The 57,671-nt window shown below is 38.4% G+C and carries 51 protein-coding genes and 3 tRNA genes (1 of these 54 running past the window's edge); 29 read left to right on the forward strand and 25 right to left on the reverse strand.

Going from position 1 to position 57,671, the window contains the following annotated elements; all coding sequences use genetic code 11:
- The first annotated feature begins 199 nt into the window (after window positions 1-199).
- The 6 genes from B2107_RS11770 to B2107_RS11795 all read left to right on the forward strand — a co-directional run bounded on the left by B2107_RS11770 (window position 200) and on the right by B2107_RS11795 (window position 9,001).
- Window positions 200-337 (forward strand): hypothetical protein, encoded by a 138-nt coding sequence (locus B2107_RS11770; RefSeq protein ID WP_293955819.1) that lies wholly within the window; start codon window positions 200-202, stop codon window positions 335-337.
- 727 nt (window positions 338-1,064) lie between these two features.
- Window positions 1,065-2,237: a Pycsar system effector family protein gene (locus B2107_RS11775; RefSeq protein WP_293955820.1), complete on the forward strand. Its 1,173-nt coding sequence runs from the start codon at window positions 1,065-1,067 to the stop codon at window positions 2,235-2,237.
- 161 nt (window positions 2,238-2,398) lie between these two features.
- Window positions 2,399-4,438, forward strand: coding sequence for a polyphosphate kinase 1 (ppk1, locus tag B2107_RS11780; RefSeq protein ID WP_293955821.1), 2,040 nt, complete (start codon window positions 2,399-2,401; stop codon window positions 4,436-4,438).
- 106 nt (window positions 4,439-4,544) lie between these two features.
- A complete protein-coding gene (locus B2107_RS11785; RefSeq protein WP_293955822.1) occupies window positions 4,545-5,438 on the forward strand; it encodes an SdiA-regulated domain-containing protein in 894 nt (297 codons plus the stop codon).
- A gap of 2 nt (window positions 5,439-5,440) precedes the next feature.
- Window positions 5,441-8,041 carry a BamA/TamA family outer membrane protein gene (locus tag B2107_RS11790; RefSeq protein WP_293955823.1) on the forward strand — a complete coding sequence of 867 codons (2,601 nt, stop codon included), beginning with the start codon at window positions 5,441-5,443 and terminating at the stop codon, window positions 8,039-8,041.
- Window positions 8,042-8,389: 348 nt separating this feature from the next.
- The gene (locus B2107_RS11795) at window positions 8,390-9,001 is read left to right on the forward strand and encodes a trimeric intracellular cation channel family protein (protein WP_293955824.1); all 612 of its coding nucleotides are present in this window, start codon (window positions 8,390-8,392) and stop codon (window positions 8,999-9,001) included.
- Between the two features lie 165 nt (window positions 9,002-9,166).
- On the opposite strand, the gene def is transcribed toward B2107_RS11795, so the two are convergent.
- Window positions 9,167-9,748, reverse strand: a complete 582-nt coding sequence (gene def, locus B2107_RS11800) for a peptide deformylase (RefSeq protein ID WP_293955825.1) — start codon at window positions 9,746-9,748, stop codon at window positions 9,167-9,169.
- A gap of 269 nt (window positions 9,749-10,017) precedes the next feature.
- Here def and B2107_RS11805 point away from each other — a divergent pair, with 269 nt between their 5' ends.
- The 3 genes from B2107_RS11805 (at window position 10,018) to miaA (ending at window position 12,931) form a co-directional block, all read left to right on the forward strand.
- Complete coding sequence (locus tag B2107_RS11805) at window positions 10,018-10,797, forward strand: hypothetical protein (protein ID WP_293955826.1); 780 nt, start codon at window positions 10,018-10,020, stop codon at window positions 10,795-10,797.
- 65 nt (window positions 10,798-10,862) lie between these two features.
- Window positions 10,863-12,035 (forward strand): Gfo/Idh/MocA family protein, encoded by a 1,173-nt coding sequence (locus tag B2107_RS11810; RefSeq protein ID WP_293955827.1) that lies wholly within the window; start codon window positions 10,863-10,865, stop codon window positions 12,033-12,035.
- Complete coding sequence (miaA, locus tag B2107_RS11815; RefSeq protein ID WP_293955828.1) at window positions 12,032-12,931, forward strand: tRNA (adenosine(37)-N6)-dimethylallyltransferase MiaA; 900 nt, start codon at window positions 12,032-12,034, stop codon at window positions 12,929-12,931. The genes B2107_RS11810 and miaA overlap by 4 nt, the downstream gene beginning before the upstream one ends.
- Window positions 12,932-13,008: 77 nt before the next feature.
- Here the strand turns inward: miaA and B2107_RS11820 are convergent, their stop codons facing one another.
- The 4 genes from B2107_RS11820 to B2107_RS11835 all read right to left on the reverse strand — a co-directional run bounded on the left by B2107_RS11820 (window position 13,009) and on the right by B2107_RS11835 (window position 17,301).
- Window positions 13,009-14,562, reverse strand: coding sequence for an Rne/Rng family ribonuclease (locus B2107_RS11820; RefSeq protein WP_293955829.1), 1,554 nt, complete (start codon window positions 14,560-14,562; stop codon window positions 13,009-13,011).
- Window positions 14,563-14,866: 304 nt separating this feature from the next.
- A complete protein-coding gene (locus tag B2107_RS11825) occupies window positions 14,867-15,703 on the reverse strand; it encodes a tetratricopeptide repeat protein (RefSeq protein ID WP_293955830.1) in 837 nt (278 codons plus the stop codon).
- Between the two features lie 18 nt (window positions 15,704-15,721).
- Window positions 15,722-16,006 (reverse strand): HU family DNA-binding protein, encoded by a 285-nt coding sequence (locus B2107_RS11830; RefSeq protein WP_046673299.1) that lies wholly within the window; start codon window positions 16,004-16,006, stop codon window positions 15,722-15,724.
- A gap of 248 nt (window positions 16,007-16,254) precedes the next feature.
- Window positions 16,255-17,301, reverse strand: a complete 1,047-nt coding sequence (locus B2107_RS11835) for an 8-amino-7-oxononanoate synthase (RefSeq protein WP_293955831.1) — start codon at window positions 17,299-17,301, stop codon at window positions 16,255-16,257.
- 422 nt (window positions 17,302-17,723) lie between these two features.
- Here B2107_RS11835 and B2107_RS11840 point away from each other — a divergent pair, with 422 nt between their 5' ends.
- From B2107_RS11840 to B2107_RS11855, 4 genes are all read left to right on the forward strand, one after another.
- Entirely contained in the window at window positions 17,724-19,871 is a 2,148-nt protein-coding gene (locus tag B2107_RS11840) for a TonB-dependent receptor (RefSeq protein WP_293955832.1), read from the forward strand.
- A gap of 132 nt (window positions 19,872-20,003) precedes the next feature.
- A complete protein-coding gene (locus B2107_RS11845) occupies window positions 20,004-20,618 on the forward strand; it encodes a tetratricopeptide repeat protein (RefSeq protein WP_293955833.1) in 615 nt (204 codons plus the stop codon).
- A gap of 7 nt (window positions 20,619-20,625) precedes the next feature.
- Window positions 20,626-21,714: a sensor histidine kinase gene (locus tag B2107_RS11850; protein ID WP_293955834.1), complete on the forward strand. Its 1,089-nt coding sequence runs from the start codon at window positions 20,626-20,628 to the stop codon at window positions 21,712-21,714.
- 57 nt (window positions 21,715-21,771) lie between these two features.
- On the forward strand, window positions 21,772-22,521 hold the full coding sequence (locus B2107_RS11855) for a LytR/AlgR family response regulator transcription factor (protein WP_293955835.1): 750 nt from the start codon (window positions 21,772-21,774) through the stop codon (window positions 22,519-22,521).
- 124 nt (window positions 22,522-22,645) lie between these two features.
- On the opposite strand, the gene B2107_RS11860 is transcribed toward B2107_RS11855, so the two are convergent.
- The 5 genes from B2107_RS11860 to B2107_RS11880 all read right to left on the reverse strand — a co-directional run bounded on the left by B2107_RS11860 (window position 22,646) and on the right by B2107_RS11880 (window position 26,774).
- Window positions 22,646-23,110, reverse strand: a complete 465-nt coding sequence (locus tag B2107_RS11860; protein WP_293955836.1) for a hypothetical protein — start codon at window positions 23,108-23,110, stop codon at window positions 22,646-22,648.
- A gap of 7 nt (window positions 23,111-23,117) precedes the next feature.
- On the reverse strand, window positions 23,118-23,537 hold the full coding sequence (locus tag B2107_RS11865) for a hypothetical protein (protein ID WP_293955837.1): 420 nt from the start codon (window positions 23,535-23,537) through the stop codon (window positions 23,118-23,120).
- Window positions 23,538-23,721: 184 nt separating this feature from the next.
- Window positions 23,722-24,852: an SH3 domain-containing protein gene (locus B2107_RS11870; protein ID WP_293955838.1), complete on the reverse strand. Its 1,131-nt coding sequence runs from the start codon at window positions 24,850-24,852 to the stop codon at window positions 23,722-23,724.
- Between the two features lie 179 nt (window positions 24,853-25,031).
- Window positions 25,032-25,814, reverse strand: coding sequence for a CPBP family intramembrane glutamic endopeptidase (locus B2107_RS11875; protein WP_293955839.1), 783 nt, complete (start codon window positions 25,812-25,814; stop codon window positions 25,032-25,034).
- Between the two features lie 66 nt (window positions 25,815-25,880).
- Window positions 25,881-26,774: a LytTR family DNA-binding domain-containing protein gene (locus tag B2107_RS11880; protein WP_293955840.1), complete on the reverse strand. Its 894-nt coding sequence runs from the start codon at window positions 26,772-26,774 to the stop codon at window positions 25,881-25,883.
- Between the two features lie 209 nt (window positions 26,775-26,983).
- On the opposite strand from B2107_RS11880, the gene B2107_RS11885 reads away from it, so the two are divergent.
- From B2107_RS11885 to B2107_RS11905, 5 genes are all read left to right on the forward strand, one after another.
- On the forward strand, window positions 26,984-28,318 hold the full coding sequence (locus B2107_RS11885) for a metal-dependent hydrolase family protein (protein WP_293955841.1): 1,335 nt from the start codon (window positions 26,984-26,986) through the stop codon (window positions 28,316-28,318).
- Between the two features lie 229 nt (window positions 28,319-28,547).
- Window positions 28,548-29,357 (forward strand): hypothetical protein, encoded by an 810-nt coding sequence (locus B2107_RS11890; protein ID WP_293955842.1) that lies wholly within the window; start codon window positions 28,548-28,550, stop codon window positions 29,355-29,357.
- Window positions 29,357-30,121, forward strand: a complete 765-nt coding sequence (locus B2107_RS11895) for a methyltransferase domain-containing protein (RefSeq protein ID WP_293955843.1) — start codon at window positions 29,357-29,359, stop codon at window positions 30,119-30,121. The genes B2107_RS11890 and B2107_RS11895 overlap by 1 nt, the downstream gene beginning before the upstream one ends.
- A 9-nt stretch (window positions 30,122-30,130) precedes the next feature.
- The gene (locus B2107_RS11900) at window positions 30,131-32,281 is read left to right on the forward strand and encodes a sensor histidine kinase (protein WP_293955844.1); all 2,151 of its coding nucleotides are present in this window, start codon (window positions 30,131-30,133) and stop codon (window positions 32,279-32,281) included.
- A gap of 81 nt (window positions 32,282-32,362) precedes the next feature.
- Window positions 32,363-33,448, forward strand: coding sequence for a hybrid sensor histidine kinase/response regulator (locus B2107_RS11905; protein WP_293955845.1), 1,086 nt, complete (start codon window positions 32,363-32,365; stop codon window positions 33,446-33,448).
- Between the two features lie 100 nt (window positions 33,449-33,548).
- On the opposite strand, the gene B2107_RS11910 is transcribed toward B2107_RS11905, so the two are convergent.
- The 3 genes from B2107_RS11910 to B2107_RS11920 all read right to left on the reverse strand — a co-directional run bounded on the left by B2107_RS11910 (window position 33,549) and on the right by B2107_RS11920 (window position 38,247).
- Window positions 33,549-34,013, reverse strand: a complete 465-nt coding sequence (locus tag B2107_RS11910) for a response regulator (protein WP_209576897.1) — start codon at window positions 34,011-34,013, stop codon at window positions 33,549-33,551.
- Window positions 34,014-34,257: 244 nt separating this feature from the next.
- Window positions 34,258-34,330 (reverse strand) — tRNA-Lys (locus B2107_RS11915).
- Between the two features lie 713 nt (window positions 34,331-35,043).
- Window positions 35,044-38,247 (reverse strand): S41 family peptidase, encoded by a 3,204-nt coding sequence (locus B2107_RS11920; protein WP_293955846.1) that lies wholly within the window; start codon window positions 38,245-38,247, stop codon window positions 35,044-35,046.
- Window positions 38,248-38,518: 271 nt separating this feature from the next.
- On the opposite strand from B2107_RS11920, the gene B2107_RS11925 reads away from it, so the two are divergent.
- The gene (locus B2107_RS11925; RefSeq protein ID WP_293955847.1) at window positions 38,519-39,706 is read left to right on the forward strand and encodes an MFS transporter; all 1,188 of its coding nucleotides are present in this window, start codon (window positions 38,519-38,521) and stop codon (window positions 39,704-39,706) included.
- 33 nt (window positions 39,707-39,739) lie between these two features.
- On the opposite strand, the gene B2107_RS11930 is transcribed toward B2107_RS11925, so the two are convergent.
- From B2107_RS11930 to B2107_RS11940, 3 genes are all read right to left on the reverse strand, one after another.
- Window positions 39,740-40,414, reverse strand: a complete 675-nt coding sequence (locus B2107_RS11930; RefSeq protein WP_293955848.1) for a phosphatase PAP2 family protein — start codon at window positions 40,412-40,414, stop codon at window positions 39,740-39,742.
- Window positions 40,415-40,579: 165 nt separating this feature from the next.
- Window positions 40,580-40,651 (reverse strand) — tRNA-Arg (locus B2107_RS11935).
- 236 nt (window positions 40,652-40,887) lie between these two features.
- A tRNA-Tyr gene (locus tag B2107_RS11940) sits at window positions 40,888-40,968 on the reverse strand.
- Between the two features lie 287 nt (window positions 40,969-41,255).
- On the opposite strand from B2107_RS11940, the gene B2107_RS11945 reads away from it, so the two are divergent.
- The 6 genes from B2107_RS11945 (at window position 41,256) to B2107_RS11970 (ending at window position 47,634) form a co-directional block, all read left to right on the forward strand.
- Window positions 41,256-41,888 (forward strand): peroxiredoxin, encoded by a 633-nt coding sequence (locus B2107_RS11945; RefSeq protein WP_293955849.1) that lies wholly within the window; start codon window positions 41,256-41,258, stop codon window positions 41,886-41,888.
- A gap of 84 nt (window positions 41,889-41,972) precedes the next feature.
- Complete coding sequence (locus B2107_RS11950; protein ID WP_293955850.1) at window positions 41,973-42,287, forward strand: thioredoxin family protein; 315 nt, start codon at window positions 41,973-41,975, stop codon at window positions 42,285-42,287.
- Window positions 42,268-42,522: a DUF6952 family protein gene (locus B2107_RS11955; protein ID WP_209576910.1), complete on the forward strand. Its 255-nt coding sequence runs from the start codon at window positions 42,268-42,270 to the stop codon at window positions 42,520-42,522. Before B2107_RS11950 ends, B2107_RS11955 begins: the two co-directional genes overlap by 20 nt.
- A gap of 646 nt (window positions 42,523-43,168) precedes the next feature.
- Window positions 43,169-45,622 carry a PIG-L family deacetylase gene (locus B2107_RS11960; protein WP_293955851.1) on the forward strand — a complete coding sequence of 818 codons (2,454 nt, stop codon included), beginning with the start codon at window positions 43,169-43,171 and terminating at the stop codon, window positions 45,620-45,622.
- A gap of 7 nt (window positions 45,623-45,629) precedes the next feature.
- Window positions 45,630-45,839, forward strand: coding sequence for a hypothetical protein (locus B2107_RS11965; RefSeq protein ID WP_293955852.1), 210 nt, complete (start codon window positions 45,630-45,632; stop codon window positions 45,837-45,839).
- A 94-nt stretch (window positions 45,840-45,933) separates the two neighbouring features.
- Window positions 45,934-47,634, forward strand: a complete 1,701-nt coding sequence (locus tag B2107_RS11970; RefSeq protein ID WP_293955853.1) for a sodium:solute symporter — start codon at window positions 45,934-45,936, stop codon at window positions 47,632-47,634.
- A gap of 38 nt (window positions 47,635-47,672) precedes the next feature.
- Here the strand turns inward: B2107_RS11970 and B2107_RS11975 are convergent, their stop codons facing one another.
- The 8 genes from B2107_RS11975 to B2107_RS12010 form a co-directional block, all read right to left on the reverse strand.
- Complete coding sequence (locus B2107_RS11975; protein ID WP_293955854.1) at window positions 47,673-48,539, reverse strand: N-acetylmuramoyl-L-alanine amidase; 867 nt, start codon at window positions 48,537-48,539, stop codon at window positions 47,673-47,675.
- The gene (locus tag B2107_RS11980) at window positions 48,539-49,576 is read right to left on the reverse strand and encodes a DUF3078 domain-containing protein (RefSeq protein ID WP_293955855.1); all 1,038 of its coding nucleotides are present in this window, start codon (window positions 49,574-49,576) and stop codon (window positions 48,539-48,541) included. Before B2107_RS11980 ends, B2107_RS11975 begins: the two co-directional genes overlap by 1 nt.
- A 23-nt stretch (window positions 49,577-49,599) precedes the next feature.
- Entirely contained in the window at window positions 49,600-50,466 is an 867-nt protein-coding gene (locus tag B2107_RS11985) for a hypothetical protein (RefSeq protein ID WP_293955856.1), read from the reverse strand.
- Entirely contained in the window at window positions 50,423-51,256 is an 834-nt protein-coding gene (locus B2107_RS11990; protein WP_293955857.1) for a glucosaminidase domain-containing protein, read from the reverse strand. Before B2107_RS11990 ends, B2107_RS11985 begins: the two co-directional genes overlap by 44 nt.
- Before the next feature lie 22 nt (window positions 51,257-51,278).
- A complete protein-coding gene (locus tag B2107_RS11995; RefSeq protein WP_293955858.1) occupies window positions 51,279-51,803 on the reverse strand; it encodes a glucosaminidase domain-containing protein in 525 nt (174 codons plus the stop codon).
- 22 nt (window positions 51,804-51,825) lie between these two features.
- Entirely contained in the window at window positions 51,826-52,461 is a 636-nt protein-coding gene (locus B2107_RS12000) for an O-methyltransferase (protein WP_293955987.1), read from the reverse strand.
- Window positions 52,462-52,699: 238 nt separating this feature from the next.
- Window positions 52,700-53,329: a GTP cyclohydrolase I FolE gene (folE, locus tag B2107_RS12005; RefSeq protein ID WP_209576925.1), complete on the reverse strand. Its 630-nt coding sequence runs from the start codon at window positions 53,327-53,329 to the stop codon at window positions 52,700-52,702.
- Window positions 53,330-53,357: 28 nt separating this feature from the next.
- Window positions 53,358-53,771 (reverse strand): 6-pyruvoyl trahydropterin synthase family protein, encoded by a 414-nt coding sequence (locus B2107_RS12010; RefSeq protein WP_293955859.1) that lies wholly within the window; start codon window positions 53,769-53,771, stop codon window positions 53,358-53,360.
- 556 nt (window positions 53,772-54,327) lie between these two features.
- On the opposite strand from B2107_RS12010, the gene mqnB reads away from it, so the two are divergent.
- From mqnB to B2107_RS12025, 3 genes are all read left to right on the forward strand, one after another.
- On the forward strand, window positions 54,328-54,969 hold the full coding sequence (mqnB, locus tag B2107_RS12015) for a futalosine hydrolase (RefSeq protein ID WP_293955860.1): 642 nt from the start codon (window positions 54,328-54,330) through the stop codon (window positions 54,967-54,969).
- 123 nt (window positions 54,970-55,092) lie between these two features.
- Window positions 55,093-56,079 (forward strand): pyruvate dehydrogenase complex E1 component subunit beta, encoded by a 987-nt coding sequence (locus B2107_RS12020; protein ID WP_293955861.1) that lies wholly within the window; start codon window positions 55,093-55,095, stop codon window positions 56,077-56,079.
- A 106-nt stretch (window positions 56,080-56,185) separates the two neighbouring features.
- On the forward strand, window positions 56,186-56,941 hold the full coding sequence (locus B2107_RS12025) for a DUF6263 family protein (protein ID WP_293955862.1): 756 nt from the start codon (window positions 56,186-56,188) through the stop codon (window positions 56,939-56,941).
- Window positions 56,942-57,005: 64 nt separating this feature from the next.
- Here B2107_RS12025 and gcvH read toward each other — a convergent pair whose 3' ends face one another.
- Window positions 57,006-57,386, reverse strand: a complete 381-nt coding sequence (gene gcvH, locus B2107_RS12030; RefSeq protein ID WP_293886491.1) for a glycine cleavage system protein GcvH — start codon at window positions 57,384-57,386, stop codon at window positions 57,006-57,008.
- Between the two features lie 100 nt (window positions 57,387-57,486).
- Here gcvH and B2107_RS12035 point away from each other — a divergent pair, with 100 nt between their 5' ends.
- Window positions 57,487-57,671, forward strand: the 5' end (the start) of a protein-coding gene (locus B2107_RS12035) for an anhydro-N-acetylmuramic acid kinase (RefSeq protein WP_293955863.1). Its footprint extends 1,012 nt past the window's final position; only the first 185 of its 1,197 coding nucleotides appear in the window; its start codon is at window positions 57,487-57,489; the stop codon falls past the right edge of the window.

Here is a 57,671-nt window from a genome sequence, read left to right on the forward strand (position 1 = left end):
TCGATTTCCGCGTTTAAAATAGACCCAGCTGGATTTTAGATCCTGCCAGACTTCTCTTAAACCCTTTTTTTTTCAGGGTTCCTTCTTTCGAAGCAACCGTCCCTCCCTTGCGGAGTGGTGCAAAGATAGGAAGTTTACAAACAAACTTCCAAGCCTTTTGTTCTTATTTATTTCATTTTGGACATAACTCGCTGGAAGGATGGGAGATTATTTTTCAGAAGGCCCCTCCCGGAGGCAATTACAGGGGCAGAGCGCAGATAAAAGAAGCCCCGGGCGGGGGGGCGGGCGGCAGGCAGCTGCGCCAGGACAAAATGGCCCGGGAGGACGAAGCCGGTAGAAGGCGCACCGCGGCACTCATGACCGGTATCTTTTGCAGGTTGCATGCCGTTGGCAGCGCAGCGTTGGCAGCGCAGCATTGTAGGAGCAAATTGTATTACGGTCACCGGGCACTGCAGCGTGGTCTCGTGCTTAGGTTGTATGCCGCAGGCAGCGCAGTGTTAGGCCGGCACCGCAGCATTGTAGAAGCAAATTATATTACTGTCAACGGGCACTACAGGGTGGTCTCTTTCGCAGGTTGTATGCCGCAGGCAGCGCCGGTCTAAACGGCCTGCCGAATGCGTAATATAGGACGGCCGATCGAAGGCATCAAAGACGCTACCATGTTATAGCTTAGTTTAGGGTTTACTTAGGGTTTAGTTAGGGTTTGTTTAGGTTTAGTATAGGTACAACCTATACTAAACCTAAGCTAAGGCTAAGCTATAGGTAAACAAATTCTACACTAAGGAATAAGACGAGTAGAATCGATAAAGCATTTAGTTGAAACATCGTACCTAACCGTAATGTGGGCAACCTCTCATCAAGCAAATGTATTATACGGAAATACTATTGGATTACCCATCTGATCATACCAATAATGTATTTATTATAGCGTATAGAATTAATCGCTACCTGAATAGCTCTTTTTTCTGTAAATTTGATGTAGGATAATAAATAATAAGGAGGTCTTATTTTTAAGAAATTAAAGAGATTAGATACTTTTATTCGAAATAAAATCATATTGATCCATGATAGATTATGCTCAGCTTTTAAAACAGGTAGAAGAATATGCTGAAAATTATATTACAGAAAATATTTCAGTCTGCCACTGCTTCCATAATACGATACACACACGTTCCGTTGTAAGTGCGGCGGAGGAAATTTTGCGGTATTACCAATTAGGAGCGGAGGAGCACTTTATTGTTATTAGCGCAGCCTACTTTCATGATCTTGGGTACGTTCAATCCGACAATGCCATTGGCCATGAAAAGAGAAGTGTCGAAATTGCCTTGGAATTTCTGAGAGAAAAAGCTGTACCGCAGGGCGTACAGGAAAAAATTAAAGGTTGTATTTTAGCAACTCGAATGCCTCAGGATCCGACAAACCTGCTTGAGCAAATTCTCTGCGATGCTGACTTATTTCATTTTGGAAGTGATGATTTTGTTACTAGAAATAAACTTATGAAAGCAGAAGCGGAAGCGGTGTTAGGAAAAGAGATTGACAAAGATGTATGGCGAGCCGGTACGATAAAACTCCTAATGAGCCATCATTACCATACTGAATATGCACAACAAAAGCTTAATGCCAAAAAGGAGATGAATTTAAAGGAACTGGAAAAAAAACAAGAGAAATCCATCAAGAAAAACAAAGAAGATAAGAAAGACAAAGAGAAAAGTGGCAAGCCTGAACGCGGAATAGAGACTATGTTCCGGATTACTTCATCAAACAATCAACGATTAAGTGATATGGCAGACAATAAGGCTAATATTTTATTAACCGTCAATTCTATAATCCTTTCTGTCGTCATTGCAGTTTTATTTCGAAAACTAGATGCAAACGAACACCTTATTATCCCAACAATTATATTAACAACTGCAGTGGTAGCTACCATGGTCATGGCTATACTCTCTACAATTCCTAAAATTCCATCCGGTAAATTTTCAAAAGACGAAATCCAACAAAAATCAGTCAATCTGCTCTTTTTTGGTAATTTTTACAAAATGAAACTCGATGACTACAATGAGGGTATGCAGAAGGTAATGGTCGATTCGGAATTTCTATATGGCATGCTTACCAAGGATGTTTATTCGCAAGGTGTGGTATTAGGCCGAAAATACAAACTTCTACGATACGCATATGGAGTTTTTATGTTTGGACTTGTGATATCAGTCGTTTCTTTTATCGGAGCCACCCTACTTTAATTTCCGATAAAGACCGACTTAGTTCCTCATAATCAAAAATTCATGTACTTTCTTTTATTTTATCCAAAAAGTCCAATGAATTCAATCATTAGCTTAAAATAGACCGACATCAAGTATCGATGTTTTCCCAAATAGACTGCTATAACAAAAAAAGTATACGGATGATGATGAAAGATCTTTATATAAACAGAGACATTAGCTGGTTATCGTTTAATGATAGGGTTCTTGACCAAGCTGGTCGTCAAGAGGTCCCTCTATTGGAAAAACTGCAATTTCTAGCTATTTTTTCATCCAATCTGGATGAATTTTATCGCGTTAGAATGCCTGTACTGATGGCTGGAAAAAAAATAATAAAACAAAATCCGAAAGAGCTCATCCCTAACATAGACATCGCTACATATAAAAAAGCGTCAAAATTCATACACAAACAACAGGAAAAATTCGGGCTCTTACTCACTGATATTATTCAAGAATTAGCGAAAGAAAGTATATTTTTTATTTACAACCAAGCTATCCCCGAAGAAATAAAGGGCCTAACTGCACACTATTTTTTCAATACAATTGCTTCCTATCTGCAAATTATCCCGATCGATGATACGTCATTTTTTCCAGACAATAATCAGCTATACTTCGTCGTTGAGGATGAAAATACAGGAGCAGCAACATTTCTAAATATCCCATCAAACTATATTGGTCGATTTTTCACCTGCGAGACCAACAACGGCAAATATGTTGTCCTAATAGATGATATAATCAAAGCATTTCTGCCCATGGCTATACGAAATTTATCATTAAGTTTCTATTCCTTTAAAATCACAAGAGATGCCGAGTTAAATCTTCAAGACGAATTTGAAGGAGATATTGCACAGAAAATCGAATCGGAGGTCAACAAACGTGATCTTGGCTATGCGACGCGCTTTCTCTATCAACCTAATCTACCAGAGCGGCTAATTGAAAGACTTGCAACCTTATTCGACCTACGGAAAAGTAGCATTGTTAAAGGCGGAAACTACCACAACTTGAAGGACCTCTTCTCATTCCCAATTAAAATAGAGAACCTTTTGTATCCGAAACAACTACAAATCAATACCGATAACAATTTCGAAGAATCTATCTTTGATCAAATAGACCGGGAAGATATGTTGATCTGTACTCCCTATGAATCGTTCGACCCCATACTGCGTTTTTTTAACGAGGCTGCGATAGATCCAACCGTAGACGAGATTTACACAACCTTATACCGAATAGCAGGCGATTCGCGTATTGCACAAGCATTAGCTACCGCAGCGAAAAATGGAAAACAGGTCAATGTATTTGTAGAATTGAAAGCGCGCTTTGATGAAGCTAATAATATACATTGGTCTCGACTGATGAAAGAAAACGGCGTAAAAATCACCTACAGTATCCCAAACTTAAAAGTTCACGCCAAAATAGCACTGGTCAAACGTCAGGCAGGCCGACAAAGTGCTTTACTGGGTACGGGAAATCTAAATGAAAAAACAGCTAAGGTTTATACAGACTATTTCCTTATCACTTCTCATAAGCTGCTGACCGACGAATTAAATTTGCTATTTGAGTTTCTTCCGGCACGAAGGAAACCCCACAACCCAAATGAACTATCATTTGACCATCTACTAGTAGCACAGTTCAACCTCAAGCTTACGTTTTTAGAGCTGATTGACCAAGCCATCCATGCAGCTCAAGCTGGAGCTCCAGCAACAATAAAAATTAAATTAAACAATCTGGAAGAAGAATCGTTAATCAACAAATTATATGAAGCGAGCAGGGCAGGGGTAAAGCTAGAGTTGTTGATCAGGGGTATCTGCAGACTAAAACCGCAGGTACCGGGACTAAGTGAAAACATCACCGTGAAAAGGATTGTAGGAAGATATTTAGAACACGGAAGAATATTTATTTTTCAATATCAGACCCAAACGCTCGTTTATCTCGGCTCATCAGACTGGATGAACCGCAACATTTACCGCCGTATAGAAACTTGCTTTCCGCTGCTTGATCCGGCATTGGCACGTCAAATACAAGAGATGTTTGATATCCAGTTTTCGGACGACACCGAAGCTACATTACTGAATGACAAGGGGCAAAACCAAGCGATAGAAACACAGCATAAAAATGTTTCGCAACAGCAAATCCCTGATTATTTAAAAGCTAAAATGGAACAGTGTACCTATTCAATTAAGTAATTCATAATAACATACGTAATTTGAAAGTCCGAGACTAAAAACATGGTATCTAAATTTGTTCTGAAAGGCCCCCGAAAGCATCAAATGAAAACATACTAATAGAAATATGAAAAAAACCACCCTACATACAACTGCTATCTTAAGTCTATTATCGGCTATTTTACTTGCCTGCAACCCAAATAATACAACCAAAGAAAACAGCAACAAGCTAGCTTATGTTCAAGCTGAAAAATCACTAAGCATTCCCTACACATTATCTTCGGGCAGCAAGATGAGTTTACCTAACGAATTACTGGAAATATCAGGGATCACCTTTCTTCCGGGGCAGGATGATGATATTTATGCCATTCAGGATGAACAGGGCTTTCTATATAAGTTTAACCAGCCCACACAAAAAGTCACCTTCACCCCTTTTGGGAAAGATGGCGACTATGAAGATATCTCGATAAGCAATACACATTTCTTTATCTTAAAGAGTAATGGCAGCATATATTCTTTTCCTATTGCAGAAAAGGATAATATAAAAAATGTTTTCGAACAGAAGAATTTACTTCCAAAAGGAGAATACGAAGGGCTTTTTATCGATCGCGAAAGTAACCAGGCATATGTATTATGTAAGGAATGCAAGGTCGATAGAAAGCAGCCACAAACCTCTGGATACATCTTTTCAATTGACGAAAACAGTCAATTCCAGCCGAAAGGAGAATTTTCAATTCAGCTTGATGAGCTTCGTGCTTTTGATACTAAAATCAAAAAGACCTTTAAACCATCAGCTTTAGCAAAAAAAGCGGATAGTAAAGAGTGGTACATCTTATCTTCGGTAGACAAAGCTCTTGTTGTGACGGATGAGAATTTTCGTGTAAAATCGCTCTTTCCATTAGACCGGAAGATCTTTCCTCAACCCGAAGGTATTAACTTTGATTCTAAACTGAATCTTTATGTCAGCAGCGAAGCTGGCAATCAGGATAAAGGGATCATTTATAAATTTGAAAAACAATAGGCATGCAAAAGGTCGTACCATTCTTTCTTATTTTTCTTGTTAGTCATGCTTATTCACAGCAAAAGCATACAGGGTTGCATACGAATCAGGGCACACCCTTTGCTCAAACCTTCATTAAGGACAGTATAAATGTCATAGCAAACGCAAAATATGGTAAAGCCAGTAAATTTAAAAAGTTCTTCCTCGGCGAAAACTACCGCAAAGAATGGGCTGCAGAAACCACTCTGCCCTTGATTCAACTTTCCACATTATATGGCGGTTTGCGTCCTGTTAAACAAGGCGGTGGGATGCAATCGGTTTCTTTAAGGCTAATAGATTCTATGGGAAGGGAATGGGCGCTGCGATCGGTCAATAAAAGAACTGAATCCCTTATACCGGAAGAATTACACGGTACCTTTGTGCAGGATGTATTGGATGACGCCACTAGTGCTCAGCATCCCTATTCCGCGCTGATGATCCCTGCCTTGGCCAATGCGGTAAACGTCGCACATGCTCATCCCATCATTGGCGTTGTAGCACAAGATAGTCTATTAGGCGAATATGCTCCGCTTTTTGAACATACAGTAGCTCTACTGGAGGAGCGTGAACCGCTCGGAGATTCAGACAATAGTCCTAAAACTGTGCGAAAGTTGCAGGAAGATAATGACGACAATTTTAAAGCCAAAGCGTACCTACGCGCAAGGATGTTGGATGTGCTGGTCAGTGATTGGGACCGACATGAGGATCAATGGCGATGGTACGATGAGAATCAGGATAGCACAGATCAGGATAAAGACTATATTCCTATTCCCCGCGATCGCGACCAGGCACTGCGTGTCACGCAAGGTTTTCTAATGAAAGACATCTATCAGCAATTCGTCAATCCAGTCATGCAAGGATTCACAACGGGCATTCCCGACATTCGCTATTCTCTTTTCAAATCGCGCTTCTTAAATGCTCATCCGAGCAACCAGCTCTCCCACAAGGAATGGACCAAAGAGGTGAAGCAATTTGTTACACGCCTCACAGATTCGGTGTTATGGCAATCCGTACACAGCCTCCCACAGTCGTCCATTACTATTCGTGGAGAACAAATCTTCAAAACACTTCAAAGCCGCCGTGATGCACTGCCCACTGCGATGGAAGAGTATTACAATTTTATCAATAACATTGTCGATATTCATCTCAGCGACAAAAACGAAAAAGTAGAAATATGGAGCACCGGAAGTAAAAACTTAAAAGTCAAAGTTTCGAAGATCAACAAAGTAGGCAAAGTCACCAAAACTTTGATGGACAAAACCTACAAAAATACCCTGACAAAAGAGATTCGCCTCTATTTAGGTGATGGAAAAGATTCTGTTTTCATCGACAATGCACAATCTCCCATCAAACTAAGAATTATAGGCGATAGCACACCAAAGACTTATACTATCAATCAGAGCAGATCAAGGATACAGCTTTACGAAAACACTAAAAATTCTGTTATGCTCGGTGAAAAGAAGAAAATAAAGCTTCATTATGCCCAAGATAGCATCAACACGCAATTTGTTCCGGTAAACCTCTACAATACCTGGCTTCCCTTGGTTACTGCAGGCTATAATGCAGACGACGGTATTTCCCTCGGACTCGGAGCAGCTTACACACATCAGCGTGGCTTTAGAAAAAGCCCCTTTAGCTATAGGCAACAGCTCACCGTAGCAACCGCCTTTCGCACCGGAGCATATAAAATTCACTATAGAGGCGAATGGACTGCTGCCGCCGGCGATGCTGATATAGTTATCGATGCCTTAGCGAAAGCTCCCGACAACACACAGAATTTCTTCGGCGTAGGAAATAACTCCCCATTTTTAAAGGAGCAGTATGGTGCAAAATATTACCGAAGTAGATTTAATATCTTCAATATCAATCCACAGTTAAGATGGAAACCTTCACCCACGCTAAACGTTGCCGTAGGTCCACATATCCAATTTTATCACTTAGATCCTAATGAGAATGAAGATCGATTTATTCTAAATCCTCAGGCTTTACATTCTTACGATAGCTTGTCAATTACCAAAGACAAAGCTTTTGCAGGTATCAATGCTTTTTTAACGCAAGACTCACGTAATCGAAAGATTAATCCAAGTAAGGGAATCTATATCAAAGCCGATTTGAATTCTTATTTTGGACTCAATCAGTATTCAAAAAATTCGGTGCAGTTAAATGCTGCCATCACTGGATATTTTAGTGTACTCCATGAAGGCATTATATTCGCCAACAGAACGGGCGGGGGAGCAGTCGTCGGAAATCCTACATTCTATCAATATTTATTTCTAGGCGGTCACGAAAACCTTAGAGGGTTTCGCCAATATCGATTTGCAGGACAGCAGATGCTTTATAATAATTTGGAGGCACGTCTTAAAATAAAGGATGTCAAGAGCTATGTTCTTCCGGGTGAATTCGGACTCATGGGCATGTACGACATTGGTAAAGTATGGGCAAAAGGCTATAATAGTGGTAAGTTTCATCAAGGTGTGGGCGGGGGCGTATATTACATCGTCGCAGATGCGCTTCCATTGCATTTTGTGATGACAAGATCGGATGAAGGCTGGTACCCTTATTTCAGTACAGGTTTCCGCTTCTAAAATTCTAAATCCATCATTCCGCTCTTTCCATTGGAACGAACCAAAAAAAACAGCATGTCAATGGTAATTTTTTTGCAAATGTATTTATCAGAAGAAATTCTGGAAGATCTGAATGTTATCTATACATGCCATCTACGATACGGACACCATTGCGTGGATCATCGAACACTTATGATTAGAGGATGTACAAGACCCTACCAGCCTAAAAGCAATTTGCTTCAGGTGAATTTAACCTATCAGAATTTCTCTTAAATTTGTCCAGGGAAGGGAAATTTTTCCAATTGGGAGTGCTTCTTTATAATGCGGCACCAACTGGAGCTTAAATGAAAACTACTTAAAAGGATTACCATGATTACAGATGCCAACTATTTTTATCTAAGCGATTTGCTTGGCACTTTATTTTTTGCAATATCAGGTACCCTGTCAGCAAAACGTAAGGATATTGATATTTTTGGAGCGGCCTTTTTAGGTTTTGTTACGGCCATTGGTGGGGGATCTATGCGGGACATTTTTTTAAATCTGCGCCCAGTCTGGGTAAATGACAGCAATTATCTCATTGCTATCTTCATCGGAATTTTAATCGCCATTATTTTCAATAGACAATTGTATGGTTATTATCGTACATTAACACTTTTTGATGCCATCGGAATTAGCTTTTTTACCATATTAGGGGTGCAAAAATCACTCAACTACGAGAGTAATACCTATGCTGCCATTATCTTTGGAATGTTTACCGCAGTATGTGGAGGCATGACACGCGATGTCCTCTTAAATGAGACACCGCTCATTTTTAAGAAAGAAGTATATGCTACCGCCTGTTTAGGTGGTGGCCTCATATATATTTTATTGGTGCATCTTGATCTCGATGTTTCATGGGCAGCCTTTATCGGAGCTGCAGTTGTATTTTTTATACGAATGACAGCCGTTAAATATCGTTTATACTTACCTCGCCTGGATTGAGTGGACCCCCTTACACCGCTTAAATTACCTGTAGGAGATGCTGATGAATTATTTATTCGGTTTCAACAGTAAATTGTAAAGAAGAATGAAACGATTGAATCTTGTGCTTATAAACTCCAGCCGCTAAACAAGGAGACGTGATAAAAGAAAAAGCGTTAGTCTGTACTAACGCTTTTTCTTTTGCTGTGGGAATCGCATTTTATAACCAACGCGGATATTTCCTTTCGAAATGGCATCCAGCCGACTTTTCAACATCGTTTTTTTCAACGTACTCAATTTATCGGTAAACAACTTTCCTTCAATATGATCATATTCGTGCTGAACAACACGCGCCGCCAAACCAGTGAGATCCATTTCGTGTTCCTCAAAGTTTTCATCCAGATAATTAATGCGGATATTCCGATGACGTAATACATCCTCGTTGATATCTGGGATACTTAAGCATCCTTCTCCGAAAGCCCATTTTTCACCAGACTCTTCTACCATGATGGGATTGATAAAAACCTTTTTGAACGATTGGAGCATTGCTTTATTTTCTTCATCATCTTCTGCAAAAGGGGTTGCATCGATAACGAACATACGTATAGGCAAGCCTATCTGCGGTGCCGCTAAACCAACACCATGTGCCGCATACATGGTATCAAACATGTCATCAATCAATTTCTTTAAATCAGGATAGTCTTCATCTATTTCTTCAGCGACCTTTCTTAATACAGGATCGCCATACGCCACTATCGGAAGTTTCATATATAAATAATTATTTATTTAAGTGCAGATACTCCTATTTATAGGAGTTCATTACACGTCGTTTGTTCTTAAAGATCATTTCGTACCTAGTGAAATTTTGCACAATTAAATTTTGGTTCATGTCCGAATAATTTCTGAACCGGATTCGCTCTGCTTTTAAACTAACTAAGGATACGCTGTAGAACCATTATACGTTCGCTTACAAAGGTACGGATAATTATTAAAATCGAATATTTCGTGAAGACTTCCACAAAAGTTACTTTTGTTTTATGGATCCTTCGTTTTTAAATTTGTCAACGCAATTTAAGCTTAGACTTGAGCAAGCGCTTGAAGTCTCATTACAACTCTTTGAAGTTGATGGATTTATACAAATATCCTCCCTTGAATTAACAACAACCATATTGTTATACCCTAACAATAAGCCTATTAGGATCCAAACTTCCGAACCATGTATTCATATTGATGAAGACCTATTAGCAAGCAAGTCTGAACTCATTATCAAGCGTATTGTTTCGCGAACTAAAAACAACAAATTTATCTTCGCACGCAAGACTGTGGTGGCACGGATCGATAAAAAGACAAGCTTACAGTTCCTCGTGGAACATCATTTACAGCTTGCTCTGCCTGGTAAATATCGTTATGGACTCTTTGAGAAGGGTGAGCTTGTCGCTGTCGCTATCTTCTCTGGAGGACGCCGCATGATGGACAGGGAGGATGACTATCGTTCGTTCGAGCTTATACGCTTCTGTAACAAAGCGGGATTTAATGTAATTGGTGGGTTAAGCAAATTGATCAAGGCTTTCTGCAAAGATTTCTCACCTGGCGATATTATGACCTTCACTGATCGCGATTGGAGTCAGCACTCCTCTCTTGAAAAAATCGGCTTTGTTGTCAAAGAAGTAACAGCTCCGATCAACTTTTGGGTAGCAGACACAAAAAGACATGTTTATCGCAATAAAGAAGAGCTAAAAGCATTAATTAAACAATATCCGTATGGCTTTCTAAAGGAAAATATGGGTAGCATCAAGATGATTTTATACATAAAATAAGCTAAATTGTGTATATTGTACACTGTAAGGGTTTGAAAAATAAATAATCAAAAAATAATAACATTATGAAGAGAAAACTTCGCATGGGTATGGTTGGAGGCGGTAATGATGCCTTTATTGGAGCTGTACACCGTATTGCCGCTTTTATGGATGGCAAGATTGAGTTAGTTTGTGGTGCTTTTAGTATTGATCCACAAATTTCAAAACAATCTGGAGAAGACCTATTTGTAGCACCTGAGCGTGTGTATTTAAGCTATGAGGAGATGATCGAGAAAGAATCTTTGCTTCCCGAAGGAGAGCGCATGGATTTCGTAACGATCGTAACACCGAACTTTCTGCATTTCGCTCCCGCTAAATTAGCGCTGGAAAAAGGCTTCGATGTCGTGGTTGAGAAACCGATGACTGTATCTGTTGAAGAGGCAAAAGAATTACAAGAAACTGTAGAGCGTACAGGCCGCACACTATGCCTTACACATACTTATTCTGGCTATCCGATGGTTAAACAAGCAAAAGCGATGGTCAAAGAAGGTCACTTCGGAAAGATCAGAAAAATTGTTGTTGAATACCCTCAAGGTTGGTTAAGCCGCTTAACAGAACGCGAAGGTAATGCTGGTGCTGCTTGGCGCGCAGATCCAAAACGTTCTGGTAAATCGTTGGTTATGGGCGATATCGGCACACATGCTGCGCATTTAGCAGAATATGTATCTGGTTTGAAAATCGAAGAATTATGTGCGGACCTCACAACATTTGTTGAAGGCCGTCTATTAGATGACGATGGTTCGGTACTTTTACGTTTTGAAAATGGAGCAAAAGGTGTATTGATGGCCTCCCAAATTTCAGCTGGAGAAGAAAATGCCGTTCGCATCCGCATCTATGGTGAAAAAGGTGGATTGGAATGGGCTAATGAAGATCCTAACAATTTGATCATTAAAATGCTTGATCAACCGCGTCAGCTTTATCGTACAGGAAATGCATATGGTGCTCCCTATACATTAAGTTCGTTTGCAACACACAACACCCGTGTCCCGGCTGGTCACCCGGAAGGTTTATTGGAATCATTTGCAAATATCTATCGTAATTTTGCTGCGACTGTGACTGCAAAACGTGAAGGAAAAAATCCTACTCCTGAACAACAAGATTTTCCAACAGTATATGATGGCGTAAGAGGTATGGCTTTTATCGATACTGTCGTAAAAAATAACGAAGGAACAGAAAAATGGACTAAATTTGTTCTGTGATAGACAGATTAAATCCTATACTTTCTCTTTTGGAGCAGCAGGCTGTTCCAAAGGAGAAAGTTATCGTTATCTTAGGGCCTACAGCTTCTGGAAAAACCAAACTTGCCGTCCAACTGGCCCAACACATTGATGCTGAAATCATCAGTGCTGATTCACGCCAAATCTATCGAAGAATGGACATCGGTACGGGAAAAGACCTATCGGAATACCAAGATATTCCCTATCATCTTATCGACATACATGAACCGGGAAGACGCTACAATCTCGGAAATTTTATTGCTGACTTCCGTAAAGCCCAACAATCCATTCTAGAAAAGGGAAAACATACCATCCTGTGTGGTGGTACTGGTTTATATATTCAAAGTGTAATCCAAGAAAATCCCTATGCGCTGATCCCATCAATCGAAGGCTTCAAGGAGTCATTACTTGCATATCCCGAGACGGAGCTGTTAGCGCGTCTTCAGGAATATACACTACCTGTGAACTTTCAAATCGATCTTTCGACTAAAAAACGTATCATCCGAGCAATAGAAATATTAGCGTTTTTAGAGAATCACCCCGATCACATCGTGCAGCAACAAGCAGTAGATAGCATTGTTATCGGATTAAATCCGCCTGTGGAAACTAGACGTTCGCACATTAGCCAACGACTAGAACAACGGTTGAAAGAAGGCTTTTTAGAAGAAGTGGAGAAATTATTGGCCGAAGGAATCACACACGAGCAACTGCAGTATTATGGTCTGGAATATAAATATGCCTCGCTACATCTGCTTGGACAGCTCGATTACACTGCTTTCACCACAAAACTGGAGACCGAAATACACCGCTATGCTAAACGGCAAATGACTTATTTCCGTAAAATGGAAAAAGATGGCATAATGATCCATTGGGTTTAAAAACAGACAAATAGAAGCCGTATAGAAACAAAAAAGGGCTAGTATCTCTACTAACCCTTTTCGTTAATCTCTTTCTATTATAACTTGATTTCTTCATCCTTCGCATTGAAGAAATGGAATTCAGTTAGGTAATATGACGTCATTGGATTTACTTTAATCCATTTTCCGTACTTCATGAACCATTTCATTCTTTTAGAAATCAAACCAGACTTAATGTAGGCGTCTATATAAGGGTGAACACATAAGGTCACCTTTTTTTCGTTTTGTTCTTGAAGAATAAATTTCAAATTATTTTCAATATCATCCATCACGACAATACTTGATCGGATCTCACCTGTCCCATCACAAGCCGGACATTTTTCGTTTGTGACAATATTCATTTCAGGTCTGACACGCTGACGTGTAATTTGTACCAATCCAAATTTACTTGGTGGTAAAATCGTATGTCTTGCTCTATCCGACGCCATACATTCTTTTAAGAACGTATACAGCTCTTTTCGATGATTGGGTTTATGCATATCGATAAAATCGATGACTACAATTCCGCCCATATCACGTAAACGCAGCTGTCGCGCAATTTCTTTTGCTGCTTCCATGTTGACCAGCAATGCATTGTCTTCCTGATTCTCCTTATTAGCGGAGCGGTTACCACTGTTGACATCGATAACATGTAAGGCTTCGGTATGCTCAATAACGAGATACGCACCACCTGGTAATGTTACCGTTTTGCCAAAAGCTGCCTTGATTTGCTTTTCAACTCCAAAATGATCAAAAATTGGCTCTTTATGTTTGTAAAGCTTGACAATTTTCTCCAAATCTGGAGAGATATCGTGTATATATGATTTTGTTTCTTCGAATATCGAAGGATCATTAACATAAATATGCGAAAACTCGTCGGTCAAAATATCCCGTAGAATAGTGGATGCACGATCCATTTCTCCAAGAACCTTTTGCGGCGGTTCAGCACTACGAAGACGTTTGGTAAATAGCTCCCATTTTGAGATCAGGTCCAATAAGTCGCGTTGTAGTTCTTCGACCCCCTTACCTTCAGACACTGTACGGATAATCACGCCAAAATTTGATGGCTTAATCCCTTCGACAATCTTCTTGAGGCGGTTGCGCTCGTTACTACCTTTGATACGCTTGGAAATGGAAACAGTACTTGAGAAAGGTACCAGAACGACAAAACGACCTGCTATTGAAAGGTCTGAACTCAGACGCGGTCCTTTTGTTGAAATGGGTTCTTTGGCGATTTGTACTGGCACGAGCATATTTTTGCTCAAGACATCAGAGATCTTACCAGCTTTATCGATATCCTTTTCAAGTTTTAAACTATTGAGCAGTTTCTCTTGATAACTGCCATTCTTTACTATACGGGTAAGCTTTAGCAAAGATTGAACTTGAGGACCCAAATCTAAATAATGTAGAAAAGCATCCTTTTCGTAGCCTACATCTACGAATGCTGCATTAAGCCCTGGCATAATTCGCTTAATACGTCCGAGATAGATATCTCCAACGGCGAAGTTATTATTTGCGGGCTCACGGTTAAGTTCAACAAGCTGCTTATCTTGAAGTAAAGCAATAGTTACCCCTTTATCAGGAGTTGAATCGATAATTAATTCCTTTACCAAAAGCTACTCATTTTTGATACCTATGCAATATCCTATCGCAATCTTTGGTATCCGATTAAACATTTAAAGAACGTTGTTACGAAAAAAACAATCTACATACCCTTCACAGATATGTAGATCGTTTCGTAAAGCTATCTCAGCAAAATGGGCCAAGATATTTAAAAGCTCATCACAAGACTATTTTTTCTTGTGTCTATTTTTTCTTAAACGTTTTTTACGTTTGTGAGTAGCCATTTTGTGTCTTTTTCTTTTTTTTCCGCTTGGCATAGCTAAATTTTTTAATGATTATAAAATAATAAATTAATTACTTGCTCAATTCAGCAATCTTTCGATCAATGAATTGTGATAGGGAAGGATCGGCTGCCAGTTCCTTACTTTTTTGAAAAGCAGTCACAGCTTCCTTTTTCATCCCAATATTTTCGTAGCCCGTGGCTAAGTAAAAGTATGACTCGGCATCGGGTTTTTGATCGATAACGGTCTTAAAACGCTCGATAGCTTTGTCAAACTGACGGGACTGTAATGAAAACAATCCCAAAGTTTTATTTGCTTCTAAATTTTTAGGATCTGCAGCAATGACTTCCCGCAATAAGGCAATACCTGCCATGGGATTATTCGTTCCCGATACCATTGCGGCACCTAATCCTGTTTTTGCTTCCAAACTACTTGTATTCGCTTTTAACGCCGCCTCATAAGCATGAATAGCATTTTGATTCAACGCGTGCGACAAAGTAGAATCTTGCAAATTTGTATAAGCAGCACGATATGCGTTACCTGCTTTCAACCAATACTCAAACTTGGGTGAAACCTTTGCCATTTCCTCATACACGAAAGCCTGAGGGGCTGGTTTAGCAACATCATCCCACTTATCTGCCAACTGTTGCAACAGCTTTATCTTATCCTCTCCAGAAGCTTTTGCAACTTGGCCCTCAATATCGGAAATTTCTTTGACTAAACTAGCATCTAAACCTTGTTTTGTCATCGAAGATATATTTTCCAAATTTATTTCATTGGAAGGCTTCGATTCAGATGCTGCAGCAGTTTGTTTTTCTTTGTTCACCAAACCTTTAATAGGCTGCGCCAAAAGCACAGCAACCAAGGCTACTACTGATCCTATTACTATTATCTGTTTGGTTTTTGCCATATTAATCTATTTTAAAGATTATTTATTGCCATTCTTTACTTTCTCTACGAAAATTTTAGCTGGCTTGAAACTAGGAACAAAGTGTTCAGGGATAATGATTGCTGTATTTTTTGAAATGTTTCTTGCAGTCTTCTCAGCTCTTTTTTTGACTACGAAGCTCCCAAAACCTCTTACATATACATTTTCTCCTCCGATCATTGCGTTTTTGACAACTTTAAAGAACGCCTCTACGGTTTCTTGAACATCTACCTTCTCTAAGCCAGTTTTGGTAGAGATCTCTGCAATAATTTCTGCTTTAGTCATATCTATTTTACTGTAATTATTTATTTTTCAACCCTTAAGCCAACTAATGTTTGGGGATGCAAAAGTATTGTTTTAAAATGAGTAATGGAAATTATTTAAATACTTTTTTGATAAATAAGCTTCCAAAAGCCAAACATTTACAATCATTTAACGAGACCCTAGATTTCTTCAACCACTAAAATAAACTCCAAAAATAAAAACAATTAGCTAATTTACAAGATGTTGACTCTATAGTTGTGCGATAAAATTCAATTTATGCCAATAGCATGACTTAGCCGATCCAAATCCGCTTCAGTATGATGTGCATTCACCACAATACGGTTCAATAGCGGGTCTGTAGCAAGCGGATAGGGAAAACTTGAAACCAATATACCTGATGCCATTAGTCTTTCATAAAGGTTGATATCCTTTGATGAAAAGACAGGAAAATTGGGCACAGCATTTAATCTGAACATTATACGTGCATTGAAATAACTGCTGTTGTATTGCATTTTTTCGAATTGCCGTAAATAGATCTCCTCTCCATGTACAAATGCATATAAGCTCGCGGGTGAACTCGGAGATGCACCGGTATAAAAATTAGATTTTTTTAGGTTTTGGATGCGCTCCTCATCTGCAAGAATCAACCCAGCATCTGTTGCCAGACCTTTCGCTAATGAAGCCACAACAATCAGTTCAATATTAGCCAAATTAAAACGGCTCTTATTGAACGAAATGCCATTTTTTCGTATAACACCAATTCCATGAGAATCGTCCAGCAACAACAACACACGCTTGCTTGGATCAATCTGTGCAAAGACAGTAAAGTCATAAATTTCCGGCTTCATATTATCGAGACTGTTGCTGACAATAATAAACGATTTTTGCGACGATTGGTTAATATATGCAACTGCAGAATTGGCCCAGTCATTAAAACTTCCCGCTACGTCTGGTTTTTCGTCTAACCACAGCGAGGGGTGACAGGAGGGGGCGTACAGCATTTCTCCTTCGCCGGCCAATGTTTTAATCAAAAACTGAGTAGCCAGATATCCACTGGAGAGCAATAAGCTCGCTTCAAAATCAAAACGCCTTGCCGCATATTCTTCAGCTTGATGAAATATGGCCTGTTGCACATTATTATTTCGTGAAGTGCCGTTGTTGATACCATACCGCTGTATACCTTCTATGAAAATAGACGTATAGGCTTTATCTGTTGCCAGCCCAAGATAGGAAGTTCCACCAAAAAAAAGATATTCTTTGTCATCGACTGTGATAAGCCGACCTGTTGGTTGTTCTAAACGCGTAAAATTATCCATGTTGGTGTTACCGATTCTCTTGCTCTGCGAGCCTGCGCTTCGCGACTTACGATATATTATGTATTAATCAAAAAAGCTATAATATTTTCGAAAGCAAGTTTAAAATAATTGCTCGTCCCCATTTCTCCATTTAGCTTATAAAGTGGTAACTGTGTGGGCTGTTTCAAGTGGTACATCATAGCCGTTAAGAATTTCAACACAGTCAACATTCGTACAGCATACAAACGGTCATTTAAAATAGTTATTCGTATTTTCTTGTCTTAAATTATACCTTAAACTGCTTTTATCAAACATTGCTTTTCGGCACCAATTTACAGTATAAAATTGGGTTCCCTCAATTCATCATGATATTTTGACATTTCGTCCACTCTTTTTCGCAGGAACACTTACAGCCGCGGATATTTGAATAAAATTAAAGAAAAATGAAGCTGTTATTAACCTTACTATTTTTGAGTATTACAATCGTATCGGCGCAGTCCATCTTGAAAGGGAAAGTGCTGGGCAAAAACGGCAAACCTATATATCTAGCCAATGTTTATATTGAAGGCACCTATGATGGTGGTACCACCGATTCGCTTGGAAATTTCGTGTTTGAGACCAATGAACAAGGTAATAAAATCATTAAAGCGTCTGTTGTGGGCCTCCCAACATATAACAGGCCTATCCAGCTACCTCAAAAAGAATTACTGATTATTCAAATGCAAGAAAGTGAGAATCGCTTACAGGAAGTCACGATTCAGGCAGGGGTTCTACAAGCCAATAGCTCCGGAAAAAACACGGTAATGAGTCCATTGGATATTGTCACTACCGCAGGAAGCATGGGCAATATTATCAGCGCGCTGGCCACATTGCCTGGAGCACAGGTTGGAGGAGAAAATGGACGTCTTATGGTACACGGTGGAGATGCTTCCGAAACACAGACTTACATTAATGGCATCAGAGTTGCCCAACCTTATACCGCAACCCCAAATGAAATTCCTGTCAGGGGCAGGTTTTCGCCCATGTTGTTTAAGGGAGTGAATTTTTCTACTGGAGGCTATTCTGCAGAATTTGGCAATGCACTGTCGAGCATTCTAGCCCTGAACACCGAAAACACGATAGAACAATCCAAAACAGAACTTTCGCTATCTTCTGTTGGATTAGGGTTAGGGCATACTTTACAATGGGGCAAAAATTCGCTAACCTTCAACAGCAATTGTACAAACCTAAGCCCCTATTCAAAAATTATTACACCAGACATTAATTGGACGAAACCCTATGAAAATGCCACTGGAGAAATGATTTATCGCCATCAATTTAAAGAAGGCTTTCTAAATATTTATGGCGCTTACACTTTCGAAAATATGGGGCTTTACCAAGCAGACATAAATTACCCACACCCTGTCCCGGTGAAAAAGAAATCCAACAACGCCTATACCAATATCAGCTTCAGCCAGAATTTAGGGAACCGCTGGACGCTCGAATCGGGCATGGGCCTAGGCTATCTGACCGATAAGGTTCATTACGATGAGGTTTACCTACCTCATGATGAAAAGAGCATTCACTTAAAAGCAACATTGAGTAAAATCTGGAACAATAAGATTAAAAGCATTGGGGGAATAGAATACTTTGACACAAATTATCAAGAAGAATACCACCGGCAAGATCTTGAATATATGTATGGATTCCAGAGCAAAATGACTGCTCTATATACTGAAACGACCTTTGGCTTCTTACCAAACTTGATCGGGAAGATCGGTCTACGAGAAACGTCTTCCAATTTGCAAAACAACAAAACGTTAGAACCGAGGGCTTCGATGGGATACGCGTTAAATAAATATACCCAGCTCTCTGTTGCTTACGGGAAATTCCATCAGCAGGCACCTACACCAGTATTAAAATATGCTCCTCAGCTTGACTGGTTAGCGGCCAAACATTATATCGCAAATTATTTCTATGTGCGTGGAGGGCATTTACTTCGCTTAGAAGCATACCACAAAACTTACAACAACTTGGTTAAATACAATAGTGTAACGCCCCAATATAATAGCCAATATAGCAATAATGGAAGCGGAGATGTCAAAGGCTTTGACCTATTTTACAAAAATAGCAGCAGTGTAAAAAATCTACAGTACTGGATATCATATTCCTTCACAGACAGCAAGAGAAATGAAGCGAATTATCCGTCGACTGTGACTCCGCCTTATGTTTATAAACATAGTTTTAATATCGTTGGAAAATATTGGTTTTCTAGCCTTCGTTCACAACTCAGTTTGACGAACGCTTACGTATCGGGCAGAAATTATAACGATCCTAACCAAAGCTCCTTTATGGATGGTCACATCAGGGGTTATAACAATCTATCCATGAGCTGGTCATTTCTCTATAGCCAACAAAAAATAATCCATTTCTCCGTCAGTAATATTCTCGGCGCTTCACCTATCTACGGCTATCAGTATGCAGATCAACCAAATTCACAGGGAATTTATAACCGTAGACCGATTGTTCCTACAGCCAAACGATTTGTTTTTCTTGGCTATTTCTGGACGATCAGTAAAAACGACAAAGACAATCAACTGGATAATCTATAGGAAGCAACAGCTCATCAGGGAAATACGTCGGTTCATCCAAATTTGTTTTTAATTGAGAGCAACGATACGCAACTTCACCCCTGTAAATTCGAAAAAACAATAATAAAAATACTTACTACTAAACTAAAAATTATGAAATCGATTATTATCGTCATTATCTGCTTAATAAGCAGTACAACATTTGCACAGAGCAATTTTGAAAAAAGCATGGGGCAGGCCATGGGCTTATGGCAGTCAGGAGAGACACAAAAGGCGGCAGCTCTTCTGGAACGTATTTCACAGGTAGAAAAAGACAACTGGATACCGGCGTATTACCAGGCAATGGTGTTTACAACTGCTTCTTTTAAAGAGAAAAATAAAGAAACACAAGCGAAATATATACAATCTGCGGAAGATATTTTGAACAGCACTGCACAAGACAATAATCCTGAATGGCTTATTTTACGGGCGATGAACAAGACAGCATTAATGATAACCGATCCAATTACAAAAGGCAGGGAACTGTCGCCTATCATCATAGCCCTTTATAAGAAAGCACTTGCATTGGCCCCCAATAATCCACGAGCAGTATTGGGCCTCGCAGAATTCCAAATGAACGCAAAAAAATATTTCAATCAGGATACCCGTAAAGAATGTGAGGATGTTAAGAAAGCACTATCTTTATTCAATGAACAAAAAGTCTCCATTCCCTTTGCGCCATCATGGGGCAAAGATCGGGCAGAACAACTGTTAAAAGAATGCAATTAATTACTTCGTGAAAAAAGCACCGTTTAAAGCAATTATACAAGCGTTATTGGCAAGCTTCGTCGTAAGCACTTATTTTGTGGTTATGGCCAAGCTTGACCATAACGATATCCCTTGGAAATCCATTATTTTTCACCCTAATATGGCTAGAGGCCTTTTATACGGATTTTTTCTTTTCCTAGGCCATAATTATCTGTCGAAGTGGGTAGGAAATAAATACCCTAGCAGTAAAGATTTTGGGAAAAAGATGCTTATCTTTTATAGTGTAAGTTTCTTCTTGACCATAGCAGTCGTTTTTATTGTGAATGCTTTTTTCTCCGGCTTATTCTACCCGGATGCTACTAAAAGCTTCGCTCAACGCTTTCACAATTTTACTCATCAGCAGCGCATTGCATACTACTTCCAAACAGCGATGATATCATGGTGCATTTCAATGATTTTTTTTGGTCTCTACTTTTATAAAAGGTTCAAAGACTATCAAATCAAGGAATCTCAACAAGAAAAGCAACTACTAACAGCACAATTTGAATCGCTAAAGAATCAACTCGATCCGCATTTTCTGTTCAACAGTCTGAATGTATTAAATAGTTTAATTGAGGAAAACCCCCAAAAGGCCAGCATGTTTACCACTGATCTTTCTAAAATCTATCGCTATGTTTTGGAGCACAAAGAGAAAAGTTTCGTCTCACTACAGGATGAGCTCACTTTTTCAACAGCTTATCTGAATCTATTAAGCCTTCGATTCGAAGCGGGAATTCAGATCGATTTAGAGATCGATAAAGAGCAGCATACAGGATTTATTCTACCTCTTTCACTTCAACTACTGATCGAAAACGTGATCAAACACAATGTTATTTCACTTAGAAAACCTCTTTTATTAAAGATTTATCGCAAAAATGATTACCTCTATGTTGACAATAATCTGCAAAAGAAGAAGGTGCTCCATGGGCACTCGGGAATCGGCCTAAAAAATATTCAGGAGCGGTATGCAATACTCTCCGATTTACCCGTGTATATTGAGGAAAGCGATACCCTGTTTTCAGTTGGGCTACCGATTATCAAAGAAATTGCGCCCCACCCCCAAACTCTTCCGCTGTAACGCGCACTAAATTAAGAACACAAAGATCCGACGACAAATAAGCATTCTATACAAGCCATGAAAATATTAATCATAGAAGACGAACTTCCATCAGCAAGACTACTGCAAAGAAAATTGGAGAACATGGGTTACACGGTATCTGCTGTACTGCAAACTGTCGAGGAGTCTGTAGAATGGTTTATGTCAAATACTGAACCTGATCTACTTTTTTTGGATGTGCAACTCGCAGATGGGATTTCATTTGATATCCTCGAGCAGGTTAAGCCAAGTGCGGCTATTATTTTTACCACTGCATTCGATGAGTATATTTTACGTGCGTTTAAACAAAACAGCATTGATTACTTACTTAAGCCGATTGATGATGAAGAATTGAAAAATGCAATTGAAAAATTCCTTCATTTTAGGGGATCTAATACCCATTTGGACCTAATATCATTAGAAGCTTTTTTTAGGAACGCTTTACCCACCTATAAGGAACGCTTTACAATAAAACTTGGCCAAAACATAAAACTAGTGACAACCCAGAATATTGAATGTATTTATAGTGAGAACAAAGGCACCTATCTCTATACCAATGAAAATGAAAATTATCTTTTGGATCAGACGCTGGACGTCCTGGTACCGCAATTGTCCCCTAAAGATTTTTTCAGGATCAACCGAAGCACTATCGTTCAATTTGATGCCATCAAAAGTATTGCTGTACATTCCAATGCCCGGTTGAAAATATACCTTAAGCACTATACATCGGATGAACTCATTGTTTCACGGGAAAGAGTCAATGCATTCAAGAAGTGGCTTGACAACTAGCCCAAAAGAGATTAGCACTGTAGTACAATAAATTAAAATAGAAACAGACCATAATCAAAAATGATCTTGGCAAAGTAGGCTTTTGAAGTGTTTAATTAGGCTAACGAGACACAAAGAAATCTAACTACAGATTGATTCTATAATTTAGCGGAATACTGAATCGTAAAGATACTGCGAATCCCTTTATAGGGTTATAATCTTTCTTGTCATTGATTGAAAATCCATATCCCAAGTCAATATCCAATAAAGTCGCTAAGCTCAGCCCAACTTTCGGTGTTATAGTATAGGGACTAAGTTCTGTACGCAAAAACGGAGTCAGAACATATGTTTGAGGATAATAAGTTACCGCAGCCTCAGGGATGACGGCAAATTTCTTTTGAGTCCAGGTAAAGTTGGCTGTGGCATCGGCTCGCAAAATATGATCACCAACAAGAGGAAAAGCAAAATAAGCTCCACTTTTTATTATACTTCCCTTTTGAAATTGGTAGCTCAAGGTAGGGCCGATTAAGTAGTCTTGTGCTCTAACACGTCCAATAAGTGCCAATAAGATAAATACAACGGGAAAAAGATAGGGAATCTTACTTTGCATGCTTCTATTAATAAATATGAAAATTAAGCGGGATATTGACACCGACCGACACAGTAAATCCATCAATTGGCTTAAAATTTTTCTTTGTGTTATAGTCAAGTCCATAACCTATACCGAGATCAACAATAGAAAAGAGACTAGCTCCGACTTTAGGCGTTATTGTGTAAGGGGTGAGTTCGGCTTTCACAAAAGGGAACAGAACAAAATCATTTAGGTAATAGGTGAACCCCAATTCTGGAATGACAGTTGCTTTACCTCCCATCCAGCTAAAATTAGCGCCGGCATCAATTTTCATATATTGAAAATCATTAGGGGCAAACAATCCCCAGCCTGAAACTTTCAGAAAATTACCACTTTGATACTGATAACCTACGGAAGGTCCCCAAATCCATTTATTATGCTCCTTCCATGGTTGCTCTTGTGCCATACAACACATGGAAAACATAAAAATGATTGTAAATAATGATAATATTCTTAATTTCATCCAGCTAAATTACAAACTATAATCTAATTTTATGAATACAACAGGTACAGGTTAGAATAGTTTTAGTGAACAGAAAAATAATACAATCTAAGTATTCCGGTCAATAAAAGTAGGGCTTAACTATTTTCTACTGCGGTAATATGCTGATTCTAATAAACTGTGCTTTTTCATTTAAAGCACCCTCATCCCCCCAATAACCATTGATATGGTTAGCAGCGGTATAGATGCAACCATCTTTCCCCCAAAATATCAGTTCCTCCTTCCAAGTTGGCATCCACTCCTTAAACCTGACAAAAAGCATTGGTGAAACCTTACCTTGTTTCACGTGGAAGAGTTGTAAGTCGCCCGTGGATTCATAAGGATCAGCCAGCAAAGTCATGAGGTAATTTTTATCCGATGAAAAGAAGGGGGAGGCACCACACTCCACAATTAAATGACCGTCCTGTTTATCAAAAAGGCGTACATCAGAACTTTCCCAATAATTCCCTTCCACTGCATAAGCATTTAGAAAATCATAATGCCCCTTATACGAATACCGCTCTTCCAATTCACTATCGATACCCTTATCCCTAAATATTAGTTTTTCCCCATTTTTCAAAGGCAGTTCCAATACCTTCCCATTTTTAAAATAAGACATGGTATCCTTTATCAAGTAGTCTTTCGAAGTTTTACGAGCTGCAGAAAATGTTTGCTCATCGATCAATTCTAACCGGAGATATTCATCTAAAGAATGTCCTTTTTCATAATAGGTTTCTCGACCATTTATCGTAATAGAAACGATTAGGTTTAAATCTTTTGGTGATATTGTAATTTGGTCTTGTTTTCCCAGCTTCGACTTTGCGACATATACCTTTTCCCATCGCGTCACATCACCCTTCTCACCTCGTGCTCCTTTATAATCCCGTTGAATGCGATCCATTACAGCAACCCAATCCCCTTCTTCAGCAATAACATCGAGTTTGGTACCATAGGGATATTTTCCCAATACCGGCGCAGACTGATCAGGCCCCTGATGAAGTTCAACGCCGGACCGATCAACCACATAGCTGTTTTTTAAAACCTTCGTCTTTTCATAATCAATTGGCAAAGGAGGGAATTGCGCAAGAGTGATCGTATCCTTTACAGCTACTAATTTAACTATAGATGAATCTTTTGCACCTGTGCCTTTATCCTTTGTAGTGCGATCACAACTCAATGTTCCAATGGCTAAGATTGATCCGATCAAGAGCAATAATGGCAAAAATAACAGTCTATTCATAAACATCAAGTTAGCCAATCTTATGCCAAAAAAAATACTGGTTTTCAGGGATTATTTAAGAGTTTGGGGCCACCAAAGCAGCTATTTTGTCCACAACTAATGGTCAAATTATCTTAAAGAGGGTCATTTTGCAACAACACATGTAAAGCCACAAACGCCCTTTGAAATGAGATATCCAATTAACTGTTCAGCCATAAATTTCTCAACTTGACCTGTAGACCAGCATTCGTTTTCCGCGCATGCAAGATCGTCCATACAATCGCCATAAAAACAGTAAAAAAACGAAAGAAATTGCTCCATACATTTCCAGCGGCATTGTCAGCAACATCAAAAATCATCCAGGCTGAATTCATAAAAATATGAAGTGCGATCGGGATCCATAGATTGAACTTCCATTCGACATACAACCACGAAAAAAGGATACCGCCGAAGAACGTAACGCCAAATATCAAAACCAATTCAACCAAATCCTGACTCTGATAAAGGTGCAGTAAGGCAAAGAGGAATGACGTCGCAAAAATGGATGGAATGAACCCAAGTCGGGTATAGCGAAAAACTAAACCAAAAAAATAGGCACGAAAGATGATCTCTTCAAAGAATCCTGAAGATACACTATTTATTAATAGCGTGTTTGGATCTATTTTGCGATTTATGGTAAAAATATAGGCGTAACCCAAGAACATAGGTAAGGTTGTCATTAGCCCAAAAGAAATCCCTTGTAGAAAAGAACCATTTAACCCGAATTTTGTGAAGATTTTATCTGATTCTTTTGGCTTAAGCAGCATTGCTCCCAAAAATAGTGGTAAAACGCTTATAGAATAAGCGCACACATGCCCTAAAAACCGGCTAGGAATATAGTTAATCAGAGTTGATTGCAGTGTTGAAAAGAACAAATAATCAAGAATAAAATATATTCCGAAAAAAAGAAATAGTAGGAGCAGGTTTAAATTTTTAGTTTTCATCTTTTTTTTAAGCGAAATTATGCTCCAGTTTAGGAATACACAAAATTATGTGGTGTATGGCAAGTTTTAGGGATGATTGACAATAGCGCAGCTGGCTGTTGGTAATAGATAGGGTCGAACGGATTCAATGGCAGACCTTGCAACGATGGCGAAATCGTCAACATCTGCAAAACGTAACAAAAAACCTTGTGCATTTCTTTCCTTTACCAATATTTTTTCAAAGTTGACTAGATATGATCGGTGACACCGGTGGATAGCCCCCATATTTAGAATCTGAGACAAGTGCGTTAATGTTATTCGTATCATTTGCTTCTTAAGTGTATCCTCTTTTCTGAAATAGATCATGCAATAATTGTCCATCGATTTGGCGAAAATAAAATCATCCGGCTTCAATGTTAATGTTTGGCTTCCATTTGGAATACTGACCAATGTCAAAGAATGACAATCATTCCCTTGACTTGATTTCGCATCCAAATTTATCGGAATTCCAACATTCAGCGGATTATTTTGTATAGGATGTGGACTATATCTATTTATTCGAAGCAAAAAATAAATTGTTCCAATTGGACTATAAAGTGACAGTGTATACAATCCAATATAAGGAAAGTTATCCCATTGTAGAGGAGCACCATTAATAATCCAACCATGATATATGAAATTAAAAAAAATTGTTACTAATAGTACCAGAGTAATACGAAACAACTCCATCGCAATAGTTTCGATTTTACGTAAGGCAATAGAAACTAGTACATATGCTGCAGATAATATTGCACCATATCCGGATAACAAAACAAATTTATGGATATGATCAAAATTGTACGTTCCAAATGGTTGAAAAACGATCAGGAAGAGATAGGCTGATAAACCGAGCAAGAAAGAAAAGGTGAACAGCTCTTTTTTAGTACTGATCTTCGGAATTACACCACTTAAATGACTTTGACTGATTTTTTTATACATCATAATGGAATAAAATTAACTCTTTTTTAATGAATGCTAGTATTATTGGCTTCTATTTATCCAAAAAAAGGAGTCGAGAAAAAATTTATGACGAAACATCTAAAATATATTAAATTTATAGTTTAACTTAGAAGATACATTTTGAGCTGACATCAGTTCGTTGAAATCAAAATTTATTTGTCATATGATATATCACCGTAATTCTTCATACTATGCGTCTAAGTGAATTACTAACTTTATTTCTTTGTATAGTATTTCTACAAGCTATCCAAGGTCAGGAGAAGCCGGTTTTAATAGAAAATGTCAAACTGATTGACTTTACGAGTCAAATGCTAACTTCGCCAAGGTATGTTTTAATAGAAGGCAGCACCATTCAACACATAAGCGCGTCTCCTATTAAAGCGAAAGATAAGGATGTCATTCGAATTGACGGTAAGGGCAAAACACTCATGCCGGGTTTGATTGATGCCCATGTACATCTGGTATTTGGCGCTTTGACAATGCCACAGATGATGACAAATGACTTATCGGAAGAATTTTTGTTCAATACAGTAGGCAGTTCGGCTCAACAGATGTTAATGCGTGGTTTTACAAGCATACGTGATGTCGGTGGTCCAATATTCCCGTTAAAAGCTGCCATTGATAAGGGCAAACTTTTGGGACCTAGGATATGGCCATCTGGGGCTACGATAAGCCAGACGGCGGGGCATGGGGACTTTCGTACTCCTGAAGAAAAATCACGCCGCTTTTTTGGAGTAGTCTCTCGTGCAGAACGATATGGTGCCACATTTATCGCCGACGGGCGTGCCGAAGTATTGACTGCAGTGAGAGAAAATTTAAGATTTGGAGCGAGTCAAATTAAAATAATGGCAGGCGGAGGTACTTCTTCTGCGTACGATCCAGTAGATGTAACTCAATATACCCTCGACGAGATGAAGGCAGCAGTGGAAGCCGCAGAGGATTGGGGAACTTATGTGACCGTACATGCATATACACCACGAGCGATTCAAAGAGCGATCGAAGCTGGTGTAAGATGTATTGAACATGGACAATTGCTTGACGAAGAAACGGTGCAGCTAATCGCAAAAAACAATATTTGGCTAAGCTTACAAAATCTTGTAGAAGACACACCCGATATGGATCCGCAACGAAGAATTAAGCGTAAACCTGTCATAGAAGGTCAGGAAAAAGTGTGGCCCATGGCTAAAAAATATGGCGTAAAACTAGCCTGGGGTACAGATTTCCTTTTTGAACCTGATCTGAATAAATTGCAGAATGTTTTTATATTGCGACTTCAAAAGTGGTTTACAAATGCTGAAATCATTAAAATGGTTACACACGATAATGGCGAACTTCTACAGCTTTCAGGATTAAGAAGTCCATATCCCGGCAAGCTAGGAACTGTTGAGGAAGGAGCTCTGGCAGATCTCATTCTGGTTGATGGCGACCCGATCAAGGATCTAAAGCTGTTGGCAGATCCAGATAAAAACTTTTTGGTAATTATGAAAGATGGTCAGATTTATAAAAATACCCTGCAGAAACATTAATGTTGTTAGATGGACATTATGATGTCAAAAATATAATTTAACAAGACAATAAAATATTTTCGATGAAATCAGTTAAAATGGCAATATTTCCTTTTGTAGATGAAAAAAATCAAATAATTTCATCATTAAAAGGCGCAAATAATTTCTTTAAGATATAAATTATTTGAAGAATAAACAGCTTTGCATTTAATTGATTAGATTTGCGTTTAAACGATAAATCAAGCATTCGGTGGCATTATTATTCAACGAAGGACGTCCAGTAGTAAGACTAAGAGCATTTCGGGCTATTGACGATCCCCAAACCTGTGAACGTTTCATAGAAGGACACGCGCATGTATTAACTGCTATAGGCGTAAAGAAGGTGACTTCCTCCAAAAATGACTGGATGTATAATCCAGCATCATTCGTCCTGATCGTAGAATCCCTTGATGGCGACAAAGTCTACGGAGGAGTACGCATACACGTATCTGGTGGTAGCGAACCTCTTCCGATTGAACAAGCAACCGGATCCATGGATGCTAAAATTTTAGACCTAGTTTATGAGTATGCGCAACAGGGAACAGGTGAAGGTTGTGGCCTATGGAACTCGCGAGAGATTGCTGGATACGGCATTGGTAGCATATTTTTAACACGGGCTGGCGCTGCAATCAGTACACAGGTCGGCATTAAATCGCTATTTGCTTTATGCGCTCCTTATACAGTGAAATTGGCAGAAAGTGTTGGCTACCGGATCGACACCAGTGTTGGAAATAATGGTACATTTTATTATCCTAAGCTAGACCTGCTGGCAACTGTGATGATTATGCGAAACCTAGAAACCCTAACCGAAGCCGATCAAGAAAACAAAGATGCAATTCTTTCCCTTCGTAATAATTCCAATATTGTCCGCATAGAAACTTTGCGGAATAAAGAAATTGAAATCCATTATCAAATTGATATTCCGAATTTGAATCAATGGGATCTAAATGAGATTATTAAAAATCTGAAACATACATCATTAGACTATAGGCCAGATGATCGTAATTTAAATATTTTGTGATGGACAATAAGCATTATAATGCCGGATACTTGATGGATACCGGTGATTTTCTTAAACAATTGAAAATACATTCATACACTCCTTTTAATTCGATTAAAGAGGGTGTGGTTGTCGATCTTGGTTGTGGCACTGGAATGGATGCCATCAACTTGGCGAACATGCTGGGTGATAACGTACTAGTTGTTGGTTTAGATCATGATAACAACCTAATTGAGCATGCGAAATCAAGCGCTGCAAACATAAAAAATGTGGACTTCGTTCAAGGTGAGGTTTACAAACTTAGCTTTGCAGACAATTCCATCTCCGGTATTAGAATGGAACGCGTTGTACAACATCTATTGGAGGCGCAAAAAATGTTTGCCGAGGTTCACCGTGTTTTGATCGAGGGTAAACCGCTGGTTATCGTTGAGACCATCTGGAATAGTCTGACATTTTATAGTAAACACGTCGGTATTGAGGCAAAAATATGCCATTATTTGACCGATGAAAAAGTTAATAATGGCTGGGCCGGAAATAAATTAACCTCTGATCTATTAAATCAAGGTTTTAAACACGTAGAATTGCAAACATTTTGTATGGTTACTCGCTCGAAAGAAGAAGCTAACCGGTATCTATTTTTAGATAAAATCCTTCTAGAAATGGTCGAAAAAGAACAATTGAGCACCGCCGAGATGGAGGAATTTCAAAAAGCATTGGATCAAGCTGACGAAGCGGGCTGCTTCCTTGTCTCTATGAATTTAGTTATCGCAGAAGCAAAAAAATAGCATATTGTGATGAGATGCTGGCTTAATCTAATTTTCCTATTTATCTGTACATATAGTTCGCCTTGTTTTGGAGAGGTAATTATAGAACACCCAACGCAGCGTTTATTGATCGGATATGGCCTAGAACGCTACGAAGGCAATGGACAGCCTAATTTTGCAGACACTTCGGGTTCATCCTTCCAATCTTTGGGAAGCAAAGTCCCCAATTTAGGTACATCATCGTCTGATATTTGGCTCCGGTTGCCGATGATAAATAAGGGCAAAGATAAACTTGAGCTCCTTCTCGAGATCGCCTATCCTCTTCTTGACGAGGTCGAATTATTTATACCATCATCAGATGGGAGTTATAAATCGATCAAGCTGGGAGAGCATCGCCCTTTTTCGGCTAGAAAATATAAGGTACCCAATTACGCATTTGACATTCAATTAACAGGGAATAAGAAAACCATATTTTTTATTCGAGTTAAGAGTACCGAACAGATCATTCTACCAATCTATTTAAGTAACGAACGAAGTTTCTTAAAAGAAATGAATGATGATAGCTTATTAAGCGGTATTTATATCGGAATCGTCTGCATTATGGCAATATATAATTTATTTTTATTTTTCTCTGTTCGGGAGAGGGGCTATCTATATTATGTACTATATGTTCTCTGTGCAGGAATAACGCAAATGGGAATTAAAGGTTACAGTTTTCAATATTTATGGCCAAATTGGACATATTTCGCAACAAAAGGGCCGATTATTTTTGGATGTCTATCAGGATTATGTGCCTTACTTTTTGCAGATTCATTTCTCCAATTATCGAAAAATGCTCCTAGATCACGGCGTGTGATCACTTTTTTTATTGTCCTCTTTGCCATTGGTGTAATTCTTACGCTATTAAACCTTACACAACTGGCATTTACAGTGATGCAATTAACAACTGGAGCAGGGTCTTTATTCGTCCTTTACTTATCCTATCGTGTGATGATAAGAGGCTATAAGCCCGCTAAATATTTTGTTTATGGTTGGACGGTTTTATTGTTGGGTTCAGTAGTATTCTTACTAAAGGACTATGGCATCCTACAGTACAACGATTTTACAAGCAATGCTGTACAAATTGCTTCCGTTGTTGAAATGGCTCTATTATCATTCGGTCTCGCTTATAGTATCAATATCTTAAAAGAAGAGAAAGAAGCGTCACAAGTCAGGGAATTAGCGATTTCATTAGAAAACGAAAGATTAATACGTGAGCAAAACATAGTGTTGGAACAAAAAGTGGATGAGCGGACACGTGAATTGACACAATCTAACGAGTCTCTACAGACCACGCTTACGCACCTAAAGGAAACACAATCTCAGCTTGTTGAGGCTGAAAAGATGGCGTCCCTTGGTCAGTTGACAGCCGGTGTTGCCCATGAAATCAATAACCCTATCAATTTTGTCACATCGAACGTTGCCCCATTAAAACGTGACATAAAGATGATCTGGGAAACACTGGAGGAAGTGGAACGTATTGCCTTTAAAGAGGGTATATCGGATACGGAAAAACAAATTCAGATCAAAAAATTTAAAGACGATCTAGATATTGATTATTTAAAAACAGAGGTGGATTTTTTATTAAAAGGTATGCACGATGGAGCTCACCGTACCGCGGAAATAGTCAAAAGTTTACGGATTTTTTCACGTGTGGATGAGGATACATTAAAATTTGCCGATCTGAATGAGGGACTTGAATCAACGATGGTTATTCTCAATAGTCTATTGAATAACACAATAGAGGTTGATAAGATCTATGGAAATATGCCTAAAGTAGAATGTCATGCAGGTAAACTTAATCAAGTATTTCTGAATATTGTTACAAATGCTATTTATGCTGTAAATAAAAAATTCAACCACGAAATCGGTGGAAAAATATATATTGAGACCGGAGTTTATAGCGATGATTCTTCAGTTTTTATTAAAATCGCCGATAATGGTATTGGTATTCCAAAAGAAATTCATGAACGCATTTTTGAACCATTTTTTACAACGAAAGACGTCGGCGAGGGGACTGGTCTGGGAATGTCCATTGCCTACAATACTATTGCAAAACATCATGGTCGGATTGTTTTAGATTCAAAAGTGGGGCAGGGTACAAGTTTTACACTAATCATTCCAATTCAGCAGAATGATTAGTGTAACTATAAACTTAAAATAGTCAATTAACTATTATTTTTTCATATCTTTTGTAAGGGAATAAAACCATATAATAAAATTATGCAGAGGGAGTTTGAAATACTATATATCGATGATGAAGCCAACAATTTAGTTAGCTTTAAAGCGAACTTTAGATACGATTATACGATCTATACAGCATCGAACACAACTGAAGCTGAAAAGATACTTCATACTCATCCGGATATCCGTATCATATTCTGCGATCAACGCATGCCTGATGAGATGGGCATTGATTTTTTACACCGCATAAAAAAAGACTTTCCAAAGCCAATCCGTATTCTTCTAACAGCTTACGCCAATATGGAAACTGTAATTGAAGCAGTCAATAAAGGACATATATTTAGATTTGTTCGTAAACCCTGGATGAATGAAGAGATTGTTTCGGCTATAGAAGAGGCAAATAAATTTTATGTTGCAAACTCCATGCTTGAAGTAAAAAATCGCGAGCTACAAAAGGCTTATGATGAATTAGATAAGTTTGCTTATAGCGTTAGCCACGATCTTCGTGATCCCTTGACCGGAGTTCTTTCCGCTGTGAAACTTGGACTGGAGTTTGACAGCGTAGACCGAATTCATGAGTTGCTCTCGCTAATGGATAGTTCATTAGTTAGTTTAGACGCCTATATTGACAGCCTACGTGACTATTATTTACTAAGAAGAGGCGAGCTACTGCTGTCCGAAATAAATTTTGAAGAGCTCTTCGGCAATATACGTCAATTTTACAGCATGTATACGCAAAACAAAGATGTAGCCTTTGAAATTTCAGTGGATCAAAAGGAGACTTTTAATGGAGACAAGGCGCTTCTTGAGCTCATTTTACATAATCTTCTTTCTAATGCTTTTAAATATCAAAGTAAGGGGCGAGAGAATCAATTCGTCAAGCTATCTGTTTTGGTATCACAACGTAAAGCCAAAATAGTTGTGAGCGACAATGGAATAGGGATATCGCCAGAATATGTTGACGATATATTCAAACTATTCTTTAGAGCTAGTGATCAAGCTAAAGGGATGGGGTTTGGACTCTACAATGTCCAAAATGCACTTTTGAAGCTCCAGGGAAAAATTGAAGTGCAATCACAACCCGATCAAGGAACAACTTTTACAGTCGTCATACCGAGCAAATAATGCTTTCACAAACCATTATAGACGATGGAAAGCTTATCATCAAACTGCCAGAAAACATCAACAAAGCTTAAAAGCTTACTTTCCTAAACTTATCTCATTTTTACGAAAGTAGCTTCTGGCGTAACAAAAACTCCAATTGGTCGTTAGAAGTCTCTAGCTGAGAGTTTGTCTCTACAATCTTTTGACGTTCTGCATATACATCATAAGCGCGCTGAATCGTCTGATCAAGCTCCTCTTCACTCCAAGGCTTATTGAGGTAATGAAAGATTTTTCCTTTATTAACGGCGTCAACAACAGCAGCCATGTCCGTATATCCTGTCAAAAGGATACGCATAGGGGCAGCATTAATTTTAATAATCTGCTCTAAAAACTCTACACCAGTCATTTCTGGCATACGTTGATCCGTAATAATAATGTGTATTTGATTGTTTTTGACAATATCGATTGCATCAGCGCCACTAATGGCGGTAAATACAGTATACTTTAGCCGAAATGTCGCTTTAAAAGAAAACAAATTGTTTTCTTCATCATCAACGTACAATATCGAAATCTTCTTGTCTTCCATAAGCTTATCTTCTGAAATACAAATTTACGCAATTAATTTCCTGAATTAATAACAGATTAAAGAGTTTTATGTTTTCCTAGCAGAAAATATTCGCTGACAAATTCAATAAGCGGATCTCATAGCCAAATTTTATAACCTCCCACGCTACTAATAATATTAAGCTAAAAATTGAAAAGAGTAAATTATCTCGTCGTTTTAGAAACAAAAAAAGCCATCCTACTCACGTAAAACGGCTTTTTGAAAGTGACCCCGCTGAGGCTCGAACTCAGGACCCACAGATTAAGAGTCTGTTGCTCTACCAACTGAGCTACGAAGTCATTCGATAATCCAAATGTAAGCTTCACCGTAGAAAATATCAAGTGGAAAAGAATATTTCTTTCACTTTTATGACATTCAAGGGAGATTGCTAATGCATTTGTAATGATCATGCGGACTGTATAAAGAGTCCTAGAGTTTAATTGATCTTCCGCTTTATATTGTACTTTGTTTTTGAAACAGTCATCTTTCCCATAATCATTCGCCTAACTTGCATTGCTATCGGTTTATCCAAATGCATTGATTTCATTTTTTCATTTACAACTTCCTAATCAACCATCTAAGAAAAATCCACAACTATCTTCTTACATTGACCATAGAAATGGCCTTGCCCCTGTGGAGTCATCTTATCCCAATCTGCCGAGCAAGCCTTTTTTACCGCTAAAAGAATCTTTTTCATATGATCTCTTCTTTAGTTTTTTGGAAGGGATGCAACACAATTAGCAATTTCAAAATTAAATTAAAAAACCCATTAACACCTAATAGACAGAAACTTAAAAATAAAAAACCATTTAAATTCAGCTACTAATCTCCACAGTACATCCGTCAGAACTATATGAGTTAAATTATAGAATGAAAAGCGAAGAATAGCAAATACGACAAATGACTAGGTGCGAAAAAATATATTCAGGAAAAAAAAGCGTTGCAAAAGAATAGGCTGTCTAACAAAGTTGGACAGCCCATTTTTATGAAATAATTCTAGTGGATAATAGCATTATTTTATAGAACCTAGGATCTCCTTAATTGCTCTTTCCAATTGCGGATCCTTATTTTCCATCCGATCCTGGACTGTATTTTTCACAAGGATATCTGGTGCAACTCCAGTTTGCTCGAGATCCTGACCATCCAGGGTGTAACATCCCCAAGAAGGAAGTCGATAGTTTGATCCGTCAACTAAGCCTTTTGCTGACGTAAAAATAATCCAACGATAGGTCTCGTTACCAATGATTTTACCCAGTTTTAATGCCTTAAAGCCCGCTGCGGTCATTTCTGCATCGCTCAAAGATTGCTCATTAATTAACAGGACAATCGGTTTGGCTGCCGGTGCAAAATTACTTTGTGGTGCACGCTTACCGCCACGATATTGCCATTTTAGGTAAGGACGCTGAGACAAGAACCTTAAAACTTCATCATGAACATTTCCTCCTGTATTATACCTTAAGTCTAAAATAATCCCCTGTTTGTTGTTCTCCTGCTCAGCCATGTCAATCAAAAAGCGTTGCAACTCGCTATCAGACATATTCTTCATATGGGAATAAGCAATCTTGCTCCCGCTCAACTCGTCCACCCGACTACGATTGTCTCTAATCCATTGGTCATAAAGCAGATCTTTAAAAGCTACACTTGATACCGGGCGAATATTTGTATTGATTTCCTTTCCCTTGCGATCGAGGGTCAATTGGATCTCTTCCTCCAAAGAAGGCCAGGTGAAATAATTATCTCGGTCGGCCTGTGTGTTTAATTTTGTTCCGTTGATAGCAACGAGGACATCCCCCTCTCGAATATCAACTTCCTTTTTTGCAGCCGGGCCATTTGGAACAATATAGCTAACCCTGTAGGGGTTAGTGGAATCATAAAGTACACCGATTTCATTCGTCACAAAACCAAACGGTTTACGTTCTTCCTGCCCCATTGAACTAAAACCCAAATGCGAAGAATTGAGTTCACCCAACATATCATTTAATAGGATACGCAAATCTGTCCGATCGTTTATCCCTGGAAGATACTGTTCATATCTCTTCTTAACAGCTACCCAATCTACCCCATGGAAGTGACTATCGTAGTAATTTTCCTCCAGATTGGCCCATGTTTCGTAAAACATTTGACTGAATTCCTTCTCAAGATCCCGATTGAATTTAAAACTCATTGTGACCGCATCAAGTTTATTCAGATCCAGGTTATATTTCTGAATTGTTCCTCGGCTCAATACGAAGTATTTACCAGCAGCCTCTACAAATTGGCCCATGCCTCCATCAGCGACCTTTTCGGTTTTGGATGGAGTAAACAACTCATATACGGTACGATATGCACTATATTTCCCTTCGTGATTGGATGAATAGAACAAATAAGATTTATCTCCCTTTTGTATCACCAAAGGATCAGATTGTGTTCCAAATGCTGGACTGACTTGCTCAATTCGGTCACGTAATCCTTCTAAATCCAATTGGACCAAAACGGCTTTCTTGACTTCGGCAGCTGGTGTTGAGGTTGACTTTACCTTGTCGGCACCAGTTTTCTTGTTATCCTTAGCAGCATTTTCCTTTTTAGTTGCACCAGTTTTATTTACTGTCGTATCTTTCTTTTCAGGTGTTATAAATAATTCATCAAACTTTGTGCTACGATAAGGTTGATCAAAGTTGGTCAATGCCATCCGAAAAATACTTGAGTTTTGCATACCGGTAGGGTAGGACGGTTTGGTTCTATTGCTCGCAAAATAAATGTATTTGCCATCAGGAGACCAATATGGTGCAGCCTCCGTAACACCTGTATTTGTCAAATTTGTCGTTTGCCCATTTTTCAGATTATGCACAAAGATATCTTGTTCAAAATTGCGTATAGCCGTGAACAAAAGATAATTCCCGTCCGGAGAAAATGAAGGTGAAGAATTTTGAAACGCCCAGATTTCATCCTTAACTACCGTCTGGCTTTTCAAACTTGTCAAATCCAGTATACGAACTTCATCACGCCCGCTCAAGTATACAGCTTTTGTTTTATCTGCATTAAATGTAATGTCACGATTGTTACGCAGATCTTTTGTCAATTGCTTTACCTCACCTTTGCCGTCTGCTGTGCGTGAAAACCAATTTTGATACCCTAGATACGTTTGGTTATAGAGCAATGTTTTACTGTCTTTAAGCCATTTAACTTCCATAATACGCTCGCCCTGACTTGGCATCTGACGAACAAACTTTCCTTCGATATCCGACACAAACAATTCCCCACGGGATACGAACGCCAATTTTTTTCCGTCCGGAGCAACGTCGAAATTACTGATGTTACCTGAAATGTTAAACTCCTTCAACTTTCCTAAGACCTGGTTGCGGTTAAGGGCGATGCTAGGTTGCATTGTTTTCTTTGCATTGACATCGTAAATATAAAGTTGGTACCCCTTTTCAAATGCGACTTTACTACCATCTGCCGCGACGAACGGGCGTTTGATCGATTCTGGGAAAGAGGTCAATTGGGTTTTTGCCCTTCCCGCTATTTGATAGAGGTTGTACTCACCATTGCTTTCGTCGGACACATAATATATATTTCCCTTCTGGTCTACTGTCGGCCAAAAATCTTTACCAATATAATCCGTATACTGGTGAAAAACTTTTGTTTTGGGATTATAAGCCTTAATATCTGGATTGAAAGCTCCTTTATAGCGTTTGCGGTTCACTGAACTATAACCTTCCCAGCTGTCATTGAACAATAATTCGCCTGATGGTGTGGGCACCACATTGCTGATATAATTAAAGATATGGGGAAACAATCTTGTTGCCGTTCCACCATTCAAGGCAACCTGAAAGGCACTCATTCTATTATAACGGGATGAGGTAAAATAAAGTGATTTACTATCCCAGCTCCAGCTGTCCACTTCATCCGAAGCATCATGATGAGTAAGCTGACGAATATCTCCACCCGCCAGCGGCATCACATAGATGTCCATATTACCATTTTGATTGGCCGAGAATGCCAGCCATTTTCCATCCGGAGAAATGCGCGGATTGATCTCGCTTCCTTCCATTCCGGTCAGCCGAACAGCAACCCCACCTTGACTGCCCACTTTCCAAAGGTCGCCTTCATAGCTAAATACCATTTCTTTACCATCGGGACTTAGTGTCGGATGGGATAGAAATGTGGGTTGCTGGGCAACAACAGAGGCTGTTCCAGCATAGGCCAGTAGTATACTTAAAAATAGTTTCTTTATCATGTTATCTAGGAGGCTCATAATTTTTTGCCAATACAAAGTTAAAATAGGTAGTGAACAAACCACCATGAAATAAAGAAGATTTTTAATCCGATCGTGTTAAAATAAGTCAAAACAAATGTGTCGCACATAATTATTTTCTGCTTAGACCGACAATAAAGTAGCAGCATATTAACGTACCTATCTCGAAATCTAAAAGTTTACGTATTTTTTGACTCAATATATTCTTTAATGAAATACTTATCCTTAACTTTGCACCCTCAAATCAGAAACTATGGACGCAACGTTAACTCACTCAGAAGAAGATCTTTATAAGAAGCGACATCGTATAAGAATCGCGGTTTCACTTTTCTTTTTTTGCCAGGGAATTGCGTTTGCATCGTGGGCGAGTCGCATTCCAATTGTTAAAGCACATCTCAACTTAAGTGAAGGGCAATTAGGTACCATATTATTAATGCTCCCCGTTGGTCAACTAGCCACGATGGCACTCTCAGGAAAACTGGTCACAAAATATGGTAGCGCTAGTGTATTACGCATTGTACCCATTGCCTATGCCCTAGTATTATGTTCCATACCGTTTGCACAGAATGCCTGGCAATTGGGGGCCATATTGCTCCTATTCGGGGTAAGCGGTAATATGTGTAATATTTCGGTTAATACCCAAGGAGTTGCCACCGAACAGATTTTCAAAAAATCAATTATGACCTCTTTTCACGGCGCTTGGAGTATCGCAGGCTTTACTGGAGCTTTAGTCGGTTTATTGACGATGAACTTTGGACTGAATACGCTCTCCCATTTCTTACTCATATTAATCATTGTCATCGGAAATACGCTAATCAACCACAAGTATTTGGTGCCAGGAAAATCTCCCCAAAAGGAAAAACGCAGTTTCTTCGCTAAACCAGAAGGCGGACTACTTCAACTTGGTATAATTGGCTTTTTCAGTATGGCAACAGAGGGAGCAATGTTTGACTGGAGTGGGGTATATTTTAAAGAAATCGTACAAGCGCCCGAAAAATTCGTTGTCGTTGGATACGCTTCTTTTATGATCATGATGGCCACAGGTCGCTTTGTTGGCGATGCGGTCATCCGCAAATTAGGTAGAAAAAGAACGCTGCAATACAGTGGCCTGTTAATGTTCATCGGAATGATGACCTCGGTTATTTACCCTGAATTTATCATCTGTACCCTCGCGTTTATGTTGGTAGGTATAGGCGTAGCCTGCAATGTTCCTTCGATCTATAGCCTTGCCGGACAAAATAAAAATGTACCTTCTGGCGTAGCCTTAGCTATGGTTTCAAGCATCAGCTACCTAGGATTTTTAATGGGGCCACCTTTAATTGGATATATCGCCGAAGTGTTTAGCCTGCGCTATTCTTACGGTATTTTTGCCTGCTTCGGACTACTAATGTTTTTTATGGTAGGGCGACTATCTTTATTTAAAGAAACAAGCCCCGCCTAATTTTTCGAAGAGGCAGCTGCTCGACATTTGGATTTAAAACTTGATCTGGAGAAATCTTAGGCTAAATGACATGCGTTTACTTTTTAAAACATAGGGCATTGCGAGCAGATAAAAGCAAGCCGTGACCGTGCCCAACATCGAGCCAAACCAAACATCTATCACAAAATGCTGTCCCAAATACACACGTGAGTATGCAGTTAGTGCCGCGAAAACAAAGGTAATGATCCCAAAAGATTTATTTTTTGAAACAATCGCTATCGTGGCTGACATAGCAAAGGCTGAAGTTGTATGGCCTGAAGGAAACGAATTGATGTAGGCTACAGGCAGCCAAGAGACAACATGGAATGTTCGATCTCCATGGAATATACTGGCAGGCCTACCCGCATGGAAAAGATTTTTTAGCATACAGCAGATGACGCCCGAAAAGATATATGTACCAAGTATAGCTCGAGCATAATTCCATTGCTGCATACAACAGTAAGCAATAAAAACAGCGATAACAAAGAGACCATCTCCAAAATAGGTATAGATGGTAAAGAGGATATCGGCCCAAAAAGTGTGGTGTGAGTTTATGAAATGAAATGAATCTCCCTTGGGAACAAAAGCTACCAAAAAGGTCAATAGAACCACCCAAATGGAAAAGAAGATAAAAAAAGCAGGATTAGCTGCATATACCCTTCTAAATTGGCATACCAAAAATTTTCCCATTCAATCTATATTAAAGCCCATGATAAAATTGTTGTATTATCATTTGATTATTCTAATATAGAAATATTATTAAAAATTGACAATTCTATTACGATTTAATTTTGACACCAAAATAAAAGGCCTATTAAACAAAGAATGCGATGGATACCATCGCATTCTTTGGTGTAGCCCCGAGCAGAATCGAACTGCTATCAAATGTTTAGGAAACATCTATTCTATCCGTTGAACTACGGGGCCATTTCAAAAGCCAAACTTAATCTTATTTTGTAAATAAGTCAATAGTAAGTCTCAAATCGAGAGATTTTTTTTCCTTAGAAAAGTCTTGACCTAAACGGAATAGCTTTATTCATGCCATTGACGTTGGCTATACCCAAAAACCTCATCAAAAGATTTCATGTAATCTGCAATAATTAACACGCAAACAAACTTAAAACTTATACGATAAGATGGAATTTGGTGAGAAAGAAAAAATGTGGAGGGAGAAGGATTCGAACCTTCGAAGCCGAAGCAACGGATTTACAGTCCGTCCCATTTGACCGCTCTGGAACCCCTCCAGCATTGTGCTGTTCTTAAATTGAACAGCGCAAAAGTAGGTTTTGATTTGCAAAACTGCAATTATTTGAGTTCATAAATTTGTAACTGCCGCATTATTAATCTATTTATTTTTTAAAGGTATTCAATCGATCTACCGATCATTTGATTAACGTATCATTATTATAATAAAAATTTATTGTTATAATCGAGTCAAAATAGATTTTGACGATAGTGTATTGGCAAAATCAATTCGCTTTTTGACCGTAGTTGCCGTATCTTTGTAACAACAAAAAAAGAAAGATATATTATGAGTTTTACAGGTAAAAGTTTTCCAAACATTACAGTAGATGCAATCGATTATTTAGGCGATAATTTACAAATTAACATTTTTGAAAAAGCAGTCAAAGAAGGTAAAAAAGTGCTCTTATTTTGGTATCCAAAAGACTTCACTTTCGTATGTCCTACTGAGTTACACGCTTTCCAAGAGGCAGCTGCCGAGTTTGAAAAACGCAATACAATCTTAATCGGTGCTTCTTGTGACACAAATGAAGTGCACTTCGCCTGGTTAAATACAGCAAAAGATAACGGCGGTATTGAAGGTGTTGAATACCCGATCTTAGCAGATACAAACCGTAACTTATCAAGTATATTGGGAATATTAGATGTTCAAGAAGTCGAACACCCGGAATACGGCACATTAGCACAAGGTTCTGCTGTCACTTACAGAGCAACCTATTTGATCGACGAAACTGGCCGTGTATTTCACGAGTCGGTAAACGATATGCCTTTAGGTCGTAACGTGAAAGAATATTTGCGTCTGATCGATGCCTATGCACACGTACAAAAATTCGGTGAAGTATGTCCTGCAAATTGGGAAGAAGGTAAAGATGCCATGAATGCAGATAGAAAAGGTGTAGCTGATTATTTAGCGAAACACTAACAAAAAACGAAGACGACAAGTCTCGTCAACAGGAGTCACTCTTGATTCCTGTTGACTTCCATCAATCACCTTAATAATAAAATCATGTTACAAGAATTAGAAAATGATAATTTACAAGAAATTGTAAATAGCAACGATATTGTTATGGTTCAATATTCCGCTACCTGGTGTGGTAATTGCAAAATAATGAAACCAAAATTTAAAAAGTTAGCAGGCGAAAATGAAAGTGTGCCTTTTATAATCGCTGATGCAGAAAAATTTCCTGAATCGCGTAAATTGGCAAATGTGAATAATTTACCCACTTTTGCTGCCTTCAAGAATGGTAAATTGGTTAATCAAGTACAAACAAATAAGTTGGACGCATTAGTAGAATTATTCAATGAAACTTCCAGTAATTAAGCATTTAACAGAATTCATCGAGCAAAATGATGTGGACTACGTCCTAGAGACCATAGAGACACTTGAAGCATTAACAGAGGCTCCCTTGAAAGATGAGGAACTAGACGTTCTTGGTGAATTGATTTCAAACCTTTATGGAGCAGTTGAGGTTGATAAATTAATTAAAGAAGGTCATTCTAAAAAAGACGCGTTAAATTTATTTATGAAACGTGTTCTTGGTGCCATTGATAAATAGCTTTTACTTAAAAGTATGATTTTGAAACTTTCTTTAATGTGTCTAAGTTTTTTTTGAACGTTTGAAGTATAGCGATTAATATGAATTTCACTTTGCCCTAACAATTAAGCAAATCTTACGACGTTATTTAAATGGTATGAAGATAGCAGTCTGTCTATTAAACAATAAGTGTTGTGGCACTATAGTCTATTAAGCGTATAGTAACAATGTAATATACATTTCCCAAAAACTAAAATGTTGACAAAATTTAGCGATGTGGAAAACTAATTAAAGTAATTTGACAGAACTCAATATTTTCTACATATATTTACTATGTTAAAGGTTGCCACTTGGAGCGAAGCGACAAAATAACTATTCTCTAAAAATTCGTTTCAGGAAAAAATATTTTAATTGTTAAACGGAAATTCCAACTTGATTGGGATTTCCGTTTTTTTTATCTATGCCATATTATTCGTTCAAGCATCGATAATTAAGATTTTACAGCGCTTTTACCTATAACTGAAACCTACACTTTGTATTAGCCTAAGCAGGATGATAACCTTTGTACGATATAGTATATATATGGATCAATCAAACATTATAAAGGCTTTCAATAAAATTACAATAATCAACAATCTGTTGTTGAGCAAAATCTTTATCTTTAAAAATGCGAAGACCTTTTATCTCTGTTATCATAATTTTGGCGGGTATCTTGTCAACTTCAAGCGTTAAAGCACAAAACCCACAGTGGGATGCTGCTGAAATAAAACTTAATCTGGAAAAACTTAACACATTGGGATCGGTACTCTATTTTGCGGCACACCCCGATGACGAAAATACGCGATTGATTGCATGGTTAGCCCAAGAAAAAAAATATAAAACAGCTTACTTATCGTTAACTAGAGGCGATGGTGGACAAAATCTGATCGGAACAGAACAGGGTATTGAACTTGGCTTGATACGAACGCAAGAATTACTGGCTGCTCGAAAAATTGACAAAGGTGAACAATTTTTTTCCTCTGCCTATGACTTCGGATTCTCGAAGACCCCAGAAGAAACTTTCGAATTTTGGGATAAAAAACGTGTTCTTGGAGAGGCCGTATGGATCATCAGAAAATTTAGGCCCGATGTAATTATTACACGTTTTCCTCCCGATTCAAGGGGTGGCCATGGCCATCATCAAGCTTCCGCTATTCTAGCGCAAGAAGCTTTTAAAGCCGCTGCAGATCCTAATCAATTTTCAGAGCAACTTCAATTTGTAAGTCCTTGGCAGGCGAAACGTCTCCTTTGGAATACCGCAAATTTTGGCGGTCAAAACAATACTCGTGAAGATCAGTTAAAAATAGATATTGGAGATTACAATACGCTATTAGGAGCCTCTTATGGCGAGATTGCTGCCCACAGCCGCTCTTCACACAAAAGTCAAGGCTTCGGGTCGGCAAGCCAACGCGGCTCATCAATTGAATATTTTGAATTCGTCGACGGTGTACCTGCGGAAAAGACACTACTGGATGATGTAGAAACTTCTTGGAAAAGAGTGAAAAACGGCAATAAAGTCCAACCATTAATTGATCACATTAATCAGATATATCAAATTGATAAACCGGAATTGATCATTAACGAACTGATCAAACTATACAACATACTGGATGAAATTGATGATGAGTACTGGAAAACGCAGAAGAAAAAGGAAGTTGAAAAACTGATTCTTGCTTGTGGTGGAATTTGGTTCGAAAGTGTTGCTAGGAATTCATCCTATGCCTTGGGAGAGGAGATAAAAGTGGATCATTCTATTATTGTCCGCCGTCCGAATATAACAGTTGAGCTGACTCAGCTAAACGGAAATAGCATTCGTAATACATTGAAAACAAATAGATTGCAAAAGGACACTATGCTTATCATCGCCGATAGGACAACACAACCCTACTGGCTGATGGAACCGCATGGAAAAGGTAAATTTAATATTAGTGATTTTAATCTTACTGGATATCCCGAAAATCCTGATGCTCCAAGTGTATCTATTGAGATTCGGATCAATGGCCAGCCTATTACAATCAATCAGCTGATAAAGTATAGATATACCGACCCTGTCCGTGGTGAAATCTACAACCCCATCGTAATCCTACCACCATTAACCGCTAAAAGTTCGAGTTCTCTGGCGCTCACACAAAATGCCGGAACGGTCAAAGTAAATCTGACTTTTCAGAAAAACGGAAAAATAGGCGCTACTACATTTCACGTAAAACCAAACATACCAAAAGGCTGGGAAATTTTACCAGTATCTTTTGATTTATCTTTTAAAGAAAATGAACGTATAATCTCAAAGGAAATCAGCATAAAACCATCCGATGCTACGCAATCTTCCATAGATACCCTTGGGTTTATTTTTAATAGTAAAGAACGCTTGAAAGAGGTAAAGTCCATCGATTACAACCATATTCCTGATATCGTTTATTTCCCAGATGCGGCTATAAAAATGAGCAACATCAGCCTGATCAACGACGTAAAGAACGTCGCATACATTCATGGGGCAGGGGATCTAATTCCTGAATCGCTTGTTTCCATTGGTATAAAAGTTGATGTGCTAAGTAACGAGCAGGCGTTAAAAGCAGATCTTTCCACCTATGACGCCGTAATATTTGGTGTACGAATATTCAACGTCAATAAACAGATTGCACAGCTTCAAAATAAAGTACTTGCGTATGTGAAAATGGGGGGGACAGTTCTAGAACAATACAATGTAAATAACGGAATGATAGCAAAAAACTTTGGTCCCTTTCCTTTTAGTATCAGCAGAAGCCGGGTAACGGACGAAAAAGCAACAGTACATTTTGATAAAAACGATCCCATTTTCAATTACCCAAACAAAATCAGCGAAGCTGACTTTGAACACTGGGTACAGGAGCGGGGACTATATTTTGCCGAAGAAATTGATAAAAGATATCGTACGCCTATTACCATGCAAGACCCGGGAGAGGCATTGCATAATGGATCATTACTAGTTGCACCCTATGGAAAAGGTAAATTTGTTTATACATCTCTGTCTTTTTTCAGACAATTACCTGCTGGAATTCCCGGAGCTTACAGATTATTTGTAAATTTGTTATCAAAATCAAAATAATAGAATAATGGAAAATCAGATTGACAACAGCTGCACGACAATTGATGCTGGCAAAGCAAAAGGAATCATTCTTTTAGTTGCTGTAGTATTTGGTGCATTAATTGGGTTCACTGCAAACGAGACATTTTTAAGCATCTTTGGAGGTGCCGCTGTCGGATTAGTTATTGCGGCTATTTTTAATAGCGTTATCTATCCTCAGAAGCCTTCCGATAGATAACAACGATGAATAGCTGGAAACGTTTCTATTGGTTGGTCGTTATCTGGCTATTTGTATTCATCCTTTTTCTGTACATTTTCACGAACAACTATTCATGAGTACAGCAGATTGGATCGTTTTATTTTTGACACTCTTTGTTATCGTTGTGTATGGCGTTTACAAGAGTAGAGGCATAAAAAATATTGATGGATACCTTCTGGGTAATCGTTCTTTACCTTGGTATCACGTCGGATTTTCAGTAATGGCGACTCAAGCAAGCGCCATTACTTTCCTTTCTGCACCTGGACTAGCTTATTCTTCAGGAATGAGTTTCGTTCAATTCTATTTCGGCCTACCTCTGGCCATGATTGTCCTCTGCATAACATTTATCCCTATTTTTCATAAGCTTAAAGTATTTACAGCCTACGAATTTCTAGAAAAACGCTTTGATGTAAGAACCAGAGGCCTCACCGCTATTCTCTTCCTCATTCAACGCGGTATTTCAACAGGTATTACCATATTTGCTCCTGCGCTGATCATATCGACCATACTACATATTGACCTGACCTGGACCACCTTGGCCATCGGAAGTTTTGTTGTCATCTATACAACTTATGGCGGAACCAAAGCTGTATCCCATACACAATTGCTCCAAATGAGCATTATTTTTGCCTCTTTACTTATCGCTGGGATATTGGTCATCCATCTGCTACCACGAGATATTGGCCTTTCAAAAGCATTGCATATAGCAGGAAAATCAGGTAAAACAAATGCGCTGGATTTTACTTTTGATCTGAACAATAACTATACAATTTGGACAGGGTTAATTGGAGGCTTTTTTCTACAGCTTTCTTATTTTGGAACAGATCAGAGCCAAGTCGGAAGGTATTTAACTGGAGCTTCCATCAAAGAAAGCCGGATGGGATTAATTATGAATGGTTTATTGAAGATACCTATGCAATTTGCAATTCTCCTGATCGGAATACTTGTATTTGCCTATTATCAGTTCCATCAGCCGCCTATCTTTTTTAACCAAGTTGAAGTCAAAAACCTCAAGGAAAGTAAATACGCTCCGGAGTATAAAATCTTCGAACAGAAACATAACGAATTGTTTAAAACGCGTGAATCTGCAGTTCAGCAGCTTAATATAGCCTTAGAGCAGGATGACAAAAAAAGTATTGCTCATGCTCGCACAACATTGGGCCAATTAAATGTGGAAATGCAGCAGGTTAAAGACCGAACCATAGACTTGATTAAAAAAAACAATCCCAGTGCGGAAACGAACGACAATAATTATGTGTTCCTTTCTTTCGTAACCACTGTATTTCCCAAAGGGTTAATCGGGTTGCTCATAGCAGTTATCTTTCTCGCATCAATGGGATCGACTGCAAGTGCTATTAACTCACTGTCTTCTACCACAACAATTGATATTTACAAAAGATTTATTAACCGCAAATCATCTGAAAAACAAGACCTACTATGGTCTCGTCTATTTACACTGATTTGGGGCATATTTACTATCCTGGTAGCCTTATATGCGAATAGGTTAGGTAATCTTCTCGAAGCAGTCAATATCTTAGGTTCGTTATTCTATGGTACGATCCTAGGTATTTTTATCGTAGCCTTCTATATGAGAAAAATCAGGGGCAATGCAGTTTTTATTGCCGCCATACTTTCAGAAGTGATCGTAATTGGTATTTGGTTAATGGATAAAATACCGTTTCTATGGTTAAACCTTATCGGCTGTCTGGCCGTTATGCTGATCGCTTATCTCTTTGAACTGGGAATAAAAAAAGCGAATTGGAAGACGATATAATCTATCCACAATAAAATAAAACGATTGATCGTACAAGTTTAATATTTTCTATAAATGTTGTACAATACGCTCTTATCGTATATGGTCAGCTCAGGAGTTGTATCTCTTACAATGAACTTTCTTTTAAAGGCAACAATCGCTGCTTTAAGATTAGACGTATCGTACCCGATAATTTTAAGCGCATCTATCGCATTAAAACCATCTGGGGGGGCGACAAGCTGCCCTTCATCATACCAAATTCCAAAACCCCGGTCCGCCAGCTTTTTCCAGGGAAAAAACACACTTGGATCGTTCTTCCTTGCCGGTGCAATATCAGCATGGCCAATAAAATTATTTGTCGGTATTAAATAGCGAGATTTCAAGGTATCCAGCACCGTCATCAACGAATTAATTTGTGCATCAGGAAAAGGTTCTCGACCATTATTATCCAGCTCAATACCAATAGAACATGAGTTCATATCTACGATAGAGCCCCATTTAGCAACCCCAGCATGCCAAGAGCGTACATAATCATTTAACATTTGTATAATCTCTCCATTTCGGCCGATAACATAATGTGAACTCACTTTAGTCCTCGGGATCTGAAAAGTTTTAATTGTCTGACCGATGCTGTCTTGCGCGGTGTGGTGGATAATAACAAAATTTGGCTTGCGTACATCATAATGAATAGCCTCTTCTTGACGCCAATAAGAATGGCTTCCGGATTTCTGTAAAAAGATGATCTTTCTTTCCTCTGGTGTCAATAAACTGGTATCCGGCTGCGTCACAATTTGCTGCTCCAAAACCACCGGAGAAGCAGCAGATGTTATTAAAGGTTTCAAAATCGCCGGCTGTACCTTCGACTTACAACTTGCCAAAGACAGCAATGAGCACAGTAATATTCCTACTGACACAGGTCTAATCATTATTTTGGTAAACTATATACAATTCCCATGGCCAAGGACTGACTCAATTGCACTTTGGAAATCACATCCGGATCATAAATCATAATACCATTCAAGTTCACATTGATTACACGGGTAACTTTCGCTGTTACGGTTACATCCAAACGGTGCGTTGGATCGGAAAGTTTCTCATAATCGGCAAAAAGATTATAACGTGCCTTTACATTCAATTTATCTGTGAAGTTTTTGTCCAAGTTCGCGGTTAACTGGAATGCCAATGCATTTGCAAAAGTACGATCTTCCTTTACACCGAATCTTTCGCCGGTACCCACACTTGGATTGTTTGGATCCTTATAATATCCATATTTTGCGAAAAAACCCTCCCCAGAGCGAGGTCTAACACGATCATCCAAAATAAAGGTCTGACGAGCAGTACCCGTACCAAAACGTAACGAGAACTCATTGCTGGGCTTGTACTCAAGACCGAAAGACTCCGTCAAATAAGCTGGCGCCATAAAAGCATTTTCTATATAATCAATGGTATCCCTACCATTGACCGTTTTATACTTATACCCTGCGTCAAATTGAGACTCAAAGGTCACCGATGTAAACAAAGCCCAATTGGCTGACAATTTATAGGAAAGCTTATTATCCCAAAATATACGGTCATTATTTTTCTTCGCAATATTATTGGTGTTCTTTATTTTTCCATAACGTAAATCAACTTCAGTCACGAAATTGAAATTGTCTCTGGTATAATCCGATTTATGATTAGCATTCAACCCAACAGCAATAGAACCTACACCGCCCCCTTTCCAATTATCATTAAATGATGCCTGATTTAAATTGATCCCAAATTTTGTCCAATGTTTCCAATAATCTACTTCTAGGTTCAGTTTGGGAACGACAGGACGAATGGTTTTAATATTTAAAGGTTGCTCTTTCTGTACAGAAATTGCAGTATCTGGTTTTGCTCTAAGATCTTTCAGATCCTGTGCCTTTAAGCCAGTAATAGAAAGGCAGAGCATAGCCATGCCGACAAAATTAAATAACTTCATTCTGAAAACGTCTATTTTTTTGTTTACGGTACTAATTTAAAATTAATTGTTGGAAAAGGCTCAATAAAATATTGCGAAGGATTCAATTGATACCGTGAATAGCAATTCTTGATATAATTTGCCAGTTCATAATCACTTGCTGCAAGAATAAAGAAATAGGAGGGTCTGAATATCCTTCTAAATCGCTCCGATTCTTCACTATTCAGCCCAGTTACTTTACTGATAAGTTCCTTCGAAAATTTATAATCGATCACATTTTCCTTATAGTCATTTTCAATAGTTTTAGTCAATCGGCGTGCTCGTTTGGCCTCTTTGCTAAATAAACTGTAGATTGAATTGATGCTTAAACCAGCACCATTTGGCCCGACAGAAAATACATCACCATAACCTGCCAAACGATATGCCTTTTCATAATCTACTTTTGCTTTTTCCAAAATTTCTTCGGGACTCTTGCGTGCGTAAACCTGAACCTCTTCGATATAAAAAGATTCGCGTACTAGATGAAAAAGTAATAATCCCTTTTCATCTACAAGAAGTGTGTCTGAAAAGTACCCCTTACTCATCGCTACGATATGATCTCCTAACTGTGCATTAAAGACAAATTCACCTTTGATTGTATTATAATTAACCTCCCCTGTTCGCAAATTGGCGAGCTTTACATTTCCAATACGCTGTTTGGTATTTTTATCAAAGACAATACCCTCCACTTTTTTATCTTGGCAAAAAAGTGCTGAAGTGGAAGCCCCAATGGCAATAAGTAGAAAAATATATCGTATAAATATCACTATCGTAAAACTACTATATAGCGATACAAAAGTGAAATATTTAACATCTTTTAAAGCATAACTATTTAGATATAACCAAAAGCTGACCCAAAGATAGCGCATCATCCGTAAGGCCATTTAAAGCCTTAATCTGATCGACAGATACATTATATAGCTTACTGAGCGAATACAACGTATCCTGAGCTTTAACCTCATGGATACGCATAGCTACGGGGCTCTTGATGGCTTCTGTTTTTACAACCGAGGGGGGAGCTTCTTGTACATTCTGAACGATCTCTACCTGCACTGTTTCTTCTCGAACAACTTTTTCACGCGGCGATTCACCGCGGTCGTATTGATCAAGATGATATCTTTCGATCATTTCGATCAGCAATTCAGGATAACGTGGATTGGTGGCATACCCAGCGGCTTTCAAGCCTTTAGCCCAACCTTTATAATCATTTTTATCCAATTTAAAGAGCGCGGCGTACCGAGGCCTCAACAGAAATTCAGAATGATCTCGAAACGATTGTTCGGGACTGTCATAAACACGAAAGCAATCATTAATATTATCATCAGGACGGGTTACGGATTTTCCTTTCCACACTCCGCCACATTTAATACCAAAATGATTATTCGCCTCGCGCGCCAGATAACTATTCCCATTACCTGATTCAAGCAGTGCCTGAGCCAGTTTAATGCTGGCGGGAATACCGTATCTGTTCATTTCTGCAATGGCTACCTCTTTGTAATGATTGATGTAATCGTTCCCCGCCATGGTGGGCCGCCCAACAGAAGGGGATGAAGAAGTTTTTGAACTGGAGCCAGATTTAGGGGACGATAATGTGCCCCTCCGACTTGAACATGATGTAACCAACATCATGAGTACAAACATGCCATAAAAAAACTTCTTCATGCAGTAATGTTGTGCTTAGTGCTTATTTTTTAGTTGACGAGAATTTGTTTTGCTTAGCATCATGATCAAACATATCCAAATGATATTGTCTAATTGTAGCGAGTACTTTTGCTGTCCAACCTTTACTCGTGGAGTACCCTGAACGAGCAATCGCTTTTACCCAAGCTTCGTATTTTTCACCCGGATGTTTATCAAAAAGACTTTGAGTAGTCTTTTTTCTTTTCACTATTCCTACAAAATCATCGTACGAGTCCAATACAGACCGATAACCTTTGTAAGCTGACCGAATAACGGTACTATTGTTCTTTCCTTTGACACCAAAATGGTTATTCAAATTCTTTGCTACCCTGCTACCACCATTTCCGCTTTCATGCATGGCGATGGCTAAGATAACCGATGCCGGAACACCATGTTCCTCCATCATTTCTTTTGCTATTGGACTGTACTTATCGACATATGCCGCATTACTTTGAGCGGAAACCTTTGTTAATCCAAAAGTTCCCAAAGCTAGTACCAGTACAAAGCTTTTTAATTGTTTTAAATTCATGAAGAATGTTTTAGTTCACAAATTACCTTTTGCGTAATACAAAAAGTCCGTCTCGAATTGGTAATATCACCTTTTCTACGCGCTTGTCCTGAGCTAAACGTGCATTCAAATCAATGATCTGCTTTGTTTGGTTGTCTGGTTTTGAATCCAATACCTTACCTTTCCATAAGACATTGTCAATCAAAATAAGTCCCCCAGACGGAACTTGATTTATTATCGTTTCGAAATAAAATAAATTTCTCTTCTTGTCTGCGTCGATAAATACTAGATCGAATGTTTCATTCAATGTAGGTAGTATTACCGCCGCATCGCCAATGTGATACCTGATCTTATCAGCAAATGGCGATTCATCAAAATAACCTTGCACCCTTTCCTGCTGCTCTGCATTGATATCAATGGTATGTAATAATCCATCTTCTTTCAGCCCTTCAGCGAGACATAAAGTTGCGTATCCCGTAAAAGTTCCAATCTCTAAAATACGCTTGGGAGCAACCAATTTGCTCAATAAAGAAAGAACTCTTCCCTGGTAATGTCCAGACAACATATGGGGCATTGTTTCCTTCAAATAAGTATCCCGATTTACCATTTTCAGTAACGAATTTTCTCCGTCTGTAGTATGTTCCAAATAGGACTCTAAATCGCTGTCAACAATTTCCATAACCGCAAAGGTACCAAAAAACATGTTTAGTATAAAAACTTTTTTTTACTAAAACCTGATTATCAATTAAATACAATAAAGCTTTTGTAAAGGACGTTTTTTTAAAATTGCCTCAAACGCATAAAAACCCAACATCTCCAATTTAAAATTTTATTTCAGATCAGAATTTCTCCAAAGAAAAAGCCTCCTAAAATACGATATTTTAGAAGGCTTTTTTTAGTATTGCACTATAAAGAATTTACGCAAGATCAGCTGTGATTAAGCGTAAAAATTCGGATCGCGTTACATCATTTTGAAAAGCTCCCGTAAATGCAGAAGTTGTTGTCACAGAATTTTGTTTCTGTACACCACGCATGGCCATACACATGTGTTTACATTCCATGACAACAGCTACGCCCAGCGCCCCCAAAGTTTCTTGGATACAGTCCCTGATCTCATTAGTGAGCCTCTCTTGAACTTGAAGGCGACGTGCAAAAATATCAACAACACGTGGTATTTTACTCAATCCAACAATATGTCCGTTAGGAATATAAGCAATGTGGGCCTTACCGAAGAAAGGCAACATGTGGTGTTCACAAAGAGAATAGACTTCAATATCTTTTACGACAACCATTTGACTATAGTCTTCTTCAAACATTGCTCCACGTAACACCTCTCCAGCATCAATATCATAGCCATGGGTCAAAAATTGCAACGCTTTCGCAACACGCTCTGGCGTCTTTACTAAACCTTCGCGTTTGGGATCTTCTCCAAGACATGCCAATATATCGGTATAATGAGAGGCGATTCGTTCTACCTTTTCAGTATTGTATTTGTCGATCTTAATATATCCATCCAACTCTTCGTTGTCAAATGAGTGCTGACTCATAGTTTTTACTATTTAAATGTATTAAAGTTTAATCGCCAAAATATTCGACGTAATTATTTTCTGTTTCGTGCAAACGGACACTATGTAAAATTACTCCCTGCTCATCAAACAAGGGTTTTAGAATCTTAAATATTTCGATTGCGATATTTTCAGTTGAAGCCATCACACCCTGCATAAAATCAACATCTAAATTAAAATTACGGTGATCAACCTTATCGATTATGCTACCATTGATTATTTCCTTCATAATCTTTAGGTCAATCAAAAAACCAGTTTCTGGATTAATATTTCCTTTAACTGTGACATAAAGATCATAATTATGCCCATGCCAATTCGGATTGGCACAAAGGCCAAAGACCTGTTCATTCTGCTCCTCACTCCAGTCTTCACGATAGAGCTTGTGCGCAGCACAGAAACGTTCACGACGAGTTATAAATACCATAATATACAAAGATAAGGCTTTAGGCGCAATTTTAACATTTCAATTTGAGGAATGCCGTCAGAATATCGTAATATAATGAAGTGCCTCTGCCATTCTTTATCCAACAGCGATAGGAGTTCCGTAGTCCAAGTCTTAACCTGTTAGCCAACGAATGGATAAAAATTTGAAACCAAACATTTGCTTACGCTTTAGGAGAATAGCAGTATTCATACCATATTGGCTCTTTTACGTAATTTTTCTTTAGATATGATTTAGCATTTAAATAGGTTTAGTTTAGATTCAACCTTTGTTATCCCTAATTAAAAGCTAAACTAAATAGCTATTGAAACCATATTAATGTATAATAATTTAATAGCGACTCTTAACTTTTGAATGTCTAAAACAATGACGCTCCATTGAGCTTATCAGTAATCATATCGTTAGCTGACACCAAATCATCCTTTGTATAAATAAAACTCAAATCTGTCAGTTGGACAAATAACAGGTACTATATTTTGTTATATAAAGACTTTTGCATGCAAGATAATTCGTAATTTTCCATCAAAAAAAGTTCGTCATGCAAATATTAGTTGTTGCGGCTACATCATTTGAATTGCAGCCGTTTCTGGAAGTGGCATCAACATACGATCGATGCGATACCCTCATTACTGGTGTCGGCATGGTAGCCACAGCCTTTGCGCTAGGAAGAGTACTTCATGAAAAAAAATATGATCTTCTTATTAATATAGGAATAGGGGGATGTTTGGATCGGCATGTTGAAATAGGTTCGGTCATCCAAGTAGTTTCAGAATCATTTATTGAGCTTGGCGCAGAAGACGGGCATAACTTTATTCCAATAGACCAATTGGGCTACGGAAAGTCCAGATTTTCCTCGTGCTTATTAGCCGACAAAGAGCTTCGCCTCCCATTTCTAAAGCAGGGGGAGGGCATTACCGTAAACAAAGTACATGGTCGTACAGAAAGTATTGAAAAAATCCTAAAGCTCCATCCCAATAGTCTCGTAGAGAGTATGGAGGGAGCTGCTGTTTTCTTTGCTGCGGACAAAATGGCTGTTCCCGTTATAGAGATTCGTGGTATTTCGAATTACGTAGAAAAAAGAAACCGTGCCACGTGGAACATTCCGTTAGCTATAATGAATAGTAATAAGGCACTTATAAAAACATTGGAATATCTGAGCAACTTATATTTAAAAATTTAATATGAAAGTCATTTACATATTAAAAAATGACATAAAACTATACAATTAGCGTGTTCAAATCTTCAAAATATCAATTTTAAATAGTAGATTTGTAATCTAAAAATTGACACTATTTTACAACTGATGAGAGAAATACAATTCAGAGAAGCACTTCGTGAAGCGATGAACGAAGAAATGCGTAAAGACGACAAAATATTTTTATTAGGAGAAGAAGTTGCTGAGTATAACGGAGCTTACAAAGTGAGTCAGGGTATGCTTGATGAATTCGGCGCAAAACGTATCATTGATACACCTATTGCTGAACTTGGTTTTGCGGGTATTGCTGTTGGAGCGGCAATGAATGGTTTAAAACCTATTGTGGAATTCATGACATTCAATTTTTCACTTGTTGCTATTGACCAAGTGATCAATGCAGCCGCAAAAATCCACTCAATGAGTGGCGGACAGTTCTCTATTCCAATGGTCTTTCGTGGTCCTACTGGAAATGCTGGCCAACTTGCAGCTCAACACTCTCAAAACTTCGAGAACTGGTTCGCAAATACGCCAGGTTTAAAAGTGGTGGTTCCTTCTAACCCATATGAGGCTAAAGGTCTATTAAAATCATCGATTATAGATCCAGATCCTGTCATCTTTATGGAATCTGAAGTGATGTACGGCGATAAAGGACAAGTTCCTGAAGAAGAATATTACTTGGAAATTGGAAAAGCAAACATTATCCAAGAAGGTACAGATGTAACTGTTGTATCTTTTGGTAAAATGCTTCCTCGCGTTGTCATTCCTGCAGTGGAAGAATTGAAAAAAGAAGGCGTAAGCGTTGAATTAATCGATTTGCGTTCCGTACGTCCAATTGATTACCCAACAATCATCGCATCTGTTAAGAAAACGAATCGCTTAGTGATTGTAGAAGAAGCATGGCCATTGGCATCTATTTCTACAGATTTAGCATTCAATGTTCAGCGCAGTGCATTTGACTATCTAGATGCGCCTGTAATACGCGTAAATTGCGCCGATGTACCACTTCCTTATGCTCCAACGTTAATCGAAGCGGCTCTGCCTAGCGTCGAAAAAGTTGTAAAAGCTGTTAAAGAAGTATCTTATATCAAAAAGTAATTTTTATTATTTATAAAAATCTAAATCCCTTTTACCATGTAGAAGGGATTTTTTTATATATTTAAATTGCCCAATTATTACTGATAAAAACATAAAAATTATAGATATGAAAAAAATAAGAATAACCTCATTGATAGCGGTATTTGCTTTCTTTGTTCTCTCGGCTTCCGCACAACAGAAATATACACTACGCGTAAATCCGGATGCAGGAAAGAAAATTTCACAAAACCTGAGTATGACTATGGACATCGACGCCGCTGGTCAAAAAATGACTACAGATCTCAATATGGGGTTTGATATAACCAATACAGCAACAAAAGATAATTTATTCGCATTTGATTTAAAATACACAGGAATCAATATGAAAATGAATATGGCGGGAATGGACATGTCATATGACTCAAAAAATCCAGAAGCTAATGATTTTTCTAAGCAGATGCATGCGACTTTAGGCAAGCTGCTAGAAAACAATATAACCTTCAATGTAAACCAAATTGGTAAGTCGTCGGATATCAAATTACCTGAAGGAATCAATATGCCGTTTGACAAAAGTATGTTCGAAAATATCAGCACTGTATTACCTGAGCAACCTGTTACCATCGGAGATTCATGGACATCAAAAACAGAATCTGATGATTCAGGAATAATGGTAGAAAGCAAAATGACATTAATAGAGGCAAATGAGCTTGGTTACAAAGTAAATGTGGAAGGAAAGATGTTTGGTCCTGATGCAAACCAAGTTGGCAATCTCCAAGGTTTTTATGTTTTGGATAAAAAAACCTGTCTTACCAAGGCAACTGAAATGATAAGCGATGTAGACATGCCGGAAGCCAAAATAAAGACCACATTAAAAAGTCAATAAACCATCAATTAGAACAAAAAAAAGGGACTATTAGGTCCCTTTCTTCATATAGATAGTTTTAAAACTACGCGTTAATCTCTTCTTTGTATTGTTCAGCGGTTAACAAAGCATCTACATCAGCAGCGTTGTTCAATTTAATACGAACAATCCAACCTTCTCCATAAGGATCAGAATTGACCAATTCAGGAGATGCATCAATAGCTTCATTAACAGATAAAATTGTAGCTGATACAGGCAAAAACAAATCAGAAACAGTTTTTACAGCTTCAATTGTTCCGAAAACTTCATTTGCGGCAATTTCATCACCTACAGTGTTAATGTCAACAAAAACGATGTCTCCCAATTCACGTTGAGCGAAATCAGTAATCCCTACAACTGCTTCATCACCTTCAACACGAATCCATTCGTGATCTTTGGTGTATTTCAATTCTGCTGGAAAATTCATTGTATTTAATTTTTTGATTTTTAATGCCGTGAAGTTACAAAATATCTTCAATTGTCAAAAATGATATTCATCATAACATTTTTGTGCTTAATTTTAAGCTATGAATCCTCAAATCGAAAGACTTTACCAAATTTCACGAAAGAAAGCGCGACTCATTATTGGCCTGATGTCTGGCACTTCCCTGGATGGTCTTGATATCGCAGTATGCCGCATAGAAAATGCAGGTAAAACAACAAAAATACAGCTAGAGAATTTTGCTACAATGGAGTATGAGGATGATTTTAG

The sequence above is a fragment of the Sphingobacterium sp. UBA7855 genome, from assembly GCA_002500745.1.
In the GTDB taxonomy this organism is placed as follows: Bacteria; Bacteroidota; Bacteroidia; order Sphingobacteriales; family Sphingobacteriaceae; genus Sphingobacterium.

Coding starts and splice junctions, on each gene's coding strand:
- B2107_RS11840 (WP_293955832.1), top strand. CDS start 17,724: ATGAAGCTGTTATTAACCTTACTATTTTTGAGTATTACAATCGTATCG.
- B2107_RS11875 (WP_293955839.1), bottom strand. CDS start 25,814: ATGAAAACTAAAAATTTAAACCTGCTCCTACTATTTCTTTTTTTCGGA.
- B2107_RS11805 (WP_293955826.1), top strand. CDS start 10,018: ATGGATCCTTCGTTTTTAAATTTGTCAACGCAATTTAAGCTTAGACTT.
- B2107_RS11860 (WP_293955836.1), bottom strand. CDS start 23,110: ATGCAAAGTAAGATTCCCTATCTTTTTCCCGTTGTATTTATCTTATTG.
- B2107_RS11950 (WP_293955850.1), top strand. CDS start 41,973: ATGTTACAAGAATTAGAAAATGATAATTTACAAGAAATTGTAAATAGC.
- B2107_RS11810 (WP_293955827.1), top strand. CDS start 10,863: ATGAAGAGAAAACTTCGCATGGGTATGGTTGGAGGCGGTAATGATGCC.
- B2107_RS11825 (WP_293955830.1), bottom strand. CDS start 15,703: ATGGCAAAAACCAAACAGATAATAGTAATAGGATCAGTAGTAGCCTTG.
- B2107_RS11770 (WP_293955819.1), top strand. CDS start 200: ATGGGAGATTATTTTTCAGAAGGCCCCTCCCGGAGGCAATTACAGGGG.
- mqnB (WP_293955860.1), top strand. CDS start 54,328: ATGCAAATATTAGTTGTTGCGGCTACATCATTTGAATTGCAGCCGTTT.
- B2107_RS11995 (WP_293955858.1), bottom strand. CDS start 51,803: ATGAATTTAAAACAATTAAAAAGCTTTGTACTGGTACTAGCTTTGGGA.
- B2107_RS11880 (WP_293955840.1), bottom strand. CDS start 26,774: ATGATGTATAAAAAAATCAGTCAAAGTCATTTAAGTGGTGTAATTCCG.
- B2107_RS11985 (WP_293955856.1), bottom strand. CDS start 50,466: ATGATGCGCTATCTTTGGGTCAGCTTTTGGTTATATCTAAATAGTTAT.
- B2107_RS11845 (WP_293955833.1), top strand. CDS start 20,004: ATGAAATCGATTATTATCGTCATTATCTGCTTAATAAGCAGTACAACA.
- B2107_RS11925 (WP_293955847.1), top strand. CDS start 38,519: ATGGACGCAACGTTAACTCACTCAGAAGAAGATCTTTATAAGAAGCGA.
- B2107_RS11920 (WP_293955846.1), bottom strand. CDS start 38,247: ATGATAAAGAAACTATTTTTAAGTATACTACTGGCCTATGCTGGAACA.
- B2107_RS12000 (WP_293955987.1), bottom strand. CDS start 52,461: ATGGAAATTGTTGACAGCGATTTAGAGTCCTATTTGGAACATACTACA.
- B2107_RS11900 (WP_293955844.1), top strand. CDS start 30,131: ATGAGATGCTGGCTTAATCTAATTTTCCTATTTATCTGTACATATAGT.
- B2107_RS12020 (WP_293955861.1), top strand. CDS start 55,093: ATGAGAGAAATACAATTCAGAGAAGCACTTCGTGAAGCGATGAACGAA.
- B2107_RS11910 (WP_209576897.1), bottom strand. CDS start 34,013: ATGGAAGACAAGAAGATTTCGATATTGTACGTTGATGATGAAGAAAAC.
- B2107_RS11955 (WP_209576910.1), top strand. CDS start 42,268: ATGAAACTTCCAGTAATTAAGCATTTAACAGAATTCATCGAGCAAAAT.
- B2107_RS11975 (WP_293955854.1), bottom strand. CDS start 48,539: ATGATTAGACCTGTGTCAGTAGGAATATTACTGTGCTCATTGCTGTCT.
- B2107_RS11965 (WP_293955852.1), top strand. CDS start 45,630: ATGGAAAATCAGATTGACAACAGCTGCACGACAATTGATGCTGGCAAA.
- B2107_RS11865 (WP_293955837.1), bottom strand. CDS start 23,537: ATGGCACAAGAGCAACCATGGAAGGAGCATAATAAATGGATTTGGGGA.
- B2107_RS11905 (WP_293955845.1), top strand. CDS start 32,363: ATGCAGAGGGAGTTTGAAATACTATATATCGATGATGAAGCCAACAAT.
- B2107_RS11830 (WP_046673299.1), bottom strand. CDS start 16,006: ATGACTAAAGCAGAAATTATTGCAGAGATCTCTACCAAAACTGGCTTA.
- B2107_RS11960 (WP_293955851.1), top strand. CDS start 43,169: ATGCGAAGACCTTTTATCTCTGTTATCATAATTTTGGCGGGTATCTTG.
- B2107_RS12025 (WP_293955862.1), top strand. CDS start 56,186: ATGAAAAAAATAAGAATAACCTCATTGATAGCGGTATTTGCTTTCTTT.
- B2107_RS12010 (WP_293955859.1), bottom strand. CDS start 53,771: ATGGTATTTATAACTCGTCGTGAACGTTTCTGTGCTGCGCACAAGCTC.
- B2107_RS11945 (WP_293955849.1), top strand. CDS start 41,256: ATGAGTTTTACAGGTAAAAGTTTTCCAAACATTACAGTAGATGCAATC.
- B2107_RS11970 (WP_293955853.1), top strand. CDS start 45,934: ATGAGTACAGCAGATTGGATCGTTTTATTTTTGACACTCTTTGTTATC.
- B2107_RS11795 (WP_293955824.1), top strand. CDS start 8,390: ATGATTACAGATGCCAACTATTTTTATCTAAGCGATTTGCTTGGCACT.
- B2107_RS11790 (WP_293955823.1), top strand. CDS start 5,441: ATGCAAAAGGTCGTACCATTCTTTCTTATTTTTCTTGTTAGTCATGCT.
- B2107_RS11930 (WP_293955848.1), bottom strand. CDS start 40,414: ATGGGAAAATTTTTGGTATGCCAATTTAGAAGGGTATATGCAGCTAAT.
- B2107_RS11870 (WP_293955838.1), bottom strand. CDS start 24,852: ATGAATAGACTGTTATTTTTGCCATTATTGCTCTTGATCGGATCAATC.
- B2107_RS11895 (WP_293955843.1), top strand. CDS start 29,357: ATGGACAATAAGCATTATAATGCCGGATACTTGATGGATACCGGTGAT.
- gcvH (WP_293886491.1), bottom strand. CDS start 57,386: ATGAATTTTCCAGCAGAATTGAAATACACCAAAGATCACGAATGGATT.
- B2107_RS11990 (WP_293955857.1), bottom strand. CDS start 51,256: ATGAAGAAGTTTTTTTATGGCATGTTTGTACTCATGATGTTGGTTACA.
- B2107_RS11980 (WP_293955855.1), bottom strand. CDS start 49,576: ATGAAGTTATTTAATTTTGTCGGCATGGCTATGCTCTGCCTTTCTATT.
- B2107_RS11885 (WP_293955841.1), top strand. CDS start 26,984: ATGCGTCTAAGTGAATTACTAACTTTATTTCTTTGTATAGTATTTCTA.
- folE (WP_209576925.1), bottom strand. CDS start 53,329: ATGAGTCAGCACTCATTTGACAACGAAGAGTTGGATGGATATATTAAG.
- B2107_RS11775 (WP_293955820.1), top strand. CDS start 1,065: ATGATAGATTATGCTCAGCTTTTAAAACAGGTAGAAGAATATGCTGAA.
- ppk1 (WP_293955821.1), top strand. CDS start 2,399: ATGATGATGAAAGATCTTTATATAAACAGAGACATTAGCTGGTTATCG.
- B2107_RS11785 (WP_293955822.1), top strand. CDS start 4,545: ATGAAAAAAACCACCCTACATACAACTGCTATCTTAAGTCTATTATCG.
- def (WP_293955825.1), bottom strand. CDS start 9,748: ATGAAACTTCCGATAGTGGCGTATGGCGATCCTGTATTAAGAAAGGTC.
- B2107_RS11835 (WP_293955831.1), bottom strand. CDS start 17,301: ATGGATAATTTTACGCGTTTAGAACAACCAACAGGTCGGCTTATCACA.
- B2107_RS11855 (WP_293955835.1), top strand. CDS start 21,772: ATGAAAATATTAATCATAGAAGACGAACTTCCATCAGCAAGACTACTG.